The 55,558-nt window shown below is 71.0% G+C and carries 53 protein-coding genes and 2 pseudogenes (2 of these 55 cut by a window edge); 33 read left to right on the top strand and 22 right to left on the bottom strand.

Annotation, left to right across the window (positions count from 1 at the left end; genetic code table 11):
* Positions 1-626: the 5' portion of a Crp/Fnr family transcriptional regulator gene (locus tag VF632_RS15990; RefSeq protein WP_331023920.1), read on the bottom strand. 43 nt of this gene lie to the left of the window's left edge; the window shows 626 of its 669 coding nt (coding positions 1-626); its start codon is at positions 624-626; its stop codon lies off the left edge, out of view.
* Positions 627-730: 104 nt separating this feature from the next.
* Here VF632_RS15990 and VF632_RS15985 point away from each other — a divergent pair, with 104 nt between their 5' ends.
* The 11 genes from VF632_RS15985 (at position 731) to VF632_RS15935 (ending at position 12,505) form a co-directional block, all read left to right on the top strand.
* Positions 731-1,264 (top strand): hypothetical protein, encoded by a 534-nt coding sequence (locus VF632_RS15985; protein ID WP_331023919.1) that lies wholly within the window; start codon positions 731-733, stop codon positions 1,262-1,264.
* Positions 1,265-1,420: 156 nt separating this feature from the next.
* Positions 1,421-2,338 carry a protein-methionine-sulfoxide reductase catalytic subunit MsrP gene (msrP, locus tag VF632_RS15980; protein WP_331023918.1) on the top strand — a complete coding sequence of 306 codons (918 nt, stop codon included), beginning with the start codon at positions 1,421-1,423 and terminating at the stop codon, positions 2,336-2,338.
* 2 nt (positions 2,339-2,340) lie between these two features.
* Positions 2,341-2,988, top strand: coding sequence for a protein-methionine-sulfoxide reductase heme-binding subunit MsrQ (locus tag VF632_RS15975; RefSeq protein WP_331023917.1), 648 nt, complete (start codon positions 2,341-2,343; stop codon positions 2,986-2,988).
* 33 nt (positions 2,989-3,021) lie between these two features.
* The gene (locus VF632_RS15970) at positions 3,022-3,321 is read left to right on the top strand and encodes a hypothetical protein (RefSeq protein WP_331023916.1); all 300 of its coding nucleotides are present in this window, start codon (positions 3,022-3,024) and stop codon (positions 3,319-3,321) included.
* 127 nt (positions 3,322-3,448) lie between these two features.
* Entirely contained in the window at positions 3,449-4,888 is a 1,440-nt protein-coding gene (locus tag VF632_RS15965) for an MATE family efflux transporter (protein WP_331023915.1), read from the top strand.
* A gap of 430 nt (positions 4,889-5,318) precedes the next feature.
* Positions 5,319-5,876 carry an RNA polymerase sigma factor gene (locus tag VF632_RS15960; protein ID WP_331023914.1) on the top strand — a complete coding sequence of 186 codons (558 nt, stop codon included), beginning with the start codon at positions 5,319-5,321 and terminating at the stop codon, positions 5,874-5,876.
* Positions 5,873-6,568: an anti-sigma factor gene (locus tag VF632_RS15955; protein WP_331023913.1), complete on the top strand. Its 696-nt coding sequence runs from the start codon at positions 5,873-5,875 to the stop codon at positions 6,566-6,568. Before VF632_RS15960 ends, VF632_RS15955 begins: the two co-directional genes overlap by 4 nt.
* A gap of 26 nt (positions 6,569-6,594) precedes the next feature.
* Positions 6,595-7,569: a DUF4097 family beta strand repeat-containing protein gene (locus VF632_RS15950; RefSeq protein ID WP_331023912.1), complete on the top strand. Its 975-nt coding sequence runs from the start codon at positions 6,595-6,597 to the stop codon at positions 7,567-7,569.
* A 52-nt stretch (positions 7,570-7,621) separates the two neighbouring features.
* Positions 7,622-10,204: a DUF5916 domain-containing protein gene (locus VF632_RS15945; protein ID WP_331023911.1), complete on the top strand. Its 2,583-nt coding sequence runs from the start codon at positions 7,622-7,624 to the stop codon at positions 10,202-10,204.
* Positions 10,205-10,218: 14 nt separating this feature from the next.
* Positions 10,219-11,250, top strand: coding sequence for a DUF4097 family beta strand repeat-containing protein (locus VF632_RS15940; RefSeq protein ID WP_331023910.1), 1,032 nt, complete (start codon positions 10,219-10,221; stop codon positions 11,248-11,250).
* A 262-nt stretch (positions 11,251-11,512) separates the two neighbouring features.
* Positions 11,513-12,505, top strand: a complete 993-nt coding sequence (locus VF632_RS15935) for an MBL fold metallo-hydrolase (protein WP_331023909.1) — start codon at positions 11,513-11,515, stop codon at positions 12,503-12,505.
* Positions 12,506-12,557: 52 nt separating this feature from the next.
* On the opposite strand, the gene VF632_RS15930 is transcribed toward VF632_RS15935, so the two are convergent.
* From VF632_RS15930 to VF632_RS15920, 3 genes are all read right to left on the bottom strand, one after another.
* Positions 12,558-13,085 carry a DinB family protein gene (locus tag VF632_RS15930; protein WP_331023908.1) on the bottom strand — a complete coding sequence of 176 codons (528 nt, stop codon included), beginning with the start codon at positions 13,083-13,085 and terminating at the stop codon, positions 12,558-12,560.
* A 14-nt stretch (positions 13,086-13,099) separates the two neighbouring features.
* Positions 13,100-13,621 (bottom strand): DinB family protein, encoded by a 522-nt coding sequence (locus VF632_RS15925; RefSeq protein ID WP_331023907.1) that lies wholly within the window; start codon positions 13,619-13,621, stop codon positions 13,100-13,102.
* Between the two features lie 223 nt (positions 13,622-13,844).
* Positions 13,845-15,263: a glucosaminidase domain-containing protein gene (locus tag VF632_RS15920; RefSeq protein WP_331023906.1), complete on the bottom strand. Its 1,419-nt coding sequence runs from the start codon at positions 15,261-15,263 to the stop codon at positions 13,845-13,847.
* A gap of 203 nt (positions 15,264-15,466) precedes the next feature.
* On the opposite strand from VF632_RS15920, the gene VF632_RS15915 reads away from it, so the two are divergent.
* Positions 15,467-16,516: a ligase-associated DNA damage response exonuclease gene (locus VF632_RS15915; RefSeq protein ID WP_349264004.1), complete on the top strand. Its 1,050-nt coding sequence runs from the start codon at positions 15,467-15,469 to the stop codon at positions 16,514-16,516.
* A 585-nt stretch (positions 16,517-17,101) separates the two neighbouring features.
* Positions 17,102-17,554 carry a hypothetical protein gene (locus tag VF632_RS15910; protein ID WP_331023904.1) on the top strand — a complete coding sequence of 151 codons (453 nt, stop codon included), beginning with the start codon at positions 17,102-17,104 and terminating at the stop codon, positions 17,552-17,554.
* 72 nt (positions 17,555-17,626) lie between these two features.
* Here VF632_RS15910 and VF632_RS15905 read toward each other — a convergent pair whose 3' ends face one another.
* Genes VF632_RS15905 through VF632_RS15880 form a run of 6 tightly spaced genes read right to left on the bottom strand, consistent with a single transcriptional unit; the run spans position 17,627 to position 20,863 of the window.
* Entirely contained in the window at positions 17,627-18,115 is a 489-nt protein-coding gene (locus VF632_RS15905; RefSeq protein WP_331023903.1) for a DoxX family protein, read from the bottom strand.
* The gene (locus tag VF632_RS15900; protein ID WP_331023902.1) at positions 18,112-18,546 is read right to left on the bottom strand and encodes a hypothetical protein; all 435 of its coding nucleotides are present in this window, start codon (positions 18,544-18,546) and stop codon (positions 18,112-18,114) included. The genes VF632_RS15905 and VF632_RS15900 overlap by 4 nt, the downstream gene beginning before the upstream one ends.
* A gap of 24 nt (positions 18,547-18,570) precedes the next feature.
* Complete coding sequence (locus VF632_RS15895) at positions 18,571-18,924, bottom strand: hypothetical protein (protein WP_331023901.1); 354 nt, start codon at positions 18,922-18,924, stop codon at positions 18,571-18,573.
* The gene (locus VF632_RS15890) at positions 18,921-19,472 is read right to left on the bottom strand and encodes a sigma-70 family RNA polymerase sigma factor (protein ID WP_331023900.1); all 552 of its coding nucleotides are present in this window, start codon (positions 19,470-19,472) and stop codon (positions 18,921-18,923) included. Before VF632_RS15890 ends, VF632_RS15895 begins: the two co-directional genes overlap by 4 nt.
* A 57-nt stretch (positions 19,473-19,529) precedes the next feature.
* Positions 19,530-20,321 carry a L,D-transpeptidase family protein gene (locus VF632_RS15885; RefSeq protein WP_331023899.1) on the bottom strand — a complete coding sequence of 264 codons (792 nt, stop codon included), beginning with the start codon at positions 20,319-20,321 and terminating at the stop codon, positions 19,530-19,532.
* Complete coding sequence (locus tag VF632_RS15880) at positions 20,318-20,863, bottom strand: hypothetical protein (RefSeq protein ID WP_331023898.1); 546 nt, start codon at positions 20,861-20,863, stop codon at positions 20,318-20,320. The genes VF632_RS15885 and VF632_RS15880 overlap by 4 nt, the downstream gene beginning before the upstream one ends.
* 190 nt (positions 20,864-21,053) lie before the next feature.
* On the opposite strand from VF632_RS15880, the gene VF632_RS15875 reads away from it, so the two are divergent.
* The 5 genes from VF632_RS15875 (at position 21,054) to VF632_RS15855 (ending at position 24,847) form a co-directional block, all read left to right on the top strand.
* Positions 21,054-21,803 (top strand): energy transducer TonB, encoded by a 750-nt coding sequence (locus VF632_RS15875; RefSeq protein WP_331023897.1) that lies wholly within the window; start codon positions 21,054-21,056, stop codon positions 21,801-21,803.
* A 190-nt stretch (positions 21,804-21,993) separates the two neighbouring features.
* Positions 21,994-22,944, top strand: coding sequence for a hypothetical protein (locus tag VF632_RS15870; protein ID WP_331023896.1), 951 nt, complete (start codon positions 21,994-21,996; stop codon positions 22,942-22,944).
* Between the two features lie 129 nt (positions 22,945-23,073).
* Positions 23,074-23,703, top strand: coding sequence for a YceI family protein (locus VF632_RS15865; protein ID WP_331023895.1), 630 nt, complete (start codon positions 23,074-23,076; stop codon positions 23,701-23,703).
* A 90-nt stretch (positions 23,704-23,793) separates the two neighbouring features.
* Positions 23,794-24,342 carry a DUF488 domain-containing protein gene (locus VF632_RS15860; RefSeq protein ID WP_331023894.1) on the top strand — a complete coding sequence of 183 codons (549 nt, stop codon included), beginning with the start codon at positions 23,794-23,796 and terminating at the stop codon, positions 24,340-24,342.
* A 118-nt stretch (positions 24,343-24,460) separates the two neighbouring features.
* Positions 24,461-24,847, top strand: coding sequence for a response regulator (locus VF632_RS15855; protein ID WP_331023893.1), 387 nt, complete (start codon positions 24,461-24,463; stop codon positions 24,845-24,847).
* Between the two features lie 81 nt (positions 24,848-24,928).
* Here the strand turns inward: VF632_RS15855 and VF632_RS15850 are convergent, their stop codons facing one another.
* The 5 genes from VF632_RS15850 to VF632_RS15830 all read right to left on the bottom strand — a co-directional run bounded on the left by VF632_RS15850 (position 24,929) and on the right by VF632_RS15830 (position 28,129).
* On the bottom strand, positions 24,929-25,237 hold the full coding sequence (locus VF632_RS15850) for a DUF971 domain-containing protein (protein ID WP_331023892.1): 309 nt from the start codon (positions 25,235-25,237) through the stop codon (positions 24,929-24,931).
* Complete coding sequence (locus VF632_RS15845) at positions 25,234-26,391, bottom strand: DUF2911 domain-containing protein (protein ID WP_331023891.1); 1,158 nt, start codon at positions 26,389-26,391, stop codon at positions 25,234-25,236. The genes VF632_RS15850 and VF632_RS15845 overlap by 4 nt, the downstream gene beginning before the upstream one ends.
* A 194-nt stretch (positions 26,392-26,585) precedes the next feature.
* The gene (locus VF632_RS15840; RefSeq protein ID WP_331023890.1) at positions 26,586-27,659 is read right to left on the bottom strand and encodes a PDDEXK nuclease domain-containing protein; all 1,074 of its coding nucleotides are present in this window, start codon (positions 27,657-27,659) and stop codon (positions 26,586-26,588) included.
* A gap of 43 nt (positions 27,660-27,702) precedes the next feature.
* Positions 27,703-27,921, bottom strand: a complete 219-nt coding sequence (locus VF632_RS15835) for a hypothetical protein (protein ID WP_331023889.1) — start codon at positions 27,919-27,921, stop codon at positions 27,703-27,705.
* 22 nt (positions 27,922-27,943) lie between these two features.
* Complete coding sequence (locus tag VF632_RS15830; protein WP_331023888.1) at positions 27,944-28,129, bottom strand: hypothetical protein; 186 nt, start codon at positions 28,127-28,129, stop codon at positions 27,944-27,946.
* A 153-nt stretch (positions 28,130-28,282) separates the two neighbouring features.
* Here VF632_RS15830 and VF632_RS15825 point away from each other — a divergent pair, with 153 nt between their 5' ends.
* The 8 genes from VF632_RS15825 to recF all read left to right on the top strand — a co-directional run bounded on the left by VF632_RS15825 (position 28,283) and on the right by recF (position 34,898).
* On the top strand, positions 28,283-28,819 hold the full coding sequence (locus VF632_RS15825) for a GNAT family N-acetyltransferase (RefSeq protein WP_331023887.1): 537 nt from the start codon (positions 28,283-28,285) through the stop codon (positions 28,817-28,819).
* Entirely contained in the window at positions 28,819-29,745 is a 927-nt protein-coding gene (locus VF632_RS15820) for a D-glycerate dehydrogenase (protein ID WP_331023886.1), read from the top strand. The genes VF632_RS15825 and VF632_RS15820 overlap by 1 nt, the downstream gene beginning before the upstream one ends.
* The gene (locus tag VF632_RS15815; protein WP_331023885.1) at positions 29,742-31,067 is read left to right on the top strand and encodes a glycerate kinase; all 1,326 of its coding nucleotides are present in this window, start codon (positions 29,742-29,744) and stop codon (positions 31,065-31,067) included. The genes VF632_RS15820 and VF632_RS15815 overlap by 4 nt, the downstream gene beginning before the upstream one ends.
* A 140-nt stretch (positions 31,068-31,207) precedes the next feature.
* The gene (locus VF632_RS15810) at positions 31,208-32,032 is read left to right on the top strand and encodes an enoyl-CoA hydratase-related protein (RefSeq protein ID WP_331023884.1); all 825 of its coding nucleotides are present in this window, start codon (positions 31,208-31,210) and stop codon (positions 32,030-32,032) included.
* A gap of 17 nt (positions 32,033-32,049) precedes the next feature.
* A complete protein-coding gene (locus tag VF632_RS15805; protein ID WP_331023883.1) occupies positions 32,050-32,574 on the top strand; it encodes a methylated-DNA--[protein]-cysteine S-methyltransferase in 525 nt (174 codons plus the stop codon).
* Between the two features lie 88 nt (positions 32,575-32,662).
* Positions 32,663-33,361 (top strand): hypothetical protein, encoded by a 699-nt coding sequence (locus tag VF632_RS15800; RefSeq protein WP_331023882.1) that lies wholly within the window; start codon positions 32,663-32,665, stop codon positions 33,359-33,361.
* Complete coding sequence (locus VF632_RS15795; RefSeq protein WP_331023881.1) at positions 33,343-33,732, top strand: DUF5615 family PIN-like protein; 390 nt, start codon at positions 33,343-33,345, stop codon at positions 33,730-33,732. The genes VF632_RS15800 and VF632_RS15795 overlap by 19 nt, the downstream gene beginning before the upstream one ends.
* A gap of 41 nt (positions 33,733-33,773) precedes the next feature.
* Positions 33,774-34,898: a DNA replication/repair protein RecF gene (recF, locus tag VF632_RS15790; protein ID WP_331023880.1), complete on the top strand. Its 1,125-nt coding sequence runs from the start codon at positions 33,774-33,776 to the stop codon at positions 34,896-34,898.
* On the opposite strand, the gene VF632_RS15785 is transcribed toward recF, so the two are convergent.
* The 4 genes from VF632_RS15785 to VF632_RS15770 are packed head-to-tail and all read right to left on the bottom strand — an operon-like array spanning position 34,899 to position 37,709.
* Complete coding sequence (locus VF632_RS15785; RefSeq protein WP_331023879.1) at positions 34,899-35,537, bottom strand: hypothetical protein; 639 nt, start codon at positions 35,535-35,537, stop codon at positions 34,899-34,901.
* A 19-nt stretch (positions 35,538-35,556) separates the two neighbouring features.
* A complete protein-coding gene (locus VF632_RS15780; RefSeq protein ID WP_331023878.1) occupies positions 35,557-36,030 on the bottom strand; it encodes a hypothetical protein in 474 nt (157 codons plus the stop codon).
* Positions 36,027-36,614 (bottom strand): RNA polymerase sigma factor, encoded by a 588-nt coding sequence (locus VF632_RS15775; protein WP_331023877.1) that lies wholly within the window; start codon positions 36,612-36,614, stop codon positions 36,027-36,029. The genes VF632_RS15780 and VF632_RS15775 overlap by 4 nt, the downstream gene beginning before the upstream one ends.
* Before the next feature lie 12 nt (positions 36,615-36,626).
* Positions 36,627-37,709, bottom strand: coding sequence for a S41 family peptidase (locus VF632_RS15770; protein WP_331023876.1), 1,083 nt, complete (start codon positions 37,707-37,709; stop codon positions 36,627-36,629).
* Between the two features lie 196 nt (positions 37,710-37,905).
* Between VF632_RS15770 and VF632_RS15765 the strand changes: the two genes are divergently transcribed.
* Together VF632_RS15765 and gyrB are read left to right on the top strand one after the other, a co-directional pair.
* Positions 37,906-38,226: a DUF721 domain-containing protein gene (locus tag VF632_RS15765; protein ID WP_331023875.1), complete on the top strand. Its 321-nt coding sequence runs from the start codon at positions 37,906-37,908 to the stop codon at positions 38,224-38,226.
* A 150-nt stretch (positions 38,227-38,376) separates the two neighbouring features.
* Positions 38,377-40,344: a DNA topoisomerase (ATP-hydrolyzing) subunit B gene (gyrB, locus tag VF632_RS15760; protein WP_331023874.1), complete on the top strand. Its 1,968-nt coding sequence runs from the start codon at positions 38,377-38,379 to the stop codon at positions 40,342-40,344.
* A gap of 345 nt (positions 40,345-40,689) precedes the next feature.
* On the opposite strand, the gene VF632_RS15755 is transcribed toward gyrB, so the two are convergent.
* From VF632_RS15755 to VF632_RS28270, 3 genes and pseudogenes are all read right to left on the bottom strand, one after another.
* Positions 40,690-41,478, bottom strand: coding sequence for a hypothetical protein (locus tag VF632_RS15755; protein ID WP_331023873.1), 789 nt, complete (start codon positions 41,476-41,478; stop codon positions 40,690-40,692).
* Between the two features lie 448 nt (positions 41,479-41,926).
* Positions 41,927-42,988 carry a hypothetical protein gene (locus VF632_RS15750; RefSeq protein ID WP_331023872.1) on the bottom strand — a complete coding sequence of 354 codons (1,062 nt, stop codon included), beginning with the start codon at positions 42,986-42,988 and terminating at the stop codon, positions 41,927-41,929.
* Positions 42,989-44,126: 1,138 nt separating this feature from the next.
* Positions 44,127-44,783, bottom strand: a pseudogene (locus VF632_RS28270) (carboxypeptidase regulatory-like domain-containing protein); the annotation flags it as partial.
* Positions 44,784-45,075: 292 nt separating this feature from the next.
* Between VF632_RS28270 and VF632_RS15740 the strand changes: the two are divergent.
* The 5 genes and pseudogenes from VF632_RS15740 to VF632_RS15720 form a co-directional block, all read left to right on the top strand.
* A complete protein-coding gene (locus tag VF632_RS15740) occupies positions 45,076-47,259 on the top strand; it encodes a GAF domain-containing protein (protein ID WP_331023870.1) in 2,184 nt (727 codons plus the stop codon).
* A 72-nt stretch (positions 47,260-47,331) separates the two neighbouring features.
* Entirely contained in the window at positions 47,332-48,699 is a 1,368-nt protein-coding gene (locus VF632_RS15735) for a PAS domain-containing sensor histidine kinase (RefSeq protein WP_331023869.1), read from the top strand.
* A gap of 282 nt (positions 48,700-48,981) precedes the next feature.
* A pseudogene (locus VF632_RS15730) lies at positions 48,982-50,097 on the top strand (S8 family peptidase); the annotation flags it as partial.
* 144 nt (positions 50,098-50,241) lie between these two features.
* A complete protein-coding gene (locus VF632_RS15725) occupies positions 50,242-52,095 on the top strand; it encodes a fibronectin type III domain-containing protein (protein WP_331023943.1) in 1,854 nt (617 codons plus the stop codon).
* A 190-nt stretch (positions 52,096-52,285) separates the two neighbouring features.
* Positions 52,286-55,558: the 5' portion of a PAS domain S-box protein gene (locus VF632_RS15720; protein ID WP_331023868.1), read on the top strand. The gene runs 72 nt beyond the window's last position; only the first 3,273 of its 3,345 coding nucleotides appear in the window; it begins with the start codon at positions 52,286-52,288; the stop codon falls past the right edge of the window.

Raw genomic sequence — 55,558 nt, 5'->3', positions numbered from 1 at the left:
GTGAGCGAGCCGCGGGGCTCGGCGCGGATCACGCCCTGGTCGCGCAGGGAGCGCAGGGTGCGGACCACCACCTCTCGCACCGTGCCCAGCTCCTCCGCCACCTGCGCCTGCGTTCTGCCCAGGGGAAAGGTGTCGCGCCCCGCGCGCTCCCGCCGCGCGAGCAGGTAGCCGGCCAGGCGCGCCGTCACGCTTCGCGACGTGGCACCGTCCAGGCGGCCGATCAGCTGCCGCACCCGTCCCGCCAGCCGCCCCAGCAGCGCCAGGGCCAGTTCCGGGTCCTGGCGGATGGCGGCGAGCAGCCCGTCGCGCGTCACCGCCACGCAGGTGGTGCGCCCGGACGCGATGGCCGTCGCGGGATAGCGCTCCCCCGCGAACAGGGCCACGTCACCCAGCGTGCCGCCCGGCCCCTCCACGTGGATCACGTGCTGACGCCCGCCCACAGAGCGGACGACGCGCACCTCGCCCTCCAGCACCACGAAGAAACCGCGGGGCTCCGCGCCCGCGCTCCACAGCACCTCGCCCGGCGCGAAGCTTCGCGTGGTGGAGCGCGCCGCCAGTTCGCGGCGGGCGGCGTCGTTCAACCCGGCGAGGAGGGGAATGCCGAGGAGCGCGTCGGGATCGATCATCGGGTGTGACCCAGGTTCCTTCGCGGGGGCGCCGCCTCCGGTAGCGTGAATGAGCGGCAAACGCGCCGCCCCGAACCGACATCATCCGAACAGGAGATATCACGATGCGCATCATCCCCCTCGCTCTCGCCATCGCCCTCGCGGTCTCCGCGGTCTCCGCGGCCGCCTGCGCCCAGCATACGCCGCGGAGCCACGCTGCCCACCATCCGCCCGTGCAGACTGCGGACAGCGGGATCGCCGCGCTGCAGAACCGGGGCGCGCAGGCGATGGGCGTGGACCAGTACACGTCCACCCACCGCTTCGACTCGCTCGTGGACGGCGGGCGGATCGAGCTCCAGCGCGGCGCGGACGACCCCGAGGGCGTGGCGGCCATCCGCGCGCACCTCGCGTCCATCGCGCAGGCGTTCGCCGCGGGCGACTTCCGCACGCCGGGGTTCGTGCACGCCGGTACCGTGCCGGGCACGGAGGTGATGGCCGCGCGCCGCGCATCCATCCGCTACACCTACCGCGACCTGCCGCGCGGCGGGGAGGTGCGCATCACCACGGCCGACGCGGAGGCGCTGCGGGCCATCCACGCCTTCCTGGCCTTTCAGCGCGGCGACCACCGGGCGGCCGGCGAGGTGCACTCGCATCTCTGAAAGGAATCCGGCCGGGGCCCCGGCGACGTATCTCTCTATGTCATCGGGGGACCCCGGCCGGCGTCTTGCGCGGGGGAACCTTGCACGTACCCTGGAGTTACAGGTGCGTGGGCCGGACGCACCCGGCCCCTCCGTCGAGAGAAGAAGGCGCAGCAGATGCTCATTCGAAAGCCCGAGATCCCGTCGTCCGAGATCACCCCGGAAGCGACGTACCTGAACCGCCGCCAGTTCTTCGGCGCGGCGGCGGGGGCGCTGGCCGCAAGCGCGCTTCCCACGTCGCTGGCCGCGTGCACCATGGACGACGCGGAGGCGGCGCAGCGCGACGAGCCCAACTCGTACGAAGACATTACCTCGTACAACAACTTCTACGAGTTCGGCACCGACAAGAGCGACCCGGCGCGCCTGGCCGCGCGCACGCTGCGCACCCGCCCGTGGACGGTGGAGGTCGGCGGCCTGTGCGACCGCCCGGGGCGCTACGCCTTCGACGACCTGGTTCGCCCGCACCAGAAGGTGGACCGCACCTACCGGCTGCGCTGCGTGGAGGCGTGGTCCATGGTCATCCCCTGGCGCGGCATTCCCCTGCGCGACGTGCTGGCCCGCGCGCGGCCGCGACCCGGCGCGCGCTTCGTGGAGTTCACTACGCTGCTGGACCCGGCGCAGATGCCCGGACAGCGACGGAGCGTGCTGGACTGGCCGTACCTGGAGGGGCTGCGGATGGACGAGGCGATGCATCCCCTGACGCTGCTGGCGACGGGACTGTACGGCCGCGACCTGCCGGCCCAGAACGGCGCGCCCCTGCGGCTGGTGGTGCCGTGGAAGTACGGCTTCAAGTCCATCAAGTCCATCGTGCGCATCCGCTTCACCGACCGGATGCCGGCCACCAGCTGGGCCCGCTCGGCGCCCACGGAGTACGGGTTCTACGCCAACGTGAACCCGGCGGTGGACCATCCCCGGTGGACGCAGGCCCGCGAGCGGCGCATCGGCGAGTGGCGCAAGCGGGCCACGCTCCCCTTCAACGGCTACCCCGAGGTCGCCAGCCTGTACCGCGGGATGGACCTGCGGCGCAACTTCTAGCCGTGGCCGCCCCCGCGCCCTGGCAGCTGCAAGCCGCACGCTGGATCCGCCCGGCCGCGTGGGTCGCCGGCCTGGTGCCGCTGGCGCTGATCGTCGCGGCGGGGTTCACCGGCGGCCTGGGCGCCGAGCCCATCGAAGAGGTCACCCACCGCACCGGCTTCGCCACCCTCCTGATGCTGATGCTGACGCTGGCCATCTCCCCCGTCCGGCGGTGGACGGGGTGGAACTGGCTGGCCTCCGCGCGGCGGACGCTGGGGCTGTGCGCATTCCTGTACGTGTGCCTCCATCTCGTCATCTACCTGGTGGACCAGGGCTTCTCCGTCGGCTTCATCGTCGAGGACGTGGTGGAGCACCCGTACGTGACGGTGGGCTTCGCGGCGTTCCTGCTGCTGGTGCCCCTGGCGCTCACGTCCACCAAGGCGTCCATCCGCCGGCTGGGAAAGAGGTGGCAGAAACTCCATCGGCTGGTGTATCTTGCTACGGGGCTCGGCGTGCTGCACTTCCTGTGGCTGGTAAAGAAGGATTTGCGCGACCCGCTGATCTTCGCCGCCGTGTTCGCCGTGCTGATGCTGGCGCGGCTGGCGCCCAGGCTCGTGGCGGCCCGCCGCCGTCCGGCGCCCCGCGAAACACGCGGCCCCGTTCATCCGTAGGCCCGGAAAAGCCTCGTTCCCGGAGTACCAGGCATGACCTCAGAACTCGCGCAGGTGATCGTGATGTGCACGGTGGCGCTCACCACCGGTGCCGTGCTCATCCTTCGGCCCATCGCCCTGCGGCTGGGCTCGTTCCTGGACGCCAAGACGGCGGCCACCCTCAAGGGCACCCCCGAGGCCGAGCTCACCCGCATCCGCGAAGTGCTTTCCAGCATCGACGGGCGGCTGGACCAGATCGAGGAGCGCCAGGACTTTGCCGAGGCGCTGCTTTCGGCGGCGGACGGCAAGCTGCTGTCGGCCCCGGCGCCCATCCGCGCGCAGGAGCGCAACTGAGGGCGGCCACGGCCGGTGGCACGACGGCGGGGCCCCGGCGCGGGGCCCCGCCCTTTTTTTGCCGCCGGGAGGTTCCACGCGGCCCCCGTGTCCACTATCTTATGTTTCCTTCCTTTTGCGCCCGTAGATGACGATGCCCGTGGGGGTTGCGCCCGCCCCCATCGCGACGCGCCGGGCTCCGCGCCCGGGCGGACGCCGCCGCACGCTGCTGTACCTTCACGAGCTCAGGGCCCTGCTGCGCATCGCGGGGCCGATCATCGTGAGCCAGCTGGGCGCCATCGCCATGAACACCACCGACACCATCATGGTGGGGCCGCTGGGCGCGGGTCCCCTGGCGGCGGCGGGGCTGGGCAACGCGCTGTTCATGGCCGTCATGATCATGTGCACGGGCACGCTGATGGGCATGTCGCCCCTGGTCAGCCAGGCCTTCGGGGCGGGCGACCGGGCGGAGTGCCGCCGGGTGCTGGTGCAGGGGCTGTGGCTGGCCGCGCTGCTGTCGCTGCCCATGACGCTGTTCTGCCTGTTCGGCCAGCCGATCGCGCGGGCGCTGGACCAGCCGCCCGAGGTGTCGCGAATGGCCGGGGGCTACCTGACGGCGCTGGCCTGGGGGGTGCCGCCCATGCTGCTGTTCATGGCCTTTCGCCAGTACCTGGACGGCATGGGCTTCACCCGCCCGGCGATGACCATGACCTTTCTGGGCGTGGCGCTGAACGTGGCGGGCAACCTGGTGCTGGTGTACGGCGTCCAACTTTCCGTCCCCCTCTTCGGCGCGGTGCGCGTTCCGGCGTACGGCCTGGTGGGCTCGGGATGGGCGACGACGATCGTGCGCTGGGCGATGTTCGTGGCGATGGCGTGGTACGTAATGCGCCGCCGCGACCTGGCGCCGTTCTCCGGTGTGGGGCTGGCGCCCGTGTCCGCCCAGCTGCGGCGGATGACGGGCATCGGCCTGCCCATCGGCGGGCAGCTGACCGCCGAGGTGGGGGTGTTCGCCTTCGCGGTGGTGATGATGGGGTGGCTGAGCCCCACGGCGCAGGCGGCGCACCAGGTGACCATCAACATCGCGTCGGCCACCTTCATGGTGGCCATGGGCACCAGCCTGGCGGGCTCCATCCGGGTGGGCCAGCACGTGGGCGCCGGCAGCCGCCGGGGCGTGCAGCGAAGCACGCTGACCACCTACGCCGTGGTCACGGCGTTCATGATGGTGTGCGTGCTGCTGTTCCTGGGTGCGCCGCGGTGGCTGCTGGGGCTGTTCACGAACGATCCGCAGATCGTGAGCATCGGCGTGGGGCTGCTGACGATGGCGGCGCTCTTCCAGGTGTTCGACGGCGCGCAGGTGGCCGGCCTGTGCGCGCTGCGCGGCGCGTCGGACACGCGGGTGCCGCTGTGGATCACCATTTTGGGCTACTGGGTGATCGGCGCGCCGGTGGCGTACCTGCTGGGGTTCCACACGAGCATGGGGCCGCGGGGGATCTGGGCGGGGCTGGTGGTGTCGCTGGGGATCGTGGCGGTGATGCTGGCCTTCCGCGTCCGCCGCGTGATGTGGGGGCCTCCACCGGCCCGAAGCTGAGGCTCCGGCCTGTCATCCTTGACTCCCAGGCGCACCGCGCCGGTACACCCCGGAGTCGAGGCGTGAGTGGGGAGGTCCGGTGCTCGGCCGGCGCCCCCCATCCCCAACCCTTCCCCCGCAAACTGCGCGGGGGAAGGGAGCCAGTCGAGTGCGCGAGGCCAGCCGGAGCGCAATCGAATTCTCCTCTCCCCCATGGGGTTTATGGGGGAGAGGCCGGGAGAGGGGGGCGGCCGCGGCATGCACTGGCACCCGTCGAACCCCGACTCGAATTTCTCCCGATCGAAATCCCTTCCCGCAATCCGCGGTTCCCGCACGGTATCCCGCCTGATGAAATCCCTTTCCTCCTCGTTCAAACCTTTGGGGTGGCCCCCGCATCATACGGGTGTCAGGAAAACGGAACACCCCTTCACCGCTCGTCTCGATGGCGACCATGCTGGCTGAAAACCCTCCCGCGGTTCAGGGGACCGCCGTAGCGGACCTTACGGTCCGCCGCGCCCAGGAGGGCGACGCCACCGCCTTCGAGCAGCTGTACCGCGACAACGCCGGGCGCATCTACGCCCTGTGCCTGCGCATGAGCGGCGACAGCACCAAGGCCCAGGAGCTCACCCAGGACGTGTTCGTCCGCGCCTGGGAAAAGCTGGGGACGTTTCAGGGCGGCAGCGCGTTCAGCACCTGGCTTCACCGCCTGGCCGTGAACGTGGTGCTGGGCGACCGGCGGAGCGAAGGGGTGCGGGTGCACCGCATCTACAGCACCGACGAGCCCGAGAAGTTCGACAGGCCCGCCCGGGACTCCGACCCGGGCACCGTGATGGACCTGGAGCGCGCCATCGGGCAGCTCCCCCCCGGGGCCAGGGCCGTGTTCGTCCTCCACGACGTGGAGGGCTACCGGCACGAGGAGATCGCAACCATGCAGGGAACCGCCGTAGGAACGTGCAAGGCGCAGCTTCACCGCGCCCGCCGGCTCCTGAGGGAGGCACTGGGACGATGACACACGAACGTACGCTGGAACTGCTGGACGAGTACGTCGAGGGCACGCTGCCGACCCACGACGAGCGCGGCGTCCGCCGCCACCTGATGCAGTGCGACGACTGCCGCGCCGAAGAGCGCGAGCTGCGCACCCTGCTGGACGAGGCCGCCGCGCTGCCGGCCGAGATCCAGCCGCCGGTGGAGCTGTGGGAGGGCATCGCCGCCCGCCTGGAGCCCCGCTCGGCCACGGTGGCCCTGGCACCGGAAATCCCCGTGATCGGCCCGCGGCCAATGCGGCAGATTCCCTGGTGGATGCAGGCCGCCGCCGCCATCGCCCTGGTGGTCACCACCTCGGTGGTCACGCTGCAGATCGACCGCGCCGGGCCCGCGCAGGTGGCCGCCGTGCAGCAGCAGCCCGCGGCGCAGCAGGCCGCGGCGCCCGCCGCCCGCACCGCGCTGGCCGCGTTCCACCCCGCGGAGCAGGAGTACCAGCGCGCCATCGGCGACCTGGAGCAGATGCTCGGCCAGCACAGGAACAAGCTGGCGCCCCAGACGGTGGCCACGCTCGAGGCCAACCTGAAGGTGATCGACAAGGCCATCCAGGAGTCGCGCGCGGCCCTGGCCGCCGACCCCAACAGCCGGGAGCTCGCCACGATGCTCTCGCAATCCTACGACGCCAAGCTGGACGTGCTTCAGCGCGCGGTTTCGCTCTGAGTGCCGTCCGGAGGAAGAATAGACCGATGACGACCGGGACGATGAGGATGATGATGGGCGCGGCGGCCGCCGCCGCGCTGGCGGCGGCGCACCCCGCAGAGGCGCAGCGCCAGGTGAACGAGCGCCAGGCCACGGGCGCCACGGGAATGGTGGAGATCACCGTTCCGGCCGGGGCGGTGCGCGTTACCGGGTGGAGCCGCAACGAGGTGCAGGTGACGGGGCACCTCAGCCGCTCTACGGACCGCGTGCAGATCAGCGGTGGGCGCGGGTCGATGGAGGTGGAGGTGGTCAGCGGAAGCGGCCGCCCCGGGAACGCCACGCTCACGGTGCACGTTCCCGCGGGCAAGTCGGTAGAAGTGCAGACCAGCGGCGGCCCCGTGCACGTCACCGGCATCACCGGCGACGTCGAGGCGGTGAACCGCGGTGGGCCCCTGACGGTGGAAGGAAGCCCGCGCGACGTGGAGCTGACCTCCACCGGCGGCCCGGTGACGGTGAACGCCACCGCCCGCAGCGTGTCGGTGAACTCCACCGGCGGCCCGGTGACCATCGGCGGCACGGTGCGAGGCCTGGCCGAGGTCAACGCCATGTCGGGGCCGGTCACCGTTACGGCGGCCGCCGAGCGGGTGGAGATCAACGCCCTCAGCGGCCCCGTGCGCATCACCAACGCCGGCGGACCGGTCGAGGTGGCGTCGGTCAGCGGTCCGGTGTACCTGGCCGGACGCCGCCTGTCGGGCTCCATCGAGAACGTGTCGGGGGGCGTGGTGGTGGAGGGGACGCTGGGCGGCGGGCTGAGCGTGGAAAGCCACAGCGGCGACGTGGAGCTTCGGCTTCCCGCCGGCACCGCCGCCGACGTCGACGTCACCACCTACAGCGGCGGATTCCGCTCGGACTTCGGCGCGGGGCGGCGCGACGGCAACGAGCGGCACCTGCGCCTGGGCCGCGGCGGCATGGAACTCAGCATCACCACGTTCAGCGGCAACGTGAAACTCACCCGGCGGTAGGCGCGTACGCCGGTCCACTGCTTCTGAACCCCTTTCTCCCGAAGGACCTGGGATGATCATTACCCTGCTCCTGGCCGGCGCGGCCCTGCTTGGGCCCGCCGCCGCCGACACCACCCCCGCCAAAACCGTGGGCGCCCACCGGCTGGCCGCCGGACAGGCGCCGGCGGTCGATGGGCGCCTGGACGACGCCGTGTGGGCGGGCGTGCCCGTCGCCAGCGACTTCGTGCAGCAGTACCCCAACCCGTCGCAGCCCTCGTCGCAGCGCACCGAGGCCCGGGTGGCCTACGACGACCAGGCGGTGTACGTGGCCATCCGCGCCTGGGACACCGCGCCCGACAGCATCGCGGCGCAGCTGGCCCGGCGCGACGCGAGCGGCATCTACAGCGACTGGCTGCACGTGATGTTCGACAGCTACCACGACCGTCGCTCGGCCTACCGCTTCGCCGTGAACCCGCGGGGCGTCAAGAAGGACGTCTTCCACTTCGACGACGGCAGCGAAGACCTGGGGTGGGACGCGGTGTGGGACGTGGAGGTGTCGGTGGATTCGGCCGGGTGGAGCGCGGAGTTCCGCATTCCCCTCTCGCAGCTTCGCTTCCGCGCGTCGGACGCGGGGCAGAGCTGGGGACTGAACGTGTCGCGCGACCTGGCCCGCAAGGAAGAGCGCTCGTGGTGGTCGCCCATGCTTCCCGACCAGCCGGGCTTCGTGTCGCGCATCGGCACGCTGACGGGCATTTCGGGGCTGCGCCCGCCGCGCCGGCTGGAGGTGCTTCCCTACACCGTTGCGAGCGTCACCAGCGCGTCCAGCTACGGCCGCGAGGGCGACCCGTTCTTCCGTGAGAACGCCCCGTTCGCCTCGGCGGGCGCCGACATCAAGTACGGGCTTTCGAGCAACCTTACGCTCACGGCCACCATCAACCCCGATTTCGGGCAGGTGGAGGCCGACCCCTCGGAGGTGAACCTTTCGGCGTTCGAAAGCTTCTTCTCGGAAAAGCGCCCCTTCTTCGTGGAGGGCATCGACATCTTCCGCTTCGGGCTGGGGCTGGGCGACGACGAGAGCGAAACGCTCTTCTACTCGCGCCGCATCGGCCGCCAGCCGCAGCGCGGGCTGTCGGCGGACGACGACCAGCCATACGTGGACGCGCCGCAGCAGACCACCATTCTGGGCGCGGCCAAGCTGACGGGAAAGCTCGGCGACGACCTGTCTGTCGGCGTGCTGGGCGCGCTGACCGCCGAGGAGCAGGCGCGCTTCGTCACCTCGGCCGAGCCGGGCGAGGTGCAGCGCGCCACCAGCGAGCCCATGAGCGGCTACGGCATGGTGCGGCTGCGGCGCGACTTCAACCAGGGGCGCAGCGCCTTCGGGGGCGTGGTGACGGGCACCTACCGCGACCTGAGCGACGACGCGCTGCTCTTTCTTCCCTCCTCCGCCTTCTCGGGCGGGCTGGACTTCCGCCACCGCTTCGGCGGCGGCGACTGGGAAACGAACGGCTGGGCGATCCTCACCCGGGTGAACGGCGACACGCTGGCCATCCAGCGCCTGCAGCAAGCATCCGCGCGCTACTACCAGCGCCCGGGCGCGGACCACGTCGACGTGCAGCGCGACCTTACCGCGCTCACGGGCAACGGCGCCAGCTTTCACGTCGGCAAGATCGCCGGCCGGTACCGCGGCGGCCTGCTGGGGCTGTACCGCTCGCCCGGCATGGAGGTGAACGACCTGGGCTTCCTGCGCGAGGCCGACCAGGTGGTGGGCGCCGGGTACGGCCGCTGGTACCAGAACACGCCCCAGGGCGCGTTTCGCAACTGGAACCTGGGGTGGAACCTGTTCTCGGGATGGACCACCGGCAACGAGCGGATGTTCACCGGCGCGAACATCAACGGCAGCTACACGCTCAACAACCTGTGGGGCGGCCACGGCAGCGTGGGCCGCAACCACGGCGGGATGAACGTGCGCGGACTGCGCGGCGGCCCCGCGCTGGTGGACGAGGGGGCGTGGATGGCATCGGCGAGCCTGCGCACCGATAGCCGCCGCCGCATCTCGTACAGCGCCGCGGCCGGCTTCTACAACGAGGACGACACCGGGATGAGCCACCGCTGGGTGGAAACCTCCATCAACGCGCGCCCCTCCAGCCGGGTGACCGTTTCGCTTTCGCCGTCGTGGTCCAGGGCGAACGACCAGGTGCAGTACATCACCCAGGAGGAGTCCGGCCGCTACGTGTTCGGGCAGCTGGACCAGACCACCGTCGCCGTCACCACGCGGCTGAACTACACCTTCAGCCCCGACCTTACGCTGCAGCTGTACGCACAGCCGTTCGTGAGCGCGGGCGACTACGGCGCGTTCCTGCAGGTGGCCGACCCCGCGGCGGCGGACTTCCGCGAGCGGTTCGAACCGGGCGCGGCGCCGGATGACAACCCCGAGTTCAACGTGCAGGCGTTCCGCAGCAACGCGGTGCTGCGCTGGGAGTACCGGCCGGGAAGCACGCTGTTCGTGGTGTGGAGCCAGGGGCGCGAGAACTTCGTGAACGACGGCAGCTTTGGGCTGACGCGCGACTTCGGCCGGCTGTTCGGCACGGACGAGAACATGCCCGTTCCCGCGACCAACGTGCTGATGATCAAGCTGAACTACTGGCTGAACCTGTGACCGGAGCGTTTGGGATGATGGCGATTGCACGTGTTCGCCCGCTGGTGCTGGCCCTGGCCCTCGTGGCCGGGGCGGTGCTCCCCGCCGGGGCCCAGCGCTTCGTCCTGGGCGGCAGCGCCACCGTGTACAACCTGGCGGGCGAGGTGACGGTGGCGCCCGGCACGGGGAGCCAGGTGGTGGTGGAGGTCACGCGGGCCGGCGACGACGCCTGGCAGCTGCGGGTGAACCATTCCGGGGGCACGCTGCGCGTGGTGTTTCCCGGCGAGCGCGTCGTGTATGCGCGGATGGGCCGCAACAGCCGCACGCAGCTGCGCGTGGCGTCCGACGGCTCGTTCGGGGGCGGCCTCCGCTCGCGCCAGGTGACGGTCGCCGGCTCCGGCCGCGGCACCCGCGCCTGGGCCGACGTGCGGGTCCTGGTTCCCGCGGGGCGATCCGTGTCGGTGCACCAGGGGGTGGGCCGCGTGTCCGTCACCAACGTGGACGGACGCGTGCAGGTGCATGGGTCGTCGGCCTCGGTGGCCACCTCCGGCACGCGCGGCGGCCTGCAGCTGAACACCGGTTCCGGCTCCATCCAGGTGCGCGGCGCCCAGGGCGACGTCACGGCCGACGCCGGGTCCGGCTCGGTGAGCGTCGACGGCGTCCGCGGCAGCCGCGTGCAGGTGGAAACCGGCAGCGGCCGGGTGACCGCCACCAACCTGCGCGCCGAGACCGTGGCAGTCGATGTGGGCTCGGGCGCCGTGAGCCTGTCGGGCATCCAGGCCCGCGACGTGTCGGTGGAAACGGGAAGCGGCAGCGTGCAGCTGGCGATGGCGTCCGACGCGCAGCGGGTGAGCGTCGACACGGGCTCGGGCTCGGTGACGCTGGGGCTTCCCGCCAGCTTCGGCGCCGAGCTGTACGTGGACACCGGCAGCGGCGGCATCAACGTGCAGGTGCCGGTCACCAACCGCCGCTCGTCGCGCTCGCGCCTCGAGGGGCGCATCGGCGACGGCAACGGCCGGGTAGAGATCGACACCGGCTCCGGCGGCGTCCGCATCCATCGAAACTGATCGATCAGGCGGTCGATCTCAAGAAGAGCCCGGCATTTGCGCCGGGCTCTTCTCGTTTCTCCTGTTTTCCGGGTTGCATCACGCAGAGGCGCAGAGACGCAGGAGAGACGGCGAAGCACTCGCTGTTCTCTCTCGGCGGCTCTGCGCCTGCGTGAGACCTCCTTTTCGGATCTTGCGGAGCGATTCTTGTTGGCAGCATGATCGCAGTGCGGGCGCGCACGTGATCGCGCCTCCAATCTCCCCTGAAACCTTGGATCGGCCGATGGCTCACACGCGCCGCGACTTTCTCGCTACCTCCGCCGCAATGACGCTGGGCGCCCTGCTCGGGCGGCCGCTCCACTCGCTCACCGCCCAGACGGTGCAGACTGCGCAGGCGGCGTTCACGCCCGTGCGCCGCAACGTGGGCACGTTCACCATGCGCGGCGGCACCGTGGGCTGGCTCGTGAACGCGCGCGGCGTCGCCGTGGTCGACACGCAGTTCCCCGCCGAGGCGCGGGCGCTACTCGCAGGGCTGCAGGAGCGGTCGCGCAACCGGGGTGTGGACGTGCTGATCAACACGCACCATCACGGGGACCACACGGGCGGCAACGGTGTGTTTCGTGGCGTCGCTCGGCGCGCCGTGGCGCACGGCATGGCCGACCAGCACATGCGCCGCGCTCCGCAGCCGCCACAGCAGGCGCAGCCCGCGCCGCAGCCCCCGGCGCAGCAGCCCTCCCCGCCGCAGCAGCCTCAGCCCGCTCCGCCGGAGCCGCTGTACCCGGACACCACCTTTACGCACAGCTGGTCCACCGAGGTGGGCGACGAGCGCATCGTCGCGCGGCATCACGGGCGTGCGCATACCAGTGGCGACGCGGTGATCACCTTCGAGCGCGCCAACGTGGTGCACATGGGCGACCTGGCATTTCATCGGCGCCATCCCGTCGTGGACCGCGCGGCCGGCGCTTCCATGCGCAACTGGGCGCGCGTACTGGAGCAGGTGGTGAACGCCCATGCGCCCGACACCATCTACATCTTCGGCCACGCGGGGCAGGGGCTGCCCGTCACCGGGAGTTCGGCCGAGCTGCTGCAGTTCCGGGACTACCTGGGCGCCGTGCTGGCGTTCGTGGAGCAGCACGTCGCGGCGGGACGCTCGCGCGACGAGATCCTGGCCATGCGCGCGCCGCTAGCCGGTTTCGAGGCGTGGGGACCGTTCGGCCAGGTGGGCCCGCGCGACGCCGTCAGCGTGGCCTATGAAGAGGTGACCACCGGCGCGTAGGCCGGCGGCCACGACGATTTTTTCGTCGTGCGTCACCTGGGTGCGGCCCCGGTCAGCGGTCCATGATGGGCAGGTAGGCGCGCCAGGGGCCGACCGCCTCGCGCTGCCGTTTGGCCATGACGCGCGCGATCTGGGCGAGGTGGCTGAGGTCGTGGGCTACCCAGGTGGCCAGCAGCTGGCCCAGCGTCACCCGGCCGAACTCGGGGTGCTCCCCCTCGCGCTCCAGGTCCTCCCGCGTCAGCGTCCACGAGGCGACGGTGGATAGGCTCTCCCGGCGCAGCACGGAAAATTCATCCAGGAGCATCGCGAGCGCCCGCGGGTCGCCCCGGGTTGCGGGTGCAACGCGATCGATGGCGGGAAGCGCCCTCGGTCCTCCGGGCTGCAGGATGCTCCGCGCGCGGGGGATCCAGTTCGCGCGCTCCTCGCCGGCCATGTGCTCCACCACCATGGCCGGGCTCCACGATCCCGGGCCTTCGGTGCCATCGGCCCATTCGAAGGGAAGGTCCAGCAGCAGCGCCCGCAGCACGCCGGGCGTGCGCTCCAGAACGGCGGTGTGCATGCTCAGGTCGGCGGCGGCCATCGTCTCTCCTCTCATCATGGTGACGCGGTACTCGGCGACTGGACCTCCGGGCTCAGGAGCCAGTCGTGCTCCCACAACCCGCCATGCCCATGCTGCCGCAGCACCGCGGCGATCTGTGCCCAGTGGCGGATTCCGTGGATGAATGTGTGCATCACCACGACGTGTGCCCGCGATTCGATCCGGCCTAGCTTGCGCGTGTCCGAGACCAGCACACGATCCAGGTCTTCAGGCGTGGCGTCGCGCAGGAACTGGTCGCGGATGGAGGCGGCCGTCCGATGGATGCTCCACAGCTCCGGTACCGTTCGATCGGGCAGCTGCTCGTATCCGCTCACGGCTTCGCCGGCCAGCCGCTGGGCATAGCGTAGCTCGACGGCGAAGATGTGCTTGATGAGGGTGCGCACCGTTCCGTCCGCGCCCGTTCCGAGCGGAAGATCCAGCACCTCGGCCGGCGCCGTCTGAAACCACTCCCGCCACCGCTCGGTTTCTCCATCGACGTACGCCGCGAGCACGCCAAGCTTCACACTCTTCGCAGCCATCCGCTCTCTCCCGTGCTGAGATGGGTTTCGCTCTCACGCGCAATTTCGGGAAATCGGAAATGTGCTGTCAATCTTGATTCCAAATCAATCAAACCCGGCGCACCCTGCTCGCCGATAAGGGTCGAGCGTGGACGCGGCCTAGCTGTGGCATCATGTGAACGAGGGAGCCGCACCTGTGCTTCCAGGTGCGGCTCCCTCGCGCGAATTATCCGGGACGCTCAGCTCACACGTCGTAGTGCTGCAACTCGTAGCGGTCCATCAGGTCCCACAGCTTTTCGGCGTACTCCGGGTCGGTGGCGTATACGCCTTCCAGGGCTGCGGCGAACTTGCGGGGTTCCTTCGTGTGCTTCATGGCCTCGGCGTAGATGGGAAGGCCGCTCTTGCTCCACTTGGCCGTGGCGATCAGCCGGGCGTGGTCTTCGCAGCTCTGCTCCATCGACTTGTACACACGGAACGCGGCGTTCACGGCGATCCGCTTGCCGCCGACGTACTCCGCCGTGGGCATGGTGACGGAGCCCTCGGGCCCCTTGCCCTTGATGCCGAAGAAGTTGAGCGCCTTCACCGACAGGCCGCTGCGTCCCCAGTTGCTCTCCAGCGCCGCCTGGGCGATGGTGATCGAGGCCGGAACGCCGGTCGCCTTCGCCGAAGCCTGCGCCGCGGGGGCGATCAGCCCGATGAAGATCTTGCGGAAGTCCTGCGGCTTCTGGTTCTCGGCGCTGAACGCCTCCTTGCGCGTGCGGTCCACGCCATTGGCGTCGAATGAGGCCAGCGCCGCGTCAAGCGACCGGAGCGTGTCCTTGCCCACCAGCCCGTCGGGCTTGATGCCGTGGCTGGCCTGGAAGTTCTCGACGGCCTGCTCGGTCTTGGGGCCGAACGTGCCGCGATACTTAGTGCTGTCGCCCAGCGCCACCTTCAGGTCGGCGTACTTGCCGCCCAGGTGGTTCAGCGCGTCCTGCACCTGGCCGGCGCCATCCACCTGCCCGCCCGTCGCGCGCAGCACGCCGCCGTTGCCGGCCGCGATCGCCTGCAGGCCGGCGTGCCCCGCCAGGAGCGCGTGCTTCAGCGGCGCCTTGGCCGGGCTGACCGCCTTCAGCGGCATCACGTGCACGTGGCCGGGCGCGTACTTGGCCCGGAGCGCGGCGTAGTCCAGGCGCATGATCCTGGCCGCGCCGCCCTTGCTCACCCACGCGGTGGGGCCGGTTTCCTTTACGGCGTCGCCCGCGTTGGAATTGGACAGCGAGCAGTGGATCACCTTCGTGGGCACTCCGCCCTGCACCGCCGAGATGATCCCGATGTGCCCCTGCTTTACGACGCCGTTCAGCTTGTAGTCGGGATACACGTAGATGTCGCCGGGCTGCGCGCCGCCGGGCGCGACCGGCACCGCCAGGCCGGGAAAGGCCGGGGCCCCGCCGCGGGCGTAGGCGTCGGTGTCGAGCCAGCTGCCCGTGCCCGGCGGAATCTGCCGGGGAATGCCGATGGCCCAGGCCACGAAGCCGGAGCAGTCGCACTTCTTGTCCAGCGGCGCACCGGGCTTCATGCCCCCGGAGCCCAGGTCGTAGATGGTTTTGCGGCCCAGTGCGGATCTTGCGCGGTCCAGGGTCTGCTGCGGGCCGGAGGTGGGGATCAGGTCGTACCACGGCATGGGAGTACTCCAAAAACGGGAGGTGGATCGGGGATTCCGGTGCGTGCCGAGTGGGTTCGGCAACCGGAGGAGTCTCTCTCGCCGGGAGGCGAGCAGTGGCGGGAAGGGGTGCCCGCCGGGCGAGAGGACGAACAAGGCTAATAATGCCGTGCGCCACGCGCAAGCTGGTCGTGAACAACGATAAAAACGACGTCAGGGGAGAAATGCTGCGGATCACGGAGCGGGGGCTGTACTGCGAGGCGGGCGACTTCTTTATCGACCCGTGGCAGCCGGTGGACCGGGCCGTGATCACCCACGCGCACGGCGACCACGCACGCTGGGGCTCGCGTGTGTACCTGGGCTCGCGCGAGGGCGAGGCGGTGCTGCGCACGCGGCTGGGCCCGGGCGCGCGCATCCGCTCGGTGGAGTACGGCCTTCCGATCGACGTGAACGGCGTCCGCATCAGCCTTCACCCGGCCGGGCACATCCTGGGCAGCGCGCAGGTGCGGGTGGAGCACGGTGGCGAGGTGTGGGTGGTCTCGGGCGACTACAAGACCGAGGCAGACCCCACCTGCACCCCGTTCGAGCCCGTCCGCTGCCACACCTTCATCACCGAGAGCACCTTCGGCCTGCCCATCTACCGCTGGCGCCCGGATGCGGAGGTGTTCGGCGAGATCAACGCGTGGTGGCGCGCCAATGCGCAGGCCGGTCGCGCGTCGCTGCTGATGGGCTACGCGCTGGGCAAGGCACAGCGGCTGCTGGCGGGGCTGGATCCGTCCATCGGCCCCATCTTCACCCACGGCGCGGTGGAGCGGCTGAACGAGGACTACCGGCGGACGGGGATCTTGCTCCCCGAAACGCGGTACGCCGGCGCGGAGCCGCGCGGAACCGCCTGGGGCGGGGCGATGATCGTGGCGCCGCCCTCCGCCATGGGAACGCCGTGGATGAGGCGCTTCGGCGCGACGTCCACCGCGTTCGCGAGCGGGTGGATGCGGGTGCGGGGGCAGCGGCGGCGGCGCTCGGTGGACCGGGGATTCGTGCTGTCGGACCACGTGGACTGGCCCTCGCTGCTGGGTGCCATCAAGGAGACCGGCGCGGAGTGCGTATGGGTGACGCACGGGTACCGCGAGCCGGTGGTGCGCTGGCTTCGGGAGCGCGGGTGGCAGGCGCAGGCCATCGCCAGCCGCTGGGAGGGCGAATCCGACGAGGCCGACGTGCTCCCCGAGGCCGTAGCGGCCGTGGAGCCCACACCGGGCGCCGACCTGTCATCCTGAAGCCCAGAGGCACCGGACCATCTCCCGCCTCCCGCCACCCGCCGGGGACGCACACGGCACCGTCCCGCCCAGTCCGCGCAGGCGGACTTCGTGCCGTTCCAGACGCGGTTTCAACCGCCTGGACGACGGCCGAGGCCTCGGCTGCCGTAGGGCCCTCACCCGTCCTCGCTTATGCTCGTCCACCCTCTCCCACAAACAGCGTGGGAGAGGGGGTACACTTCAGGCTTGGGGTGCGTCAGGTCGGGCTCGGCGCTCGGGCCGGCGCCCCCCATCCCCAGCCCTTCCCCCGCAAACTGCGCGGGGGAAGGGAGCCAGTCGAGTGCGTGTGGCCAGCCGGAGCGCACTCGAATTCTCCTCTCCCCCATGGGGTTTATGGGGGAGAGGCCGGGAGAGGGGGGCGGCCGTGGTATTCATCGCAACCCGTCGAACCCCGACCGCAGCTCTCTCTCCCGCCGGCGCGGCCCCGTTCACTTCGACGGCCCGGACCGATGTGGTGGCCTCTGTACCCTCCGCCGCCCTTGCCACGCCCCGCACCCGCACGCCATCATCCCTGCGGCGCAGTTCCATCCCCACCGCTTCCCATCCATGGACCGCAACCGAATCATCACCATCGCCGTGGGGGCCGCGCTCCTCGGGTTCCTGCTCGGCTTTCTGCCCCAGTGGTCACGCGCGAACGGACTGCGCGACAGCCTGGAGGATACGCGCCTGCAGCTGCGGACGGCGCAGATCGAGAACCGCATCGGCGCCGCGCTGGCGGAGTCGCTGCGCAGCAACTACGAGCGCTCGCGCCAGCTGATGACCACGGTGTTCAGCGACCTGCAGGCCGTACGCGGGCAGGTTTCGCCCGCGCAGCAGAAGGAGGTGGATGCCATCCTGGCCCAGCGCGACGAGATCATCACGCTGCTGGCCCGCGCCGCGCCCGAGAGCAGCCAGCGCCTGATGCTCATCCACACGCGCTATCACAACGCGTTCTCCGGCGACCCGGCGCCCGCGACCACCCCGGCGGGTCCCGCACCCCCCGCCAGGCCCGCGAGCTGACGAACGCGGAGAACAGAAAAAGAGGCCGGGCGCTGGGCGTCCGGCCTCTCTCGTTCGTTCCGCGGCTCCCGCTCAGATCCGGCGCAGGTTCCGCACGTTGTGCCGGCGGTCGCGCCAGGCGTCTACGCTGTACTTTCCCCCGCCGCGGGCGGAGAAGTAGAAGAAGACGAAGCAGTACAGCGCCGCCAGCTCGCCCCGGTTGACGATGGGCCAGAACCCATCCGGCGCGTGCGACTGGAAGTAGGCCACGGCCAGCATTCCCGAAAGGAGGAACGCCACCGGCCGCGTGAACAGCCCCACCACCAGCAGCGGCGCCACGAACATCTCCAGCATCCCCGCCACCCCGCTCTGCGACAGCAGCGGAGCCGTGGCGCCGGGCGTGCCGCGCCATCCACCCAGCTCGCCGAACAGCTTCTGCGCGCCGTGCTGCATCAGCATCAGCCCCGAAACCACGCGCAGCAGCGCCAGCGTGGCCTCTTCGAAGCGGTGCATGAAGAATTGCCTTTCCCCCATCCGCCCCTCCCGCTCCCCGCGGTTGCCATCGTCCGCCCGAATGCTCACCGCGGTCCGCCGTCCGTCAGGCCCTGCTTCTCCTTGGCTTCGCGCCGCTCGCGCTCGGCGCGGTGGCTGGCGCGAAGGCGGTCGTACTCCGCCTGCTGCGCGGGGGTGAGCACCTGGCGGACCTCTGCCCGCGCGCTGTCGTGCGCCGCGCGGATGGGCGCCCCGTGCTCCTGCCAGACGGTGTCCATCCGGGCGCGGCGGCGAGCCATGATGCCGTCGATGCGCTGGCGCTGCTCGGGCGACAGCGAAAGCTTTTCGAAGATGGAGTGCGGCCCGCGGCGGTCCGAGCATTCGGCCGCCGTGGCGGCCTGGGGCTCGGCTTCGCGGGCGGAAAGGGCCCGGCTGGACGCGGCGCCAGCCAGCAGGCCGACGGCGAACGTCACCACCAGCATCCCCATTCCCATCAGGCGCGTGCGGCTGGGCCGGTTCACGGGCGTACCCCCGGGTGTGTCAGTTCAGCGTGCATCGTTCACTTCGTCGTCCCACTGGGCCAGCAGGTCTTCTTCGGTGGGCGGCCGGTCTTCGGCCACCCAGTCGCTCGCGGGCCCCGGAATGCTCAGCGCGTCGGCCACGGTCAGGGGCAGCGGCTCGGCGGCGGCGGGCCCCGTGCGGGTCAGCAGCCCCAGCGACAGCGCGGCGACCACGGCGGCGGCGGCCAGCGTGGGACGCGCCCAGCCGGCCAGCTCCGAAAGCGGCGTGCGCTGCACCACGCCCACCCGGGCGCGCGCCAGCACGGCGCCGATCAGGCGCTCGCGGCGGTGCGCCGGCAGGGCCAGCGGTGAAAGGTCGATCGGCTCCGGCTCCATCATTCCTCCTCGCGAACCAGGGCCTGCAAGCGGGCGCGAACCGCGCGGCGGGCGTTGAACAGGTGGTATCGAACGGTGCCTTCGGGCATCCCCAGCACGTCGCCGATCTCGCGGTGCTTCCAGCCTTCCAGGTCGTGCATCAGCAGCACCTCGCGCTGCCCCTGCGTGAGCCCCGACATGGCCTCCGTCAGCCGGTCGCGCAGGTCCGCGCGCTCGGCGTCGGCGGCGGGCGAATCGGGCGAGGCGGCGTGGCCGGCGTCGTCCAGCGGCTCGGCGGCGCGAATGCCCAGGTAGCGGCGATGGTTCAGGGCGCGGTTGCGGACGATGCGGACCAGCCATCCCCCGAACTTGCGCGGGTCGCGGCACTCGGCCAGGCGTTCCAGCGCCAGGACCATGGCGTCCTGCACCACGTCTTCGGCATCGTGGGGGTTGCGCGTGACGGCCAGGGCCACGGCGTAGGCGGTGCCGGCGTGGGCGCGCAGCAGGGCGTCTGCCGCCCCGGCCTGCCCGGCCAGCGCCCGTTGCACCAGGCGGGCGTCGTCGTCGCTCATCCTGCAGGGTTAGACACGCGCGGCCGGAAAAACGCTGGCACGCGCGTCAACGCGGCGTCACGGCAGGTCCCACGCGGCGCGCAGGGAGGCGTACTCGGCGCGGGGAAGCTGCACCAGCACGGGGCGGGCGCGGGGGTCCAGCCAGGCCAGCACGGCGCGCAGGTCCCCTTCGGCCATGGCGGTGCAGCCGCTGGTGGCCACCCCCGGGCCGCCCCAGACGTGAAGGAAGATGCACGACCCGCCCATGGGCCGCGGCGGGTTGGAGTTGTGGTCCACCCACACGCCCCAGCGGTACAGGTGATCGGGGCGGCGGAGCTCTTCGTGGCTCGTCCAGTCCGGCTGGGCGATGGTGTCGCGGTCTACCCGGCGGTTGTAGTAGCGCGAGCGGGAATCGTCCACGCACTCGATGCTCGCGTCCACCTGCACGTACGGCATGCGCACCCACGCGGCCTCGTCGGCCCCCGCGTAGCCGAACGCGGAGCTCAGGGCGAAGATGCCGGCGGGCGCCTTGCCGTCTCCCTCGCGCTTGCGCGGCCCCGCGCCGGGCTCGGGGTGCAGCCCGTCGCCCCACGCCACGCCCGTGCGCCCCACGGCGGCGGGGATGGCGCCGCCCACGGCGTGCCATGGCTGGTCCGCGCCCGCCCGCTCGTAGCGCTGAAGGACGGCGTTCACCGTGTCCCATCCCGCCGTGGTCACCACCACCATCTGCGTGCTCGCGTCCGTGGCGGCACGCGGCACGGGCTGCGCGGGCGCGCACCGTGCGGCGGCCAGCGCCAGGAGCACGGCGGTGAACGGCCGCATGCGCATGGAATGCACGGGGTTGCGGGACGGGTCGAGACGCGTGGTCACGCCCCCAGCTTTTCGCGAATGCGGGCGGCGATCAGCTCCTCCAGCTTGCCGCGCGTGTGGCAGACGGCGAGCAGGGCGTTGGCGGAGCCGTCGTTGTTGCGCGCATACGCTTCCACGCCCGAATCCAGCCGCGCCGACTCGGGGCTGCTCCCCGGCTGCACCGTCGTCTGCAGGTTGAAGCGCACCTCGTACTGCGTGGCGATCTCCACCCCGAACTGGCCGCGCCCACAATCGAAATAGCTGGACGTGGCCTGGCCCTGGAACCGGCGCGCCATGACGCCCTGCGCGCGGACGGTGCGCACGGTCGGCTCCGCGGCGGGCGACAGCCCCAGCTCCTGGTAGACGGCGGGCAGCACCTCCAGCACCCGTGCGACGGGAGCGCCCACGCTGGTCGAGACAACCCGGAACTCCGACTCGGTGGTCACGCTCAGCGCCTCGGCGCTGGTAACCACCTGGGTGTTGTTGCCCCCGGTGCTGGCGGCCGGCTGGAGGGCGGGAGTGCAGGCCGCGAGGGCCAGAAGGCAGGCGATGGAGTAGCGCATGGCGGGCACCGGAGTAGAGGTGTACTCTGTGTGCGGGGCCAGGCGCGTCCACGCCCGCCCCGCCCTTCCAAACGTATGCAGGGTCGGGATGGCGGTCAAACCCCGCGGACGTGGCACCTCCGATGCAGCGCCGTGCTTCGCGGACATGCGCCGCCCCGTCGTCGCCTTCCCACGATTCCCGGTCAAGACGATGAGCCCTCGTCGCCCACTCCTTCCGCTGTTCGCCGCCGCCCTGATGGCCGTTTCCGCCTGCGCCGGTGCGCAGGGCGGGACTGCGGTGCCGGGGGACGGCCCGGGGCGGCCCCAGCGCACGTGCCAGGCCGCCCGGGAGCCGCGCGAGCTTCCCGCCGCGGCGGCGCTGGTGGACTCGGCCGGGCTGGTGAACGCCGCGGCGGTCGCGTGGCGCCACGCCGGGCGGCCCACGGGGCCCGTGGTGTTCTCCCTGCGGTACGATCCCCACGGGCTGAACGTCAGGCGCCAGGTGATCGAGCACCGCGTCGGTCCCGTCCTGGCCGACTCGCTCCAGGCCCTCGCCTATGCCCACCGCCGCACCACGCCGCCCGCGGACCGCGAATGGGGCGTACGGCTGCGGATGGAACTGGGCGAGCAGCCGGCGCTGAAGGTGGAGCGCAGCGTGGTGTGCCCGCCCGCGCTCCGCGACCCGGGGATGGGGCCGTTCTCGGCCGCGGCCAACCGCGGCTGGGGCGACGTCCGCGACTCCTCGCCCGCGCCCTCCGTGGGCAGTGGAGGGACGGTGTGGCTGCGCGTGTCGCTGGATGCGGCCGGGAACGTGGTCGGCGTCCGGGTGGAGCGGGCGGGCGTGCTCCGGGGCAGCGACGCCCACCTGCTCGCCGCCGTCCGCATCCTGGACTTTGCGCCCGCCACCGAGGACGGGCAGCCCGTCCCCGGCGAAATCACCATCCCGTACCGCGTGCGCTGACGCTCGGAGTACGTTGCGGCCCCAAGGGAACGCCCCGAGTGCTTCCCCCTTTTCAACGCGGCGCTCCGGGGGTATCCTGCAACTCGTCCGTCATCATCGGCCCTTGCTTCCACCCCCCGCCGAACGGGCCCGCCCGGCGCGGCGGTTCGGCCGCGTTTCGCGCACCGTACCTGGAAACCGCGACTCTTTCATGAGGCTCGCCGCCGCGCTCGCGCTGCTTTCGGCCCTGCTGCTGACCGCCTGTGCGGGCGTGCGCCGTGCGCCGCCCACGGCCTCCGGCACGCCCGAAGCCGTGTCGCTGCTGGGCGCCCCGCTGTACGCGCCCGAGCTTCCGCTGGAAACGCGGCAGCGGCTGGAGGCACAGCTTTCCGAGGCGTACGACGCGTACGAGCGCGACCCCGACAACGCCGACGCCATCCTGTGGCTGGGCCGGCGCGTGGCGTACCTGGGCCGCTACCGCGACGCCATCGCCATCTTCGGCGAGGGCATCCGCAAGCACCCCGGCGATCCGCGCTTCTACCGCCATCGGGGCCACCGCTACATCACCGTGCGCGACTTCGACCGCGCCGTGTCCGACCTGGACCATGCCGCGCGGCTCATCGGCCGCCGTCCCATCGAAATCGAGCCCGACGGCATTCCCAACGCGCGCAACGAGCCGCGCACCACGCTGCAGTTCAACGTGTGGTACCACCTGGGGCTGGCGTACTACCTTCGCGGCGAGTTTCCCCACGCGCAGTACTCCTTCCGCAACGCGCTGACCCTGTCGCGCAACGACGACGAGCGCGTGGCGGCCATCGACTGGCTGTACATGTCGCTCCGCCGCCTGCGCCGCGACGACGAGGCCGCCCAGGTGCTGGCGGCGGTGCGGCCGGAGATGGACGTGGTCGAAAACCAGGCGTACCACCGGCGCCTGATGATGTACCAGGGCCGCGTGGCGCCCGATTCGCTCTTGGCGGCGGGCGGCGACGCGACGACGCTGGCCACGCAGGGCTACGCCGTGGGCAACTGGCACCTGTACAACGGCCGTCCCGAGCAGGCCGAGGAAATCTTCTGGCGCGTGACCTCGGCCGAGAACTGGACCCCGTTCGGCTACATCGCGTCCGAGGCGGAGCTGCGCCGGCTGCTGAAGTCACGGCGGTAACTGCGGTAACTACGGTCACAACGGTAACTACGGTCGACACGGTGGATGCCGGGGTTGGCCCTGGTTGCCGTTTCCGTTACCGTTCTTGCCGTGGTCAGCGTTTTTACCTTCTCCAAGAGATAAAGAGACATGCGGGTTCGTGGGATGATGGCCGTGGTGATGGTGCCGGCGCTGATGCTGTCGGCCGGTGTGGGCGGCGCGCGCGCGGCCGAGGCGCCGCCCGTGGCGGTGGCGGCGGCGCCGGTGAGGTGGCGGATCGACACGTCGCACTCGGAGCTCACCTTCCGCATCCGGCACCTGGTCAGCCGCGTGAGCGGGCAGTTCAACCAGTGGAGCGGCACCATCGTCGCCGACCCGGCCAGCCTGGCGGGCGGATCGGTGGAGGTCGACATCCAGACCGCCAGCATCGACACCAACAACGAACGGCGCGACACGCACCTTCGCTCCGCCGACTTCTTCGATGCCCCCAACCACCCCGTCATCACCTTCCGCAGCACCCGCGTGGCGGTGGATGGGCGCGAGCTGCGCGTGCACGGCAACCTCACCATCCGCGGCGTCACCCGGCCCGTGGTGCTGGAGGGCGAGCTGACGGAGGTCAGCGGCGCGGTGGGCAAGCGGCGCATCGGCTTCGAGGCGCAGACCACCATCGACCGCATGGATTACGGCGTCTCCTGGAACCGCGCGGCCGAAGCCGGCGGCGCGGTGCTGGGCGACGAGGTGCGCATCAGCATCGCCATCTCCGCGGTGGAACAGCCGTAACGACGGTAACGACGGTCGACACGGTAACGACGTGGGAACCACGCGACGCCGTGCCTTTCCGTCGTTACCGTTCTTACCGTAGTTACCGTCGTGACCATCTTCACCATCGGCCATTCCACCCGCACGACGGCCGAGTTCCTGGAGCTGCTGCGGGACAACGGCGTGCAGCTGCTGGTGGACGTGCGGCGCTTTCCCGGGTCTCGCCGCCATCCGCAGTTCGGGAGCGACGCGCTGGCGGCGGCGCTCGCCGAAGCCGGCATCGGCTACCGGCACGAGGAAGCGCTCGGCGGGCGGCGGACGACGGAGCGCGGCGCCGCCCCGTCGCCCAACACGGCGTGGCGGCACGCCGCCTTTCGCGCCTACGCCGACTATACGGCCACCCCGCCCTTCCAGGCCGCGCTGCAGCGGCTGATGGACGACGCGCGGGGGCGCACGCCGGCCATCATGTGCGCCGAAGCGGTGCCCTGGCGCTGCCACCGCCGCCTGATCACCGACGCGCTGCTGGCCCGCGGCGTTCCCGTGGCCGACATCATCGGCCCGGGGCCGGCGGCGGAGGCCCGCCTTTCTCCCCACGCCGTGGTGCACGCGGACGGACTCGTCACCTATCCCGCGACGCCGCAGCAGGACCTTTTCGGCTGACGCGGAGCTCGCCCCGGCTCCGTTCTTGCGGATTCTGCAGGGTTCAGCCCATCCACCCAGGCTGTTCCGCCGAGGCTCGGACACCCGGCGGCCATTTGCGCACGCTGCCGCCCCGCGGATGCCCAAGACCATCCTTCTCGTCGACGACCACGAAGACAACCGGGTGGCCCTGCTGGCCGTGCTGGAGCGCGAGGGCTATGGCACCCTCGACGCCGCCAATGGCCGCGACGCGGTGGAGCTGGTGCGCCAGCACATGCCCGACCTGGTGCTGATGGACCTGGCGATGCCGGTGATGGACGGGCGCCAGGCCATGCGCGTGCTGCGCGACGACCCGCGCACCGCCCGCGTGCCGATCGTGGTGCTCACCGCCATGGCGCTTTCGGTGGATCGCGACCGCATGATTGCCGAGGGCTTCGATGGCCTGCTGATCAAGCCCTGCATGCCCCCGCACCTGCTGCAGGAGGTACGCACGCTGATCGGCCCGCCGGAGAAGGCAGCCGGCTGATCGCGATCCGTCGAGATGAAAGCGAAGCCCACCCCGGCGCGGCCACGGTGGGCTTCCGTCATTCGGATCGGAGCGCGCGCCTCAGGTGGTGAGCGAAATCTCGCGCAGGTAGTCCCACGGGTAGATGCCCGTCCGGTGCCCGTCGCTCCAGTCGAACCGCAGCGCGTACTCGCCCACGTACTCCACCGAGAGTGGATGCACGTCCATGGGAATGCGCCCCGGGTCGATCAGGGGACGGCCCGTCATCTCGTCCACGCACCCCGCGCACGGGCAGCTCAGCCGCAGGTAGCGCGGCTGGTAGTCCGACACCGCGCCGTCCTTCCAGCGGATGCGGAGCTGCGACCCATCCTCCGTAGGCCCCACGTCCACGGGAGTGGTGTCGTCGCTCACGGTGCCACGGTGAACGGCGCCCGAACCTCCATGTCGCCCCACGACAGCACCAGCGCGCCGCCCTGCCCGTCTGGCTCCACCCGGATGGTGAACAGCTCCGCGGGTTCGCCCGTCACCGTGCGCACCTGCGCGGGAATGCGCGCCAGGTCCTGCTCCGGGTGGTACTCCGTTCCCCACTGCCCCGTCTGCTTGTTGACGATCAGCAGCCAGTTGTCGCGGCTGGGGAGCGAGAACAGGGTGTAGCTGCCCGCGGGCACGCGTGTGCCGCCGAACATCAGGTCGCGGTCCGTGCGGAACGCGGTGGCGTTGTTGGCGCCTGTGCGCCACACCTGGTCCCACGGCACCACCCCGCCCGCGATCTGCCGCCCACGCCGCGCCGGCCTTCCATACGCCACCGACACGTTCGCGCCGCCGACGGAGGCCACGACGGAGTCGCGCGGCGAGAGCGCGCCCATCGCCCGGCCGGTGCGCTCGGCCGCGGCGAACCGCGCCGCCACGTCGTACGCCGAGGTGGCGGCGATTCGCTCCACCGTCACCTTCCGCGTGCTGTTGGGGCTGGCGACGCCCAGCACCCGCCCGGCCGCATCCGTCGCGATCCGCGACTCGCCGGCGCCCGTGCGAAGGGTCACCGAGTCGCGGCCCAGGCGGCGGAGGGTGCCCGTGGTGGTCGCCGGGGCGCCGGGCGGGATCAGCGGCAGCACCACCGAGTCGCCGCGCATGGGGCGGGCGGCGCGCAGCGCGAGTTCCGCGAACGCGTACGAGTCGCCAATCCACGGCCAGGCTCCGTTGGGCGTGGCAACACGCAGGGTGCGCACGGTGTCACCCCGGGCAATGCGCACGTCGGCGCTGTCGCCACCCAGGCGAACGGTGATCACCTGCGGCAGCAGGGTGGGATCGTTCAGCACCTGCGAGTGCATCACCAGCCGCTGCACGGAGCCGTCGGCACGCAGGTCGGCGTCGATGCGGCGCAGCACGGTGCGCGGCGACCGCGACACCAGGTGGCTGCTCAGGTGGCGCGGCGTGCGGACGAACTGCTCGAACGCCACGGTATCGTTCCCCAGCGTGACGACGAAGCTGCCGCTCTCTCGCTGCGCGGCGGCGGGAAGGGCCAGCAGCGCGGCGAGCGCGGCGGGAAGGACTGTGCGGAGTTTCATGGATGATCCGTGAGGTGGCGTGGGCGCGAGACGACGCGGGCAATTGAGCGCTTCGGCATCCGTCCAACAAGCCCGCTCTGTTCACGGGGCGAATCGTCCAACAGCCTGTTGGACAATCGGACGCGAGTGGGCATGGACTCTACCCGAATCAATTGTGCAACAGGCCGTTGCACGAATCAGGGCCGCCCCACGCGTCAGGCCGCCAGCTCGTCCGCGCTGCCGATCTCCTTTTCCAGCTCCTGGACGGAGGGAAGGCTGCCGCGGAGCCGCTCGGGGAGCAGTTCCGTCAGCCGATACTCCGACACTCCGATCGGCCGCACGGAGCCGCGCAGCGCGTACTCGGCCACCACGCGGTTCCTTTCCTTGCACAGGATCAGCCCGATGCTGGGCTGGTCACCCTCGTGCCTGAGCTGGTCGTCGATCACGGAGAGGTAGAAGTTCATCTTCCCCGCGTGCTCGGGCTGGAACGCCCCGATCTTGAGGTCCACGACGACGAAGCAGCGCAGGTGAAGGTGGTAGAACAGCAGGTCCACGTGGTAGTCCTGCCCGCCCACCTCCAGGTGATACTGGCTGCCGACCAGCGCGAACCCCCGCCCGAGCTCCAGGAGAAAGTCGCGGACGTGCACCAGCAGCGCGCGCTCCAGGTCGCGCTCCCTGGCCTCGGTGCCCAGCTCCAGGAAGCCGAAGTGGTACGGGTCCTTGATCAGCTCGCGGGCAAGCTCGGAGCGCGTCGCCGAAAGAGTGAGATCGAAGTTCGTGATCGCATGCCCCTGGCGCGTGTAGAGCCCGCTCTCGATCTGGTGGGCGAGCACGGCCCGGCTCCAGCCGTTCTCCACCGTCTGGCGGACGTACCACTCGCGCTCCGCCGGGCTTTTGGCCTTGCCGAGAAGGAGGGTGATGTGGCCCCACGGAATTTGTGCAACAGCCTGTTGCACAAATTCCTCATCCGGGTACGCTTCGGCGAAGGCGCGCATGTACGCGAGATTTCTCGACGAGAAGCCGGAGCTGCCGGGAAACTCGCGCGAAAGGTCCTGCGACAGGCGCTGGATGACCTTGGCGCCCCAGCGCTGCTCGTTCTGCCGCACCAGGATCCGGCCGCCAATCTGCCAGTAGAGCAGGATCATCTCCCGGTTGACGGCCAGCGCGGCGCGCACCCGCGCCGCATGGATGCGCGCCTTCAAATCGTCGAGGAGCTCGCCGTAGCCGGCGAGTTCGGCCACGCCCGCGCCGGGTTCCCGCGGAGCCACGCCCTTGCGTTCGGAAGCCACTTTCCGTTCTCCACGGGTGAGGGGGATGGGACGCGGAGCGATGTCAGGGATCGCTGCAGTCGCGTTTGTAGCCGCAGTTGGGGCAGATGATCTTGCAGTTGTGGTCGAACATCACCGTCCCGCACAGCTCGCACTCGTGCACGGAGGGGATCTCGCGCTTCTGGAACAGGGAACGCACCGTCTCCTTAGCGGGGGCGGGCTCCGGCGGCGGCGCCGGGCGGGCGTGGAGGCGCGCGCACCAGCTCGGGTCGAAGTGGCTCATCGGGCGATTAGTTGGGGATCTGCTACTCGCGGGAGGCGCGCTCCGTCACCAGGATCTGCGGATCCAGCTGTTCCACCTCGTCCTGCGTCCCGCCGTCCCATCGCACGACGGCGTACAGCGCCATCGCGTCCACCACGCTTCCCTCGCGCCCGTCCGCGTGCCGAACGAGGTCGCCGCGCCGCAGGAAGTGGGCGCTCTCCAGTTGCATCGCTCGCCGCTCTCCGCCGTTTTCGGTTCCGCGCCGCCCCCCGGCCGCGCTCGCTCCCCCAACTTGACGCCCCCGCCCGGCGCGGGGCAACTTTCCGCGCCGGAATCGCCACTCCGGGGGCACCGCACCTCTTTCTGAACGACGGGAACCTACGTGGACAACGCGCCCGCCGCGCCGCTGGAAATTGAGACCGACCGCCTGGTCCTGCGCACCTTGGGGCCGGGGGACGAAGACCGCCTGCAGCGCGTCTTCGAGCGCTGCGCCGACCACTTCTCCGCGCTCACCGGCCGACCCGCGCCTGAGGCGAACGCCGGTGCCGCCGAACTGCGCGCCTCCACCGGCAGCCCCGGGCGCCAGGTGGCGCTGCTGACGCGGCTCGACACGGGCGAGGAGGTCGGCGCCGTGGGATGGTGGGCGGGCAACCCCGAGCCGGATCGCGCCCTGCTGGGGCTGCTGATGGTGGACCCCGCGCACCGCGGGCAGGGGCTGGCGGGCGAGGCGCTCGACGCGCTCGAGGTGTGGCTGGCGGGGCGCGGCATCAAGGCCATGCGCACCGCCTTCCAACGGCGCCGGCTTTCCGTGCACCCCATCGTCCGCGCGCTGGGATTTCGGGAGATGAGCATTCGCGATCACGCGCTCCTGGGCCTGAGCGGCGCCGGGATCAGCCTCTGGGAAAAGCCGATCGCCTGATGGCGCGAATCGTCACCACCTTTCCGCTCCCCGACGGCGCGTCGGAGCTGCTGCGCCCCCTCGGCCCGGTCGCGGGACCGGACGGCTGGCGCGACGCCCTGGCCGACGCCGAGGCGCTGCTGTGCCTGCTGACCGTCCGCGTGGACGAGGCCCTGCTGGACCTCGCGCCGCGGCTGAAGGTGGTGGCCAACGCCGTGGTGGGATACGAGCACGTGGACGTGGCGGCGTGCCGGGAGCGCGGCATCGTGGTCACCAACACCCCCGACGTGCTGACCGACGCCACGGCCGACCTGGCGTTCGCGCTCATCCTTTCCGCGGTTCGGGGACTCCCGCAGGCGGAGCGCAGCCTGCGCGCGGGCGAGTTCCACGGCTGGGGCTTCTGGGACTACCTGGGCGGCGACCTGTCGGGCAAGACGCTGGGGATCTTCGGGATGGGACGCATCGGGCAGGCGGTGGCGCGGAGGGCGTCGCCGTTCGGCATGCGGATCATCTATCACTCCCGCACCCACCTGACGGAGGACGCGGCGCTGGGGGCGGAATGGGTGGACTTCGACGCGCTGATCGCCCGCAGCGACGTGCTGAGCCTCCATGCGCCGCTGACGCCCGACACTCGGCACGCCATAAGCGCCGGGGTGCTGCGGCGGATGCGCCCGGGCTCGTTCCTCGTCAACACTGCCCGCGGCGCGCTGGTGGACGAGGCGGCGCTCGTGGATGCGCTTCGCGACGGGCCGCTGGCCGGCGCCGGGCTGGACGTGTATGAGCACGAGCCGCGCATTCACCCGGGGCTCCTGGAGCTGCCGAACGTGGTCCTGCTTCCTCACGTAGGCTCCGCGACGCGCGAAACGCGGACGCGAATGGCGATGCTGGCCGCGCGCAACGCCCACGCGGTGCTCTCCGGGCACCTCCCGCTGACCCCCGTCCAATGACCACGGCGCTTCGCGAGCATGCCCGGGTGATCCTGGATGCCGCCGTCGCCGCGGCCGACCCGCGCCTGGCAGTGGTCCGTGCGCTCCAGCGCGATGGCAGCCTCCTGCGGATCGGCGGGGAGCGCGAGATCGACCTGGCCGAGATCGACTGCGTGCTGGTGATCGGGGCCGGCAAGGCGGTGATCGGCATGGCGCGCGGCGCGCTGGAGGTGCTGGGCGATCTCGTCGCCGAGGGGACGATCACGACGAAGGACGGATACGCCGCCGAGCTGCCGAAGATGGAGGTTTGGGAGGCGGCGCATCCCGTTCCGGACACGCGTGGGCTGGCCGGAGCGGCGGATGCCCTGCGGCTGGCGCGGTCGGCGGGGCGGCGAGACCTGGTGCTGTGCCTGCTCTCCGGAGGCGCGTCGGCGCTGTGGCCTGCCCCCGTCCCGGGTGTGGTGCTTTCGGAGCTGCGGGAGGTGACGGAGCGGCTGCTGCGCAGCGGCGCGCGCATCGGCGAGGTGAACGCGGTTCGCAAGCACCTGTCGCGCATCGGCGGGGGATGGCTGGCGCACGCCGCGGCGCCGGCGCGCGTCGTCACGTTGGCCATCTCCGACGTGGTGGGCGGCAGCCTGAGCGCCATCGGCTCCGGCCCCACCGTGCCCGACACAACGACGTACGAAGACGCGCTGGACGTGCTCCTGCGCTACGAGATGCAGGTTCCGCCCTCCGTGCGCGCCCACCTGCAGGCCGGCGACGCGGGCGAGGTGCCGGAAACACCCAAGGAGTTCGACGCGGCGTTCCTCCACGCCTCCGCGCACGTGATCGCCGGCAATGCCGACGCCCTGCACGCCGCCGTGGCCGAAGCGGAGCGGCTGGGCTATCGCGCGCGGATCGTGGCCGACGACCTGGAGGGCGAAGCGTGCTCCGTCGGCGAGCAGCTCGGGCTTCTCGCGCGGAACACGCGCGCGGAGCGGCCGGACCGGCCCGTCGCGCTCCTGCTGGGCGGCGAAACGACGGTCACCGTCCAGGGCCGCGGACGTGGAGGGCGCAACCAGGAGCTCGCGCTTTCGGCCGCCATCGACCTGGAAGGCGACGCGGGCGTGCTGGTCGCATCGATGGGCACGGACGGCACCGACGGGCCCACGGACGCCGCGGGCGGGTTCGCGGACGGCGGCACCGTGGCGCGCGGACGCGCCCGCGGGATGGACGCGCGCGAGTCGCTGCGGCGCAACGATTCCCACACCTTTCTGCAGGCCGCGGGCGACCTGATCGTCACCGGTCCCACGGGCACCAACGTCAACGACGTCGTCCTCGTTCTCGTCGATCCCGCCCCGTAATTTCCGCCACGGACGGGCTACCTAACCCACCTGTGGCGCCTCCGACGCGCGTTGCTTTCAGGGTGTCCGCCCTGTAGCTTGTTGCCCTGCGGAAGCCGCTTCCGCACTCACGCACCTCGCACTCACGGACTGCCTTCATCATGGCCGAATACAGCAACCTTCAACTCGACGTGCAGGACCGGGTCGCCACGCTGTCCGTCAACCGGCCCGACAAGCTCAACGCGCTCAACGAGCAGACCATCCGCGAACTGGGCCAGGCGATGGACGAGATCACGGCGCGCGACGACGTGCGCGGGGTGATCCTGACCGGCGTGGGCGAAAAAGGCTTCGTCGCCGGCGCCGACATCGCCGAGCTGGCGAAGATGGGGCCGGTGGACGGCATCGACGTCAGCCGCCTGGGCCAGCGCGTGTTCCGGCAGATCGAGCTGTCGCGCAAGCCGGTGATCGCCGCCGTCAACGGCTTCGCGCTGGGGGGCGGATGCGAGCTGGCGCTGGCCTGCCACCTTCGCATCGCCAGCGAAAACGCGCAGTTCGGGCTGCCGGAGGTGAAGCTGGGCATCATCCCCGGCTACGGCGGCACCCTGCGCCTGCCGCGCATCGTGGGCAAGGGCCGCGCGCTGGAGCTGATGCTGACGGCGCAGTTCATCAAGGCCGAAGAGGCGTACCGCATCGGCCTGGTGAACAAGCTGGTGAGGCGCCCCGAGGCGGTGGAGGGCCAGGAGGCGCCCAGCCAGAAGGACGCGCTGATGGCCGAGGCGCGCCTCATGATGGCCACCATCATCGCCAACGGCCCCATCGCGCTGGGGCTGGCCATCGAGTGCACCACGCGCGGGATGGAGATGTCGCTGGACGACGGATTGGCGATGGAAAGCAACCTGTTCGGCCTGCTCGCCGCCACCGACGACATGCGCGAGGGGATGAACGCCTTCCTCGAGAAGCGGAAGGCGGAGTTCAAGGGCCGGTAAGAGGGGAAAGGAAGCCAATGAAGATGCGAATCGAGCCGACCTCGCGGGTGAATCGCCTGCTGCTGGCCTCGCCCGTTGGGCCGTTGTTCGTGGAGTACACCGACGAGGGGCTGAACGCCGTGCGCTTCTGGCAGCAGGGCGACCACCCGCCCGCCGGCACCCGCGTAGAGCCCACGCGCGACGACCCGATGGGGTGGCGGATCGCCGGGCAGCTGCGCGAGTACTTTGCCGGCGCGCGGCGCGAGTTCGACCTGCCCCTGAGCGCCGAGGGTACCGAGTTCCAGCAGCGCGTGTGGGCCGCGCTGTGCGACATTCCGTTCGGGCAGACGCGCTCGTACGTCGACATCGCCCGGGCCATCCGGAGCAAGGCGGCGCGGGCGATCGGCCAGGCAAACGCGCGGAACCCCATTCCCATCATCGTGCCGTGCCACCGCGTGCTCTCCGCTGGGGGCGGCATCGGGGGCTACATGGGATCGAGTGAAGAAGGGGATGGCGTGGCGCTCAAGCGCTGGCTGCTGCGCCACGAGGGCGTGGAAATCTGACGCGGGCGCGCGCACGATGTTTCCTTTTGCCGCTGAGGCTTTCGGGTTATCTTTGGCTGTTGGGGTTTTCTCGTGACCGGGAGGGCACATGCTTGGAACTGGCATCTACACGCCCGCGGAAGCCGCCTCGCTCCTCAAGGCGCCCGCCGATGAAGTGCGCCGCTGGGCGTTCGGGTACTCCCGCGTTCGCGACGGTGAGCGCGTGCGCTACCCCGCGCTGATCCGCACCGAGCTTCCCGAGATCGAGGGCCAGCGCGCGCTTACGTTCATCGAGCTCGTGGAGCTGATGTACATCAAGGCGTTCCGGAAGGCGGGCGCGCCGTGGCACCTGATCGACGAAGCCGCTGGCGTCGCCGCGCGCATGCTGGACACCGGGCACCCGTTCGCCACGCGAAAGTTCTTCGCCGATCCGCAAGGCATCTACGCGCTGCTCGACGAGGCGCCGGGTGAGGAGTCGCTGGTGGCGCTGGTGGGCCACGGCCAGCACGCCTTTCAGCCCATCGTGCAGCCGTACCTGGGGCAGCTGGACTTCGACCCGGCCGACGTGCCCACGCGCTGGTGGCCGCTGGGCCGCGAGAACGGCGTGGTCGTAGATCCCCAGGTGTCGTTCGGTGCGCCGGTGCTGGCCGATGCGGGCATCCCCACGCGAACCCTGGCCGACGTGTACGCGGGCGAGCAGGAGTACGACGCCGGCCGCGCGCTGAACCGCGTCGCATCCATGTACCGCATCACCCCTGCGCAGGTTGAACGCGCCGTGCAGTTCGAGGAATGGCGGGCGGCGGCGTAACCCTGCTCTTCGATGCCCACCTGCCGCCGGGGCTGGTCGAAGCACTGACCGTCCTCGGTGAGCAGGTGGAGCACGTCAACGAGCTCTTTGCCCCCGCCACGCCGGACGAAACCTGGATCCGCTACGCAGGCGAGCGGGGGTGGTGCATCGTCACCCGCGACGTGAGCATCACCCGCAAGGTGCACGAAGCGGCGGCGCTTCGCGATCACCGGGTGGGCGCGTTTTTTCTGCTGCCGGGCAAGAACTCGCCGCGGCTCTGCCAGATCGTGCAGACGGTGATCAAGCACTGGCCCGAGATCAAGCGGCTGTCCCGCGAGCGCCGCCCGTTCCAGTTCCAGGTGGGCGAGCGCAGCGTTCGCCGGCTTCGCTGAGTCCGCACTCCCGCACTCCCGCCCCGCACTCACGCACATCGTTGTTCCTCCACCGCCTGCACCTGCGCAACTACCGGAACTTCGCCGAGCAGGTGCTGGAGTTTCCGCCGCAGGGCGCCGCCATCGTAGGCGACAACGGGCAGGGGAAGACCAACCTGCTCGAGGCCGTCTACTACCTGGAAATCTTCCGCTCCTTCCGCGGCGCCCCCGACGAGCAGCTGGTGAGATTCGGCGAGGACGTCTTTCGCGCCGAGGCGCGCCTGGCCGACGCGTCGGGCGCGGACCGCTCCGTGTCGGCCGCGTTCGACCGGCGGGCGCGCAAGAAGAAGGTGACGGTGAACGGCGCCGAGCCCGAGCGGCTGGGCGCCGCGCTGGGGCAGGTGGGCGCGGTGATCTTTTCGCCGTCGGACGTGGAGATCGTGGCGGACGGGCCGGGCGGCAGGCGGCGGTTCCTGGACATCGTGCTTTCCCTGGCCGAGCCCGGCTACCTGGGCGCGCTGCAGCGCTACCGCCAAACGCTCTTCCAGCGCAACACGCTGCTGCGCAAGGGCAGCCCGCGCGCGCTGGTGGAGGCGTGGGACGAGGGGCTGATTACGGCCGGAAGCCGCGTGGTGGCGGCGCGGGACCGCTGGGTGGCGGAGCGGTCGAACAGCTTCGGCACGCACTACGAGCGCGTGGCGGGCGGGCAGCCGGGGCGGATGTCGTACACGCCCTCCGCGCCCGAGATGGGCGATGCGAAGGGCGAGGCGGAGATCGCCGCCGCCTTCCGCGAGGCGCTGGGCCGGGCGGCGGATCGCGAGCAGCGCCGCGGGATGACGCTCGTAGGGCCGCACCGCGACGACCTGCGCTTCACCACGGAGGGCGAGGGCGGCACGCTGGAATTGCGCACCTATGGCTCCGGCGGGCAGCAGCGGACGGGCGCCATCGCCCTGCGGATGGTGGAGGCCGAGACCATCCACCAGGCGCGCGGCCGCGAGCCCATCATCCTGCTGGACGACGTTTTCGCCGAGCTGGACCCCGGCCGCTCGCAGCGCATCGTCGACTGGATCGAGGCCGAAGAGGGGGGCCAGGTAATCCTGACCTCCCCCAAGCCCACCGATTTTCAGCTGCGGGGCGAAACGCTGCCACGCTGGAGCATCCGCGCGGGCGTCGTCGTCCCGGATTGATCAGCGAACCTCCGGGCGCATCACCACGATCCACGCGCCGGCGGCCGAACCCTCCTTCTGCGACCCGACGACCACCGTCTTCCCGGCCACCGCGGTGACAGAGCTCTGCATGGCACCGCCGGGTGCCGCGAGCGAGATGGAAACCTTCACCCGGTACTCGTTCCCCACCCGGGTGACCCGCTCCACCTGTCCCTGCAGGGCCGTGGGCCCGCCAGTACCCTGCGAAAACTTTCCTCCCTCGGTCACCTGCACGGTGGCTTCGCGCGCCAGGCGGTATCCATCGTAGCGGAAGAGGCCACGCAGCAGCGGCTCCACGTCTGCCAGGGCGCTGTCGCGCGTGGTGAAGCCGTTGGCCTCCACCACGCGAAAGTGGAGCACCACCTCCACGGGCGCCGCGTCGAATTTGGCCAGCACCGTCGCAATCTCTCCCTGCCGTGCGGGGCTCGTGCGCACCGTGATCAGCTTGTCGCTCCCGCTCAGGTATCCTCCATCGTCCACGTACGGGGTGACCAGCGTCATCGCCTCGTCCTTCGAAAGCCGGTGCAGCTCGTACGTGCGCACCTGCAGGTTGCGTCCGCTGTCGCAGGCGGCCAGCAGCAGCACCAGCACGGTGCTCGCGGCTCGGAAAAATCGGGTCATCGGATCAACTCCGTTCGGGTCAGTTGGATGGGTAGAGCCAGACCACGGTGATCTCGGGATCGCGGGTGGCAATCACCGCGGCGCTCTGTCCGGGGCCGGGCTCCACCAGGGACTCCTCGTGCATCATGTCGCGCTGGATTGCGGCCGCGGCCACCCGGGAGGATTCCGGGGGCGATGATGACGGCCGGCGCAGCACCAGCAGGAGCGAGGCGGCCGCCGCCAGCGGCAGGGCCGCGCGCAGTGTCCAGCGCCGCACGGCGGACGGGGCGCTTCCGATCGGTCGCACGCGCACCTCCTCCCGCACGCCCGCGGCGGACAGCGCGGCGAGCCCGGACGCGAGATCCGCCTGTGCCGCCAATATCCGCTGGGCTGCGCTCCGGCAGGCGTCGCAGCCGCGAAGGTGTCCGGCGAGCGCACCCGGAGCATCCGCGTGCAGTTCCGCGGGCTCGGCTTCCAGCATTTGGTCCAGCGCCTGGGCGCAGGTCATCGTCACCGGTCTTCCCTCAGGGTGGGGTACGTTTCCAGGAGCCGCTCCCGCAGCGCGCGCCGGCCGCGGAACAGGTGGGTGCGCGCCGTGGCGGGTTCGATCTCCAGCATCTCCGCCGCCTGGGCCGCGGTGTAGCCCTGCAGGTCCACCAGGTCCACCAGCTCGCGCTGGCGGTCGGGGAGCCCGGCGAAGAACCCGTGGACCGTGTCCGCGATGCGGCGGTCGGGCAGCCCCGCGATCCGCTCGTCCATCGCGGCGGTGACCGTTTCGTCCGAAGCCAGGCCGTGCACCTCGCTGCGACGGCGGCTGCGGCGGTGGAGCTCGGCGGCGGCGTTTGCCGCGAGGCGGTACAGCCAGGTGCTGAATCGCGAGCGCCCACCGAACTGGTGCAGCCGCCGGTGAAGGGCCATCGACACCTCCTGCGCCACGTCGTCGGCGTCGTCGGGGTCTCCCGTGCGAACGAGGGCCCAGCGGTACACCCGCTCCCGCGAGGCCGCCAGCAGGGCGGCGATGGCGGGGCCGGCGTCCGAAGGCGACGACCTCGCGGCGGCGGCCAGCGCCTCCAGGTCGCCCGGCAGCTCATCGCCCACGGCCACTCCTCTTCACGGTGCGGACGCCCGGCCGCGCAGCCGCTCCAGCGCCTCGCGCCACATCGGCGCGCGCGGGGAGTCCGGGCGCTCCGCCAGCAGCTTCTGGAGCGCCGCCGTGTGCGCGGTCGCAAGTCCCTCGCGCGGCGCGGCGGCGATGTCGGGCTGGATGCCCGCGCCCTCCCAGTTGCCCCCCGTCACGGCGTCGGCCACGCGTGCGGTGGGGACGAAGACGGCGAAGTGTTCGTTCATCTGCTGCCACTCGCCCGGGTTGGCGCCGCCCCGCGTGCGCTCGCCCACCACGGTCGCCCGGCCACGCATCCGCAGGCCGTAGGTGAACCCCTCCGCGCCGGAGTAGGTGCGCGCGGCGGTCAGCACGAAGACGGGGCGGTCCAGGTAGCGCGGCGCCGGGAGCACCGAATCCGTCACCGCGCGCACGGAGTCTGCCGGGTCGCGGCGATGGAGAGTGGACACGTGCACCCCGGGCGGAAGGAAGTACGAGACGAAGGCGTTCACCGTCTGCGCGTGTCCGCCGCCGTTGGTCTGCAGGTCCACGATGATCGCGTCGGTGTTGGACAGGAACCGCATGGCCGCCGCCATCACGGGGCCGGCGTCTTCCAGGGGCTCGAACCGGCCCACCTCGATGTATCCCACGTTGCCGTCCAGCCTTTCCACGCGGTGCCATCCGAAGTTGCGCGCCGCCGCGGCCTCGCGCTGCCTGCGCGCCTCGTCCGGGGAAGGTGCGCCCCCGGCGGACATGGGGCGCGGGCGCACGCTGAACACCACCTGCAGGTGGCTGTCGCTGCCGATGCGCCGCAGGTCGGCGGTCAGGGTGTCGGTGAGCGCCGAAGCGGTGCCCAGCGCACCGTAGCGCCCGGCGCGGTGCAGCGCCATGACTCCGTCGCTCACCCGCCGGCCGACGGCGGGGTTCACGTAGCCGTCGCCGACGCGCTGGGCGACGAAGGCCACCAGGCGGTCGCGGGTGGCGGGGTCGACGGGAAGATCGTCGTTCTGCTGCGCCGCGGCCGGGGCGGCGACGGCCAGGAACAGCGCGGTCATGGCCAGACGAAGAGCGATGGGAAGGGAAGCGGATGACATGGAGATGGTCTTTCGCTGGAGCAATTGCGGGCGGGGAGGCCAGCCCCGCCCGCGGAAGGTGCCGGGCGCCCGACGGGGTTACGGGTGTGTGACGGAGGACGCGCGGAAAGTGTTTACACGGGGCGCCGGTGGTTTCGTACGCGCGCGCGCGATGCTACATTGTACCTCCGTCCTGCATCGCCAGATTCCCCACGCCGTGAGCCGCAAGCGAGAGCCCAGCACCGGACAGCCCCAGGCCGTGGGCGACGTCCTTGCGCGCTACCTTGCCCGCAGCGGGCTGGCGCCCAAGGTAGAGGCCGCGGCCGTGATCCCCGAGTGGGAGCAGCGCGTGGGCCCGGGCATCGCCGCCGTCACCGAGCCGCTGCGCGTTTCCGAGGGCACCCTGTTCGTGGCCGTCAATACCAGCGCGTGGATGATGGAGCTGAACATGATGAAGCACGACCTGATGCGGCACGTGAACGCCGGCAAGAAGGACGGCCGCATCGAGCAGATCGTCTTCGTGATGAGGAACGGGTAGTTGGGACAGTGCCAAGTGACTAGTGCCAAGTACCAGACGGCGTTACTTGGCACTTGGTACCTGGCACTCGGTACCTGTCCCTGAACTTCGGCGTCCATACGGTGTACTGGATGCACTGATTACGTAACCGGAACACGATACCCCGAAGCCATGTCTATCAACGGCGCAGAGAGCGATTACAACGCTGGGCAAATCCAGGTGCTCAAGGGCCTGGAGGCGGTTCGCAAGCGCCCGGGCATGTACATCGGCTCCACCAGCGCGCGGGGCCTTCACCACCTGGTGTACGAGGTGGTCGACAACTCCATCGACGAGGCGCTGGCCGGCTTCGCCGACCGGGTAGACGTCACCATCCACGCCGACAACAGCATCACCGTGGTCGACAACGGTCGCGGCATTCCCGTGGGCATGCACCCCACCGAGGGCGTGCCCGCGGTGGAGCTGGCGCTGACGGTGCTTCACGCGGGCGGCAAGTTCGAAAACCAGGAGGGCGGCTCGTACAAGGTGTCGGGCGGCCTTCACGGCGTGGGCGTGTCGGTGGTGAACGCGCTTTCCGAGTGGCTTCGCCTGGTGGTGAAGCGCGAGGGGCACGTGCACGAAATGGCCTTCGCGCGCGGCGACAAGACGCAGGAGCTGACGGTTACGGGCGACACGACGGAGTCGGGAACCACCGTCACCTTCAAGCCCGACCCGCAGATCTTCGAAGAGACCACCTACTCGTTCGATACGCTCAGCAATCGCCTTCGCGAGCTGGCGTTCCTGAACAAGGGCGTGTTCATCTCGCTGGCCGACGAGCGGACGGAAGAGGGGCAGGAGCCGAAGCGCGACGACTACCACTACGAGGGCGGCCTGCGCGAGTTCGTGGAGCACCTGCGCGGCACCCGCAAGCCGCTGCACGCCGAGGTCATCTACATCGAGGCCAGCCGCGCCGAGGCCGAGATCGAGATCGCCCTGCAGTACGACGACGGGTACAACGAGAACACGTTCACCTTCGTCAACAACATCAACACCCACGAGGGCGGCACCCACCTCACGGGCTTCAAGGCGGCGCTCACGCGCTCCATCAACGAGTACGCGCGCAAGTCGGGGCTGTTCAAGAAGGGCGGGCTCGACGCGCTCTCCGGCGACGACGTGCGCGAGGGCCTTACGGCCGTCATCAGCGTAAAGGTGCGCGAGCCGCAGTTCGAGGGGCAGACCAAGACCAAGCTCGGCAACAGCGAGGTGAAGGGCGCCGTCGAGGCGGTGGTCAACCAGAAGCTCAGCGAGTTCCTGGACGAAACGCCGGGCATCGGCCGGGCGATCATCGAAAAGGCCATCTCGGCCGCCCGTGCGCGCGAGGCTGCCCGCAAGGCGCGCGACCTCACCCGCAAGAAGAGCGCGCTGGAAACGGGCGTTCTGCCGGGCAAGCTGGCCGACTGCTCGTCGAGCAACCCCGAGCTCACCGAGCTGTACATCGTGGAGGGCGACAGCGCCGGCGGCAGCGCCAAGCAGGGGCGCAAGCGGGAGTTCCAGGCCATCCTGCCGCTGAAGGGCAAGATCCTGAACGTGGAAAAGGCGCGCTTCGACAAGGTGCTGAGCAACGACGAGATCCGCGCCATCATCACGGCGATCGGCACGGGGATCGGCGACGACGAGTTCAGCCTGACGAACGCGCGGTACCACAAGGTCATCATCATGACCGACGCCGACGTCGACGGCAGCCACATCCGCACCCTGCTGCTGACCTTCTTCTTCCGGCAGATGCGTCAGCTGCTGGACGAGGGCTACATCTACATCGCCCAGCCGCCGCTGTACTTGGTAAAGAAGGGCAAGCAGGAGCACTACGCCTACAGCGACGCCGAGCGCGACACCATCCTGGCCCGCTTCAAGGGGAACGGCGATGGCGAGGGCAAGAGCGAGCGCGGCATTCACGTGCAGCGCTACAAAGGCCTGGGCGAGATGAACCCCGAGCAGCTGTGGAAGACCACCATGGACCCCGACACGCGCACACTCCTGCAGGTGACCATGGAGGACGCGGTGGAGGCCGACAGCGTGTTCACCAAGCTGATGGGCGAAGAGGTGGAGCCCCGCCGCCAGTTCATCGAGGAGAACGCGCGCTACGTCCGCTTTCTGGATGTGTGACGGCCCGCTGTCGATGCACGGAAGTACGTGAACAGGTTTCGCGGAAGTGCTTGGATACTGCCACGATCCTGCCAAGGTCGCTATTCGGGCTCGCCCGGGGTTACCGTAGGTGGTCCGATCTGGGGGGCTACAGATGGCCAGAGCCGCGCTCGGCGCCCTTGGGCTCAATGGGCTACCCCGCAGGAGGGGTGAGTTCGTGCGTCTGCACCGGTCCCTGATCCGGGGCGCCGTTGAGATGCTCGCATCTCTGTCTGAGCGGCTTGCCCTCTCATCACTGTAGACCCGCGTCGCCGTCGTCCTGAGCCCCCCATCTCGCTCGTCGCCAACGGACCACATCCGGTGCTGTCAGAACAGCCAAGGGGTCCATCGTAAGTACCTGAGGTTGAGCGGGTCCATGACCTCGGGCAGGCGGTCGAAGCGGCCCACCAACTTCTCGGCTCTCGGACTCATCCACCCCAGAAGCTCCAGAATCTCGCGCCGAATTGTCATGGGATTCCATGGCAATCCCTTGCCCGCGGAGTACGGATGGATCCGCTCGTGGTGCATGACGCGGTTCCGAACCACGAGCAGATGTCTCAAGCGGCTTCGGATGACGTTGAGCGGTACGCTTGGTTTCTTGTGTGGGAACACTGCCGGTAGAAGCTCTGGCCAGAAATTTCCCGGCGCATCGCGGGTCCCTGAGTAATCGGTATCGAAGAGGAACACCCAAAAGCTGAAGGGAAGAGCTGCTACCAGACGCCCAGGAGTCCGCATCCGCCGAGCTGAAGCCAAACCGGGCCCATACTGTCGCCTAAGCTCCTTGTGAACCTTGTTTTTGGCCTCTACAACGTGCTTCTGGTGGGATTCCGTGACAGGGCCTGCCGTCGCGTCGAGCCAGGACGGATAGTCGTGGTACTGGTCCGGTAGGTCGGCTTCGATCGGGTACTTGGCCGACACGGCCTCGTTCAGGCGGTTGCGGAGAACGACTTCTACAGCGTGCAGCAGAGGATGCAGGGCCTCCGCAATCGCCGCATTGAGCAGGTACCGGCCTACGAGTACCTTGTCGCTCTCGTCGTCCTTATCGCGAAATCCCTCGAGTCGATCCCGAGAGAGTATCTCCACCGCTTCTGGGTCAGCCCCTTGCATTATGCTCATGAGTCGTGTACATTCGTCGTCGGAGCCCAGGGACCTCTGCCGCAAGGCATCTCCCCGGGACTGTCAGGGCCCCTTGGGATTCAGATCCCAAGGGGCCCTGCGCGTTTCCCATGGGCTGCTCCTCAGAGCAGCGAAGATCCTTAGGGAGAACAATCTACCGGCGCGGTCTTCTCCGTTCAACTCCACCTCGACCTCCCGAGGTGCCGATCAGGTCCCCAGCGTGTCCTCAAGAGCGAGCTGAGCCTCTTCGGCCTCGACCGCGCCCACGACAGATGTCGCATCGGACGCTGTGTTCAAGGACTTACGTTAAAAGCGTCCAAGTATTTCGGTCAAACGACACCCTGCAGGTCGGCTGGCCGTGGCAAGCGGCGTGGACAAGAGGCCGGCGGGGAGTGATTCCCCGCCGGCCTCTTGTCCTGACGCGCCGGGATCGCGGCGGCTCCTTCCGCTAGAACCGTACGTCGAGCCGGGTGGTCACGGTGCGCGGAAGGGGCTGGGTGAAGAACTCGGCGAAGACCAGGGAATTGGCGCCCTGGTAGTTCGTTTCCGGGTCCAGGCCGGTGTACGGCGTCCAGGTCGCCAGGTTGCGGCCCGCGATCGTAAGCTCCGCGCCGCGGCCTCCAAGCAGGCGGGCCCAGCGCCCGGGCACCGAGAGCGTGACCGCCGCCTCGCGCACGCGGGTGAAGCTCGCGTCCTCCACCTGGAGGTAGCCGGGCACGGCGAAGGCCACCAGCCGCGCCTGCTCTTCCAGGGACGCCGACGGATCGTAGCTGGCGCGGCACGCCTGTACGGGGGAGTGGCAACGGAACCGGTCCGTGACGTTGGCCCGGTGCACCCCACCCTGGTGGTCCAGCAGTGCCGAGAGTTCCACCCAGCCCAGCCGGATCCGGCCGCGGAGCCCGAGCATGCGGGTGGGATCGGGCGAACCGGCGAACTCCGGGTCGTCGCTCACCTGCACCTCGCACGCGGACGTGTCGGAGGTGGTGCACCCGGCGTTGCCGATCACGCCGTCGCCGTTGCGGTCCGCGAACCCCGTGATCCGCCGTACGTAGAACCCGCCCACCGGAAACCCCTCGCGGGCGAACTGGCCCGTGATGCCGAGGATGATGGGCCCGCCTTCGAGCTCCTCCAGCCGGTTCCGGTTCACTGCCCCGGTGGCCACCAGCTCCCACTGCAGCCCCGCCGCGGGCGGCGCCCCCACCCTCACCCGCGCCTCGCCGCCGCGGTTGCCCACCCGCCCCGATCGCGGGATCTGTGAGAAGTTCGGCCCGTTCACCAGGGCGAGGACTCCCTCCGTGTGCCGGGCGTACGCCGTCAGCGATAGCTCCAGCCATCCCCCCCAAAGCTCCGCATCGACCCCACCTTCCACTTCCGTGTGGCGCTGTGGTGTCGAAGGCTTCTCGTCGGGCAGGCAGCCGCCCTGGGGGCACGGCTGCGGGAACGCCGTCAGCAACTCCGCCGGGTGCCGCTCCGCCTGCCCGTACGCGGCGCGCACCCGCAACCCGTCCATACCACGCCGCGCGCGGGAAGAGCGGCACCTCCCACGTGGCGCCCAGCGCACCCGACAGAAGCCGGTGCCCCCACGCCAGCGATTCGCCGCCACGCACGGTGAGCGACGCAAGCACGCGGTTGCGCCACGACACGCCCTGGCGCACGTAGAGAGCCTTCGTTTCGTCGCGCCCGCGCTGCGTGCTCGTGCTGAATGTGCCGCCACGCCTGTATTCCTGGTGTGCGTACAGGCGGGTGGACCACCGCTCCGCGCCCAGCACCGTAGAAAGGAGGAGGTCGAACGGGGCGGCGTACTCGGCGCGGGCGAACACGTCGGCGTTGCGCCGTGTCCGGTCCGTTTCCGCGACGTGGGTGATTTCCTCTCCGGGGAGCCGCCCGTCGTAATGCTCGTGGGGCACCTCATCCGTCAGCACGTCGTCGATGCCGTATTGGCCTCCGACGGTCAGCCAGGTGAGCGGCGACCAGCGAACGGAAGCGGTGGCGACGGTACGGCGGGCGTCCTGCGTTACGCCCAGCGTGTCGCGCTCCGCCTGCGTGAGCAGGTCGAAGCCCCGGCGGAGGGAGTCGGCGCCGAAGGGAAAACCCGCCAGGGCGTTGACGATCGTCCCGTGAAGACTCGCGTCCTCGTTGGGCAGTTCCAGCGCGTTGCGCAGGTGGAGCGCCGAGCCCGACACCTGCAAGCCGAACCCCGGCGTGAGGGTGAAGGAGCCACGTGCCTCCTCGCGGGCGCGAGAGTCGCGGCGCAGCACCCCCAGGTCGCGCTCGGCGGTGCCGCCGGCGTGGTACAGCAGCGGCCCCGCCCCGCCCGAGTACGACGCGCCCACCCGGCGCGTGCCCCCGGTGCGAAAGGGGCTCGCCCGTTCGATCGCGTCGTAGGAAAGGAGCGAGTCGCCCACCGGTGTGCACGTTCCGGCTGCCTGTCTGGCCAGGGTACACACGGGGGTCATCGACCCATTGGGCAACCGCCCGAGCCGCCCGTAGATGGTGGGATAGTCGGCGACGTCGCTCCGGACCCCCGCCTCGGCGAAGCCGTGAACCCGGGGGGGGCCCGCGACTCCGCGCCGCGTATGGAATTCGATCGCCCCGTTCGACCCCTGCGGTCCATACCGGGCGATGGCGGCGGGTGCGGAGAGCACTTCCACCCGCTCGAAGGCGTCGGGAACGAAGTCGTCGAGGCGGGACGGGCGCTGCCCCGTCGTCAGGAAGAGAACGAGGTCGTTGGCCCCGCTCACCACGCGCACGCCGTCCACCACCACCAGCGGCTCGCCCGCGAGCTCGATCCCTGACGCGCCGCGAAGCCGCAGCCGTGATCCCGAGGCGACCGCGCCGCTCCCGGGGCGCACCTGCAGCCCGGGGACGCGTCCGGCCAGCAGCTGGGGGAGCGTCCGCGCGGCGGCCAGCTGCCCGGCGCCCGGCACCATGGAGTCGCGGCGCACGCCGGCACGCCACTCCGCGGTGTCGGGGGGCGGCACCACCAGGTCGTCGATCTGCACCGCCTGTGGCCTCAGCACGAAGTCTACCTGCGCCACCTCGCCTTCCCGGATGTCGAGCGTTCGCGATTCCACCGCGTAGCCGATTCGCGCGGCGACCACCGTAGCCCTGCCCGGCGCCACGCGCAGCGCGTAGCTCCCCTGCGCATCGGTGACGGTGTTCGCGTCGCCCGCACGCAGGGAGACGCCTGCCACGGGACTCCCGGCTGGGTCGGTGGCGCGGCCCTGCAGGCGGGCGGTTTGCTGCGCGCCGGCGGCGGAGGCGGACAGCACGAGGCAGAGCACCGCGGCAAAAAGCGATTTCATCGGAAAGGCCAGGAGAGATCGATACGGAATGCGTGGTTTCGGAGCCGGTGATGTCGTGCCCGGCGGGAATCCACGCGGGCCCGGAACAGGCTGCAACCCGCCCGTGTTCGCGGGTCGAGAGCCGGAAAGTGGGTCCCGTGGCACGATAAACGTGTGTGTTCGGCGAGACGGGGGCAAGAGCCGCGGCGGGGCGCGCGGGGTGTCCGGTGAGGATGTTGCATGGGATGCGGCGCTCGCACCCGCGCGGGCGGAAGCCGCCGCCGGGATCTCCACCGCCGCCCGGTGACGGCTCGTGAACGGTCCTGATCATTACCGCCGCCAGCTGGAGACGGTGGCGGAGAACGCCACGCTGGCGCTGTTCATCATGGACGAGCAGCAGCGCTGCACGTACATGAACCGCGCGGCCGAGGAGCTCACGGGCTTCCGGCTGCAGGAGCTGCAGGGCAAGGCGCTTCACTACTACGTCCACCACACCCGCCCCGACGGCACTCCCTATCCCCTGGAGGAGTGCCCCATCGACCAGGCGTTTCCCCAGAACATGCGCGAGCAGGGCGAGGAGACGTTCGTCCACAAGGACGGGCACTTCTACCCCGTGGCGTTCACCGCCAGCCCCATCCGTCAGGAGGGCCGCACGGTGGGCACCATCATCGAGGTGCGCGACATCAGCGAGGCGGTGCGGGTGGAGCGGCGGCTGGCCTTCCTGGCGGCGCTGGGCCAGGCGCTGCAGCCGCTGACGGACCCGGACCAGGTGGTGGCCACCGCCGCCCGCCTTCTCGGCGAGCACCTTGGGGTGGACCGCTGCGCCTATGCCGAGGTGGAGGCCGACGAGGACCACTTCGTCCTGACCGGCGACTACACGCGGGGCGACACGGCCAGCATCGTGGGGCGCTACGCGATGTCGGCGTTCGGCGCCGAGGCGCTGCGGCTGATGCGGCGGGACGAACCCTACGTCGTGGACGACATGGCCGCGGACCCGCGCGTGTCCGGGGCGGACCGCGCCGCGTACGAGCAGACGCAGATCCGCGCCGTGATCTCCATGCCGCTGCACAAAGCCGGGCGCTTCGTGGCGGGGATGGCGGTGCACCAGCGTGCGCCCCGGCACTGGCTGAGCGAAGACGTGGAGCTGCTGCGCACCGTGACGCAGCGCTGCTGGGAGTCCATCGAGCGGGCACGCGCGCTGCGCAGCCTGCAGGAAAGCGAGCGCCGCCTGCGCACCGCCCTGGCCGAGGCCGAGGCCGCCCGCGACCGCGCCGAGCGCCTGCAGGCGCTTACGGCGGCGCTGGCGCGCGCCCGCACGGTGGACGACGTGGCGACCGTCGTCGTGGCCGACATGGTGGTGGCGCAGGGGGCGAAGACCGGGGCGCTGGCCGTCCGCGAAGCCGACGGCGAGGCGCTGGTGCTGCTGCGCACGGTCGGCTTTCCCGAGCCGGTGCCGGCGCACGTGAAGCGGCAGCGGCTGGACTTCCGCAGCCCCCTGACGGAGTGCTTCCGCACGCAGTCGCCCGTGTGGATCGAAAGGCGCGGAGGGCCGGAGGGGCTTGACGCACGCTTTTCGTCCATCGCGCCCGTGTGGGACGCGCTGGGCGTAGCATCCGCGGCCTTCGTTCCCCTGCTGGTGGCGGGCGAAACGGTGGGCGTGATCTCGTTCTCGTTCCATGCACCCCGCGCGTTCACCGCCGGGGAGCGCGCCTTTCTCCTGGCCGTGGGGCAGCAGGCCGCTCTGGCGGTGGAGCGCGCCCGGCTGTTCGAGGCCGAGCACGCCGCCCGCGCCGAGGCCGAGCGCGCCAACCGCGCCAAGAGCGAGTTCCTGGCCGTGATGAGCCACGAGCTGCGCACCCCGCTGAACGCCATCGGCGGGTACGCGGAGTTGATGGAGCTGGGGATCCGCGGGCCCGTCACCGAGCAGCAGTTCGAGGACCTGCGGCGCATCCAGGTGAGCCAGCGGCACCTGCTGGGGCTGATCAACGAGGTGCTGAACTACGCGCGGCTGGAAACGGGCACCGTGCGCTACGACATGGCCGACGTGAGCCTGGGCGATGCACTCGCCGCCGCCGAGGCGCTGGTGGCGCCGCAGGCCGGGGCCAAGAAGCTGTCGCTTTCCGTCACCCGGTGCCCGCCCGGGCTGACCGCCCGCGCCGACGCCGAGAAGGTGCGGCAGATCCTGGTGAACCTGCTTTCCAACGCGGTGAAGTTCACCGGGCCCGGCGGCCGCGTGGAGCTGGCGTGCGAGTCCGCCGGAACCGACGTGCACGTCCTGGTGCGCGACACGGGCATCGGCATCGCGCCCGACCAGATGGAGCGCATCTTCGAGCCGTTCGTGCAGGTGCGGGCAGACCTGGCGCGCACGGCCGAAGGCACGGGGCTGGGGCTGGCCATCAGCCGCGACCTGGCGCGCGGCATGGGGGGCGACCTGACGGCCCAAAGCACGCCGGACGCGGGCAGCACCTTCACGCTCACCCTTCCCGCGGCGGAATAGCCGGTCTCAGCTTTCCCTCCGGCGGCACGCCATGCGACGGTGCTGGCGCCGGTCCTGCTTTCCCTGCTCGGCATGAACGACGAAAACCGCGACCGCTCGCCCGCGTTTCCCACCGCTTCGCCCCCCGGCCGCGAGTCGGCCGAGCGGGTGGCGGCCTGGAAGCGGGGCGAGGAAATCGTCCGCGACCCGGCCGCCGCCGCGCCGCGCGACCCGTACCGCGGCCAGGCGCCGGCCGAGGTGGCCGACCGCGCCTTCGCCGCGCTGGCCGAGAACGTCCGCGATTACGCCATCTTCCTGACGGACCCGGAAGGCGTGATCACCTTCTGGGGCGAGGGCGCGCGGCTGATCAAGTGGTGGTCCCGGGAAGAGGCCGAGGGCTCGCACCTTCGCATGCTGTACCCGGACGGCGGCTCGGAAGACGGAACGGCCGAGCAGCACCTGGTGCAGGCGGCGGAGTCGGGCGAATACATCGGCCAGGGCCACCGCGTGCGGGCCGACACCAGTACCTTCTGGGCCCGTGTGTCGCTGACCGCGCTGCGCGACACCGAGGGAAAGCTGCTGGGCTTCGCCAAGGTCACCCGCGACCTGACGGCCAAGCGCGCGGAAGAGGCCGCCCTCCTGATCGCCCAGCACCAGGCCGAGGTGGCCATCCGGCTGAAGTCCGAGCTGCTGCAGGAGCGCGCCCACGACGAGGGGGACGAGCGGCGGACCGACGAGCTGGAGGGGGCCGCGGAGCGGCTGCGGGAGGAGCGCGCCGAGCGGTCGCGGCTGGAGGCCACGCGCTACGTCCTGCTGCGCCAGCTGATCGCCGCCGAGGAGCAGGAGCGCATCCGCCTTTCGCGGGAGCTTCACGACCAGCTTGGGCAGCTGGTGACCGCCCTTCGCCTGGGACTGCGGGGGCTGCGGAGCGGGAACGGCTCAACGGAGGCCGCGCTGGACGACCTGGAGCAGCTCACGGTGCAGCTGGCGGGCGAGCTCAGCCACATCGCCTCGGAGCTGCGCCCCCCCGCGCTGGACCGGCTGGGGCTTCAGCAGGCGCTGCAGGCGTACGTGGAAGACTGGGCCGCCCGCTACGGCATCGCCACCGGGTTCCAGCCGCTGGGCGTGGGCCCCGAGCGGTTCGCGCTCGAGTTGGAAACGACGCTCTTCCGCACCGTCCAGGAAGCGCTCACCAACGTGGCCAAGCACTCGGCCGCGCAGAACGTGAGCGTGATCCTGGAGCGGCGGCCGGGAAGCGTGGGCGTAATCGTGGAAGACGACGGCGCGGGCTTCGACCCGGCCGCCGCCGCCGCCACGGGGGCGCGCACGCGGCGCATCGGGCTGGTGGGAATGCGCGAGCGCGTGGAGCTGCTGGGGGGCACGCTGGAGGTGGAATCGGCCCCGGGCGCCGGCACCACCCTCTTCATTCGCCTTCCCACCCACGACGACGGCCCGGCCTGAGCGGGGCCGGAACGCCACCGCGCGCCGCGCGGGCCCGGCCGTCCGCTTCAGGGACGTGCCTCGTGCGTGCGATCCGTCCACGCCAATCAAAGGGTTGCTCCCCGGGCCTGGAGCAGCTACCTTGATCCCCGGCGCCATCAAGCGCGCCTACCCTCGCCTGCCGTACCCTCCCCGTTCATTCCCGGGTACCCTCACCGGCCGCCACAGCGCCCTTCGTGAACGAAGGCCCCGGGGCGCCGGCCACGCAGGCCATTCATCCGACCCCCGCACCGAGTTTCCCGCATGAAACTGTCGCGATTTCTGTGCATGCTCGCCCTGGCCGCCGCCGTGGCGGGATGCGACCGGAGCACGACCGGCGCCCGCGTCCGCGCGCCCGGCGAGCTGGCGCCCCTGCTCTCCGCCAGCGCCGAAGCGGTTCCGGGGCGCTACGTGGTGGTGATGAACGCCGCGGAGACGGGCACCGCCGCCGTGGCCCACGACGTGGTGGCCGCGCACGGAGGAACGCTCCACTTCACCTACCGCTCGGTGCTGAACGGCTTCGCGGCCAGCCTGTCGCCGGCCGCGGTCGACGAGCTGCGCCGTGACCCGCGGGTGCGCTACGTGGCGCAGGACGCCATGGCGCACCCCGACAGCGTGCAGCATGGCGCCGGCTGGGGGCTGGACCGCATCGACCAGCGCAACCTTCCCCTGGGCGGCACCTACACCTCGTCCCGCACCGGCCAGGGGGTGCGCGTGTACGTGATCGACACCGGCATCCGCACCACGCACGCCGAGTTCGGCGGACGCGCCACCGTGGGCATCGACTACGTGGGCGACGGGCAGAACGGGCAGGACTGCCACGGGCACGGGACGCACGTAGCCGGCACCGTGGCCGGCACCTACTCCGGGGTGGCCAAGGCGGCCCAGGTGGTGTCGGTGCGCGTGTTCCCCTGTTCGGGCGGCACGCCCTGGTCCACCCTCATCGCCGCCGTGGAGTGGGTGACGGCCAACGCATAGAAGCCGGCCGTGGCCAACATGTCGCTGGGCGGCAGCGCCTACGCGCCCATGAACGAGGCGGTGCAGGCTTCCATCGCCTCGGGCGTGGTGTACGCGGTGTCGGCGGGCAACGAGAACGGCGACGCCTGCACCCGCTCGCCCGCGGGCACCCCCGAGGCCCTTACCGTCGGGGCGACGGCCAGCAACGACGCGCGTTCGGTGTTTTCCAACTGGGGCACTTGCGTGGACCTGTTCGCGCCGGGAACCAGCATCACCAGCGCTTCGCACTACAACGACAGCTACCTGGCCACGCTCAGCGGCACGTCGATGGCGTCGCCCCACGTCGCGGGAGTAGCCGCGCTGTACCTGCAGGGCGATCCCACGGCCACCCCCGCCACGGTGGCGGCGCGCATCCTGGCCACCAGCACCGCGCGGCGGCTGCAGGGGCTGGGCACCGGGTCGCCCAACCGGCTGCTCTTTTCCAGGCTGGCCGAAGAGGGCCCGGGCGGGGCCATCGTCCTGAACCCCGTGGCGCTGGCCCTTACCTTCGTGCGCCCCGTGCCCGGGATGCCCGCGGCGGCGGAGGCGCCCGCGGAAGCGGGTCCCGCGCAGGTGTTCCAGGCCACGGGGCAGGGCGAAGGCAAGACGGCCGCGGACGGCGCGGGCACCGCCGCCACCGCCACCGCCACCGCCACGGTGCTGTCGAGCCCGGTCCTGCTGATCAACGCGGGCACCGGCACGCTGGAGTGGGACGCCGTCGGCGACCGGCCCTGGCTTTCGGTGAGCCCCGGCAACGGCACCCTGACCTCCGGGTCGCTCGCGGGGCTCACCTCGGTGGTGGACGCGAGCGCCCTTTCCCCCGGCACCCACACGGGCAAGCTGACCGTTTCGGACCCGGCCGGGGTGAACACGCCGGCGCAGGTGAACGTGACGGTGGGGGTGGCGCAGGCGCAGGAGCTGGTGCTGGACACGCCCCTGACCGGCCTGGCGGGACCGTACGGAACCGAGGCGTACTACGCCGTGTCGGTGCCCGCCGGGACCGCCACGCTCAGCATCGGGACCAGCGGGGGAACGGGCGACGTAGACCTGTTCGTGCGCTACGGCGAGGCCCCCAGCACCAGCCGGTTCGACTGCCAGTCGTGGTCGGCCGGGACCGCGGAAAGCTGCGTGTTGCCCAGCCCGCGCGCGGGTACGTACTACGTGATGGTTCGGGGTTGGAGCACGTACTCGGGTGTCACGCTGCACGCCGCGGGCGGCGGGCCTCCGGCCGCTCCCTCCGGCGTGGTCCTGCGCCCCCTGACCACGGCGTCGCTGCGTCTCACCTGGGCCGACTCGGTCGCGAACGAAACCGGGTTCACCGTGTCGAGGCGGAGCGAGCCCTCGCCGGGAACGTGGACGGCGTGGGCGGACGCCGGGACGACGGCGGCCAACGCCGTGCGGTTCAACCACATGGCGTCGGCGGGCGTGAACTACCAGTACCGGGTGCGCGCCTGCAACGCGGCGGGGTGCTCGGCGTGGGTGGCCAGCGCGCCGGCCCGCATTCCCACCTCCCTCCCTTCCGCGCCGTTCGGCCTGTCGGCCGTGGCGGCGGGAGCCAACCGCGCGGCGCTCACCTGGACGGACGGCAGCGTCGACGAAGCCTCGTTCTCGGTCGCCCGCTCGCTCCGCGGCGGCGACGGCAGCTGGGGACCGTTCGAGGCGGCGGGCTCCGCACCGGCCGGGGTGACGAGCTTCACCAGCACCGGGCTGCTGGCCGGCGGCACCTACCGCTTCCAGGTGAACGCCTGCAACGTCGTGGGGTGCTCGGGATGGGCCGCCAGCGGCCCGGTGGTGCTGCCCACCGTTCCCGCGGCGCCGACGGGGCTGACGGGTACCGTGGTTTCCGGCACCTCCATCCGGCTGAGCTGGATGGACGCCAGCAGCAACGAGGCCTCGTTCCAGCTTACCCGCGCCCTGGTAAGCAGCACGGGGACGGTGGGCGAGTTCGTGGAGGTGGCGACGCTGCCGCCCAACCGTACGACGTTCACCAGCACGGGGCTCGTTCCCGGCACCACCTACCGGTTCCGGGTGAGGGCGTGCAACCTGGCCGGGTGCGCCGCGCGGGCCACCAGCCCCGGCGTGAGCATCCCGCCGGTCCCGGGCACGCCCATGGCCCTCACCGCGTCCCCGTCTTCGGGCGCCATCCGGCTGACCTGGACGGACGGCCCCGGCGAGACCTCCTATCTTCTCAGCCGCTCGCTGCGCAACCCGGACGGCACGTGGGGGGCGTGGTCGCCGCCGGTGTCCCATCCGGCGAACACGGCGCGGGTGGACGACACCGGGCTCCTGGCGGGCCGTGTGTACGGCTACCAGCTGCGCGCCTGCAACGTGTCGGGGTGCTCGCAGAAAGCGACGGCCGTCGCGGCCACGCCGGCGAGCTGACCGCCGGGCGCACCGCGTGATGGAAGAAAGGGCCGGCTCCGCGACGGGGAGCCGGCCCTCGGCGCGTGGGCACCATTCTGGCAACGCGGCCGCGGCTCGCGGCGCCACCGGAGGGCCGCCACCACCGAACGCGAACTCCGGCCGCCGTGCCCCCTGGGCGCCCGGCCTTTCCGCCCTGAACGATGCAGCGGTGACCCCCATCGAAACCAGCCCCCCGGCGGGCGCGCCCGCGGGTAGCGACCTGCCCGCCGAGCACTACCGGCGGCAGCTGGACACGCTCGCCCGGAACGCCACGCTGGCGCTGTTCATCATGGACGAGCACCAGCGGTGCACGTTCATGAACCCCGCCGCCGAGCAGCTCACCGGCTACACCCTGGCCGAGGTGCAGGGGAAGGCGCTCCACGACTACGTGCACCACACGCGCCCCGACGGCACTCCCTATCCTCTGGAGGAATGCCCCATCGACCGGGCGTTTCCCCAGAACATGCGCGAGCAGGGCGAGGAAACGTTCGTCCACAAGGACGGGCACTTCTACCCCGTGGCCTTCACCGCCAGCCCCATCCGCGACGGGGAGCGCACGGTGGGCACCATCATCGAGGCGCGCGACATCACCGAGGACCGGCGGGCCGAGGCGGAGCGCCGTCGGCTGCTGAACGACCTGGAGATGGAGCGCGCCCGCCTGCGGACGGTGTTCCAGGAGTCGCCCGCCTTCATCGCCATGCTCACCGGGCCCACGCACGTCTTCGAGCTGGCCAACCCGCCGTACTACCAGCTGGTGGGGCACCGCGACATCCTGGGGAAGACGGTGGCCGAGGCCCTTCCCGAGGTGGTGGAGCAGGGCTTCCTGGCGCTGCTGGACAACGTGTACACCACCGGCCAGCCCTTCATCGGCACGGAGCTGCCGGTGGCGCTGCAGCGCGAGGCGGGCGCGGGGATGGAGGCGCGCTTCGTCAACTTCGTCTACCAACCGCTTCCCGGGCCCGGCGGCACCGTCGCGGGGATCCTGGCGCACGGGGTGGACGTCACCGAGATGGTGGAGCAGCGCCGCCGCCTGGAGGAGCAGGCCACCGAGATGGAGGCCCAGACCGAAGAAATGACGGTGCAGGCCCAGCAGATGGAAGACGTGCAGGTGGAGCTGGAAACGTCCAACGAGCAGCTGCAGCACGCCATCGAGGAATCCGGCCGCGAGCGCGCGCAGCTGGCCGCCGTCATCGAGAACGCGCCCGTGGGCATCATCATCGCCGAGGCCCCGTCGGGCGCCATCGTGATGGGAAACCCCCGGCTGGAGGAGATTTTGGGGCACCCGCTCCTGCGTTCCGAAAGCGTGGAGGCGTACCGCGAGTGGACGGGCTACCACCCCGACGGCCGGCGGGTGGAGGGGCACGAGTACCCGCTGGCCCGGGTGCTCGCCACCGGCCAGCCCGCCGGGCCGGACCCGTACCTGTACGAGCGCGGCGACGGCGTGCGCCGGTGGGTGCAGATCACCGGCGTGCCCATCCGCGACGCCCGCGGCGAAATGACCCATGCGCTGGTGGTGCTGGACGACGTCGATGCCGAAAAGCGCGCGGCCGCGGAGAGCGAGGCGCTGATCGGCCAACTGGCCGCGGAGCGCTCGCGGCTGCGCGAGCTGTTCATGCAGGCCCCCGCCATGATCGCCGTCCTGCGCGGGCCGGAGCACGTGTTCGAGCTGGCCAACCCGCCGTACCTGGCCTCGGTGGGCGGGCGCGAGGTGCTGGGCAAGACCATCCGCCAGGCCGTTCCCGAGGTGGAGGGGCAGGGCTACTTCGAAATGCTGGACGGCGTGTACGCCAGCGGCCAGGCCGTGGTGGGCAACGAGTCGCCGGTGCTGATCGACCGGCGGGGCACCGGCCAACTGGAGGAGGGCTTCTACAACTTCGTCTTCCAGCCGCTGCGCGACGGCGGCGCCGTGAGCGGCATCCTGATCCACGCGGTGGAGGTCACGGACCAGGTGCGGGCCCGCGTGGCGGTGGAGCGCCTGGAAGAGCGGCTGCGCCTGGCCCTGGACGCCGCCGACGTGGGCACCTACGACTGGGACGTGTCGGGCGAAGCGCTGACGTGGGACCCGCGGGCGCGGCGGATCTTCGGCGTTCCGCAGGAGGGAGAGGTGACCTACGACACCTTCCTGGAGATCGTTCACCCCGACGACAAGGACCGGGCGAACACCGCCGTCGCCGCGGCCATGGACCCGGCCGGACGGGGCGAGTTCGCCACCGACTACCGCATCGTGTGCCCCGACGGCGAGCACCGCTGGGTGCGCGCCGTGGGCCGCGTGTCCTTCGCGGGCCAGGGCGGGGCCCGCAAGCCGGCGCGCTTCCTGGGCACGGTGCAGGACATCACCGAGCGGCGCGCGGACGAGGCCGAGCGCGAGCGGCTGATCGCCGAGCTGGAGACGGGGCAGGCCCGCCTTCAGCAGATCTTCGCCGAGGCGCCCGCCGTCATGGCCCTGTACTCCGGGCCCGACCACGTGATCACCCTGGTGAACCCCACCTGGGAGCAGACGGTGGGCAAGCCCAACGCCGTGGGCCGGCCCTTCCGCGACGTATTCCCGGAGTTCGCGGGAACGGGGCTGTTCGAGATGCTGCAGCGCGTGTACGAAACGGGCGAGCCCTTTCACGATCCCGAGGTGAACGTGCCGCTGGAGCGGTTCGGGAGCGGGGTGATGGAAGACACCTGGTGGAACCTGGTGTGGCGGCCGCTGGCCGGCGCCGGCGCGCACGGGCGCGACATCCTGGTGCACGCCGTAGAGGTGACGGCGCAGGTGCGCGCCCGCCGGGAGGTAGAAGCCAAGGCCGACGAGCTGGGGCGGCTGGCGCGGCAGCTGGAGGCCAGCAACAAGGAGCTGGACCAGTTCGCCTACGTGGCCAGCCACGACCTGAAGGCGCCCCTGCGCGGCATCGCCAACCTGTCCAGCTGGATCGAGGAAGACCTGGGCGACCGCGTGACCGACGAGGCGCGCGAGCACCTGGAATTGCTGCGCGGCCGGGTGCACCGGATGGAGGGGCTGATCGACGGCATCCTCCAGTACTCCCGGGCCGGGCGGGTGCGCGAAGAGCCGGAGGAGGTAGACGTGCAGGCGCTGCTGGAAGAGGCCGAGGACCTGCTGGCCCTGCCCGCGGGGTTCGAGGTGCGGGTGCCCGAACCGCTGCCGCGGATGACGACGGAGCGGCTGCCTCTGCAGCAGGTGTTCATGAACCTGATCGGCAACGCGGCCAAGTACAACACCAGCCCCGCGCCCTCGGTGCAGGTGACCGCGGGCGACCTGGGAAGCGCCTTCGAGTTCAGCGTGGCCGACAACGGACCCGGGATTGCACCGGAGTACCACGAGCGCATCTTCGGCATCTTCCAGACGCTGCAGGCGCGCGACAAGGTGGAGGGCACGGGCATCGGCCTGTCACTGGTGAAGAAGCTGGTGGAAAGCAGGGGGGGGCGCATCTGGGTGGAG

The organism is Longimicrobium sp. (assembly GCF_036388275.1).
In the GTDB taxonomy this organism is placed as follows: domain Bacteria; phylum Gemmatimonadota; class Gemmatimonadetes; order Longimicrobiales; family Longimicrobiaceae; genus Longimicrobium.
The sequence above is the reverse complement of the archived record's forward strand: the minus strand, read 5'-3'. Positions and strand labels throughout refer to the sequence as shown.

Bases quoted from the DNA above. Each gene is read 5' to 3' on its own strand.
- VF632_RS15985 (WP_331023919.1), top strand. From the start codon at position 731: ATGCGCATCATCCCCCTCGCTCTCGCCATCGCCCTCGCGGTCTCCGCG.
- msrP (WP_331023918.1), top strand. From the start codon at position 1,421: ATGCTCATTCGAAAGCCCGAGATCCCGTCGTCCGAGATCACCCCGGAA.
- VF632_RS15970 (WP_331023916.1), top strand. From the start codon at position 3,022: ATGACCTCAGAACTCGCGCAGGTGATCGTGATGTGCACGGTGGCGCTC.
- VF632_RS15965 (WP_331023915.1), top strand. From the start codon at position 3,449: ATGACGATGCCCGTGGGGGTTGCGCCCGCCCCCATCGCGACGCGCCGG.
- VF632_RS15960 (WP_331023914.1), top strand. From the start codon at position 5,319: ATGCTGGCTGAAAACCCTCCCGCGGTTCAGGGGACCGCCGTAGCGGAC.
- VF632_RS15955 (WP_331023913.1), top strand. From the start codon at position 5,873: ATGACACACGAACGTACGCTGGAACTGCTGGACGAGTACGTCGAGGGC.
- VF632_RS15950 (WP_331023912.1), top strand. From the start codon at position 6,595: ATGACGACCGGGACGATGAGGATGATGATGGGCGCGGCGGCCGCCGCC.
- VF632_RS15945 (WP_331023911.1), top strand. From the start codon at position 7,622: ATGATCATTACCCTGCTCCTGGCCGGCGCGGCCCTGCTTGGGCCCGCC.
- VF632_RS15940 (WP_331023910.1), top strand. From the start codon at position 10,219: ATGATGGCGATTGCACGTGTTCGCCCGCTGGTGCTGGCCCTGGCCCTC.
- VF632_RS15935 (WP_331023909.1), top strand. From the start codon at position 11,513: ATGGCTCACACGCGCCGCGACTTTCTCGCTACCTCCGCCGCAATGACG.
- VF632_RS15930 (WP_331023908.1), bottom strand. From the start codon at position 13,085: ATGGCCGCCGCCGACCTGAGCATGCACACCGCCGTTCTGGAGCGCACG.
- VF632_RS15925 (WP_331023907.1), bottom strand. From the start codon at position 13,621: ATGGCTGCGAAGAGTGTGAAGCTTGGCGTGCTCGCGGCGTACGTCGAT.
- VF632_RS15920 (WP_331023906.1), bottom strand. From the start codon at position 15,263: ATGCCGTGGTACGACCTGATCCCCACCTCCGGCCCGCAGCAGACCCTG.
- VF632_RS15915 (WP_349264004.1), top strand. From the start codon at position 15,467: ATGCTGCGGATCACGGAGCGGGGGCTGTACTGCGAGGCGGGCGACTTC.
- VF632_RS15910 (WP_331023904.1), top strand. From the start codon at position 17,102: ATGGACCGCAACCGAATCATCACCATCGCCGTGGGGGCCGCGCTCCTC.
- VF632_RS15895 (WP_331023901.1), bottom strand. From the start codon at position 18,924: ATGATGGAGCCGGAGCCGATCGACCTTTCACCGCTGGCCCTGCCGGCG.
- VF632_RS15890 (WP_331023900.1), bottom strand. From the start codon at position 19,472: ATGAGCGACGACGACGCCCGCCTGGTGCAACGGGCGCTGGCCGGGCAG.
- VF632_RS15880 (WP_331023898.1), bottom strand. From the start codon at position 20,863: ATGCGCTACTCCATCGCCTGCCTTCTGGCCCTCGCGGCCTGCACTCCC.
- VF632_RS15875 (WP_331023897.1), top strand. From the start codon at position 21,054: ATGAGCCCTCGTCGCCCACTCCTTCCGCTGTTCGCCGCCGCCCTGATG.
- VF632_RS15870 (WP_331023896.1), top strand. From the start codon at position 21,994: ATGAGGCTCGCCGCCGCGCTCGCGCTGCTTTCGGCCCTGCTGCTGACC.
- VF632_RS15865 (WP_331023895.1), top strand. From the start codon at position 23,074: ATGCGGGTTCGTGGGATGATGGCCGTGGTGATGGTGCCGGCGCTGATG.
- VF632_RS15855 (WP_331023893.1), top strand. From the start codon at position 24,461: ATGCCCAAGACCATCCTTCTCGTCGACGACCACGAAGACAACCGGGTG.
- VF632_RS15845 (WP_331023891.1), bottom strand. From the start codon at position 26,391: ATGAAACTCCGCACAGTCCTTCCCGCCGCGCTCGCCGCGCTGCTGGCC.
- VF632_RS15835 (WP_331023889.1), bottom strand. From the start codon at position 27,921: ATGAGCCACTTCGACCCGAGCTGGTGCGCGCGCCTCCACGCCCGCCCG.
- VF632_RS15830 (WP_331023888.1), bottom strand. From the start codon at position 28,129: ATGCAACTGGAGAGCGCCCACTTCCTGCGGCGCGGCGACCTCGTTCGG.
- VF632_RS15820 (WP_331023886.1), top strand. From the start codon at position 28,819: ATGGCGCGAATCGTCACCACCTTTCCGCTCCCCGACGGCGCGTCGGAG.
- VF632_RS15815 (WP_331023885.1), top strand. From the start codon at position 29,742: ATGACCACGGCGCTTCGCGAGCATGCCCGGGTGATCCTGGATGCCGCC.
- VF632_RS15810 (WP_331023884.1), top strand. From the start codon at position 31,208: ATGGCCGAATACAGCAACCTTCAACTCGACGTGCAGGACCGGGTCGCC.
- VF632_RS15805 (WP_331023883.1), top strand. From the start codon at position 32,050: ATGAAGATGCGAATCGAGCCGACCTCGCGGGTGAATCGCCTGCTGCTG.
- VF632_RS15800 (WP_331023882.1), top strand. From the start codon at position 32,663: ATGCTTGGAACTGGCATCTACACGCCCGCGGAAGCCGCCTCGCTCCTC.
- VF632_RS15795 (WP_331023881.1), top strand. From the start codon at position 33,343: ATGGCGGGCGGCGGCGTAACCCTGCTCTTCGATGCCCACCTGCCGCCG.
- VF632_RS15785 (WP_331023879.1), bottom strand. From the start codon at position 35,537: ATGACCCGATTTTTCCGAGCCGCGAGCACCGTGCTGGTGCTGCTGCTG.
- VF632_RS15770 (WP_331023876.1), bottom strand. From the start codon at position 37,709: ATGTCATCCGCTTCCCTTCCCATCGCTCTTCGTCTGGCCATGACCGCG.
- gyrB (WP_331023874.1), top strand. From the start codon at position 38,377: ATGTCTATCAACGGCGCAGAGAGCGATTACAACGCTGGGCAAATCCAG.
- VF632_RS15755 (WP_331023873.1), bottom strand. From the start codon at position 41,478: ATGAGCATAATGCAAGGGGCTGACCCAGAAGCGGTGGAGATACTCTCT.
- VF632_RS15750 (WP_331023872.1), bottom strand. From the start codon at position 42,988: ATGGACGGGTTGCGGGTGCGCGCCGCGTACGGGCAGGCGGAGCGGCAC.
- VF632_RS15735 (WP_331023869.1), top strand. From the start codon at position 47,332: ATGAACGACGAAAACCGCGACCGCTCGCCCGCGTTTCCCACCGCTTCG.
- VF632_RS15725 (WP_331023943.1), top strand. From the start codon at position 50,242: ATGCCCGCGGCGGCGGAGGCGCCCGCGGAAGCGGGTCCCGCGCAGGTG.